Annotated in this window: 63 protein-coding genes and 1 tRNA gene (2 of these 64 only partly in view); 30 read left to right on the top strand and 34 right to left on the bottom strand. The window is 62.8% G+C overall.

What is annotated here, in order from left to right; genetic code table 11:
• Positions 1-1,402 carry the 5' portion of a translational GTPase TypA gene (gene typA / locus SZ64_RS17395; protein ID WP_054531960.1) on the bottom strand. The gene continues 428 nt to the left of window position 1, outside the view, so only the first 1,402 of its 1,830 coding nucleotides appear in the window; its start codon is at positions 1,400-1,402; its stop codon lies beyond the left edge, outside the window.
• Between the two features lie 391 nt (positions 1,403-1,793).
• Here typA and SZ64_RS17400 point away from each other — a divergent pair, with 391 nt between their 5' ends.
• From SZ64_RS17400 to SZ64_RS17410, 3 genes are all read left to right on the top strand, one after another.
• A complete protein-coding gene (locus SZ64_RS17400) occupies positions 1,794-4,472 on the top strand; it encodes a TonB-dependent receptor (protein ID WP_054531961.1) in 2,679 nt (892 codons plus the stop codon).
• A 115-nt stretch (positions 4,473-4,587) separates the two neighbouring features.
• Positions 4,588-4,986: a DUF805 domain-containing protein gene (locus SZ64_RS17405; RefSeq protein ID WP_199797093.1), complete on the top strand. Its 399-nt coding sequence runs from the start codon at positions 4,588-4,590 to the stop codon at positions 4,984-4,986.
• A gap of 110 nt (positions 4,987-5,096) precedes the next feature.
• Positions 5,097-5,585 (top strand): DUF805 domain-containing protein, encoded by a 489-nt coding sequence (locus SZ64_RS17410; RefSeq protein WP_054531962.1) that lies wholly within the window; start codon positions 5,097-5,099, stop codon positions 5,583-5,585.
• Here the strand turns inward: SZ64_RS17410 and SZ64_RS17415 are convergent.
• Together SZ64_RS17415 and SZ64_RS17420 are read right to left on the bottom strand one after the other, a co-directional pair.
• A complete protein-coding gene (locus tag SZ64_RS17415) occupies positions 5,582-8,116 on the bottom strand; it encodes an FtsX-like permease family protein (RefSeq protein ID WP_054531963.1) in 2,535 nt (844 codons plus the stop codon). The two genes, SZ64_RS17410 and SZ64_RS17415, sit on opposite strands and share 4 nt — an antisense overlap.
• Positions 8,116-8,814, bottom strand: a complete 699-nt coding sequence (locus SZ64_RS17420; protein WP_054531964.1) for an ATP-binding cassette domain-containing protein — start codon at positions 8,812-8,814, stop codon at positions 8,116-8,118. Before SZ64_RS17420 ends, SZ64_RS17415 begins: the two co-directional genes overlap by 1 nt.
• 59 nt (positions 8,815-8,873) lie before the next feature.
• On the opposite strand from SZ64_RS17420, the gene SZ64_RS17425 reads away from it, so the two are divergent.
• Both SZ64_RS17425 and SZ64_RS17430 read left to right on the top strand, forming a co-directional pair.
• On the top strand, positions 8,874-9,599 hold the full coding sequence (locus tag SZ64_RS17425; protein ID WP_054531965.1) for an arylesterase: 726 nt from the start codon (positions 8,874-8,876) through the stop codon (positions 9,597-9,599).
• A gap of 195 nt (positions 9,600-9,794) precedes the next feature.
• Positions 9,795-10,526, top strand: coding sequence for a hypothetical protein (locus SZ64_RS17430; protein ID WP_156313678.1), 732 nt, complete (start codon positions 9,795-9,797; stop codon positions 10,524-10,526).
• A gap of 88 nt (positions 10,527-10,614) precedes the next feature.
• Here SZ64_RS17430 and SZ64_RS17435 read toward each other — a convergent pair whose 3' ends face one another.
• The 3 genes from SZ64_RS17435 to SZ64_RS17445 all read right to left on the bottom strand — a co-directional run bounded on the left by SZ64_RS17435 (position 10,615) and on the right by SZ64_RS17445 (position 14,761).
• Positions 10,615-12,480 (bottom strand): ABC-F family ATP-binding cassette domain-containing protein, encoded by a 1,866-nt coding sequence (locus SZ64_RS17435; RefSeq protein ID WP_054531967.1) that lies wholly within the window; start codon positions 12,478-12,480, stop codon positions 10,615-10,617.
• A 126-nt stretch (positions 12,481-12,606) separates the two neighbouring features.
• On the bottom strand, positions 12,607-13,218 hold the full coding sequence (locus SZ64_RS17440; RefSeq protein WP_054531968.1) for a hypothetical protein: 612 nt from the start codon (positions 13,216-13,218) through the stop codon (positions 12,607-12,609).
• A 175-nt stretch (positions 13,219-13,393) separates the two neighbouring features.
• Entirely contained in the window at positions 13,394-14,761 is a 1,368-nt protein-coding gene (locus tag SZ64_RS17445; RefSeq protein WP_054531969.1) for an Hsp70 family protein, read from the bottom strand.
• A 157-nt stretch (positions 14,762-14,918) separates the two neighbouring features.
• Here SZ64_RS17445 and SZ64_RS17450 point away from each other — a divergent pair, with 157 nt between their 5' ends.
• A complete protein-coding gene (locus tag SZ64_RS17450) occupies positions 14,919-15,692 on the top strand; it encodes a DUF2189 domain-containing protein (RefSeq protein ID WP_054531970.1) in 774 nt (257 codons plus the stop codon).
• On the opposite strand, the gene recF is transcribed toward SZ64_RS17450, so the two are convergent.
• Positions 15,689-16,774 carry a DNA replication/repair protein RecF gene (recF, locus tag SZ64_RS17455; RefSeq protein WP_054531971.1) on the bottom strand — a complete coding sequence of 362 codons (1,086 nt, stop codon included), beginning with the start codon at positions 16,772-16,774 and terminating at the stop codon, positions 15,689-15,691. The genes SZ64_RS17450 and recF overlap by 4 nt on opposite strands.
• 44 nt (positions 16,775-16,818) lie before the next feature.
• On the opposite strand from recF, the gene SZ64_RS17460 reads away from it, so the two are divergent.
• The 3 genes from SZ64_RS17460 to SZ64_RS17465 are packed head-to-tail and all read left to right on the top strand — an operon-like array spanning position 16,819 to position 17,355.
• Entirely contained in the window at positions 16,819-17,004 is a 186-nt protein-coding gene (locus SZ64_RS17460) for a hypothetical protein (RefSeq protein ID WP_054531972.1), read from the top strand.
• Between the two features lie 16 nt (positions 17,005-17,020).
• Positions 17,021-17,146 (top strand): hypothetical protein, encoded by a 126-nt coding sequence (locus SZ64_RS19055; protein WP_277813745.1) that lies wholly within the window; start codon positions 17,021-17,023, stop codon positions 17,144-17,146.
• A 2-nt stretch (positions 17,147-17,148) separates the two neighbouring features.
• Positions 17,149-17,355 (top strand): PspC domain-containing protein, encoded by a 207-nt coding sequence (locus SZ64_RS17465; RefSeq protein WP_054531973.1) that lies wholly within the window; start codon positions 17,149-17,151, stop codon positions 17,353-17,355.
• A gap of 27 nt (positions 17,356-17,382) precedes the next feature.
• Here the strand turns inward: SZ64_RS17465 and SZ64_RS17470 are convergent, their stop codons facing one another.
• Positions 17,383-18,120, bottom strand: a complete 738-nt coding sequence (locus SZ64_RS17470) for a queuosine precursor transporter (RefSeq protein WP_054531974.1) — start codon at positions 18,118-18,120, stop codon at positions 17,383-17,385.
• Positions 18,121-18,210: 90 nt separating this feature from the next.
• On the opposite strand from SZ64_RS17470, the gene SZ64_RS17475 reads away from it, so the two are divergent.
• Positions 18,211-18,287 (top strand) — tRNA-Arg (locus SZ64_RS17475).
• Positions 18,288-18,371: 84 nt separating this feature from the next.
• On the opposite strand, the gene SZ64_RS17480 is transcribed toward SZ64_RS17475, so the two are convergent.
• On the bottom strand, positions 18,372-19,445 hold the full coding sequence (locus SZ64_RS17480; RefSeq protein WP_241773079.1) for a choice-of-anchor A family protein: 1,074 nt from the start codon (positions 19,443-19,445) through the stop codon (positions 18,372-18,374).
• A 519-nt stretch (positions 19,446-19,964) separates the two neighbouring features.
• On the opposite strand from SZ64_RS17480, the gene SZ64_RS17485 reads away from it, so the two are divergent.
• Entirely contained in the window at positions 19,965-20,279 is a 315-nt protein-coding gene (locus SZ64_RS17485) for a TraR/DksA C4-type zinc finger protein (protein WP_054531975.1), read from the top strand.
• A gap of 42 nt (positions 20,280-20,321) precedes the next feature.
• On the opposite strand, the gene grxD is transcribed toward SZ64_RS17485, so the two are convergent.
• The 7 genes from grxD to SZ64_RS17520 form a co-directional block, all read right to left on the bottom strand.
• The gene (grxD, locus tag SZ64_RS17490; protein ID WP_054531976.1) at positions 20,322-20,651 is read right to left on the bottom strand and encodes a Grx4 family monothiol glutaredoxin; all 330 of its coding nucleotides are present in this window, start codon (positions 20,649-20,651) and stop codon (positions 20,322-20,324) included.
• A 36-nt stretch (positions 20,652-20,687) separates the two neighbouring features.
• A complete protein-coding gene (locus tag SZ64_RS17495) occupies positions 20,688-20,921 on the bottom strand; it encodes a BolA family transcriptional regulator (RefSeq protein WP_054531977.1) in 234 nt (77 codons plus the stop codon).
• Positions 20,922-20,924: 3 nt separating this feature from the next.
• On the bottom strand, positions 20,925-21,248 hold the full coding sequence (locus tag SZ64_RS17500; protein WP_054531978.1) for a DUF1476 domain-containing protein: 324 nt from the start codon (positions 21,246-21,248) through the stop codon (positions 20,925-20,927).
• A gap of 49 nt (positions 21,249-21,297) precedes the next feature.
• Positions 21,298-21,900 carry a 3-isopropylmalate dehydratase small subunit gene (gene leuD, locus SZ64_RS17505; RefSeq protein WP_054531979.1) on the bottom strand — a complete coding sequence of 201 codons (603 nt, stop codon included), beginning with the start codon at positions 21,898-21,900 and terminating at the stop codon, positions 21,298-21,300.
• Positions 21,900-22,121 carry an isopropylmalate isomerase gene (locus tag SZ64_RS17510; protein WP_347230273.1) on the bottom strand — a complete coding sequence of 74 codons (222 nt, stop codon included), beginning with the start codon at positions 22,119-22,121 and terminating at the stop codon, positions 21,900-21,902. The genes leuD and SZ64_RS17510 overlap by 1 nt, the downstream gene beginning before the upstream one ends.
• 31 nt (positions 22,122-22,152) lie before the next feature.
• The gene (leuC, locus tag SZ64_RS17515) at positions 22,153-23,586 is read right to left on the bottom strand and encodes a 3-isopropylmalate dehydratase large subunit (protein WP_054531980.1); all 1,434 of its coding nucleotides are present in this window, start codon (positions 23,584-23,586) and stop codon (positions 22,153-22,155) included.
• Between the two features lie 76 nt (positions 23,587-23,662).
• Positions 23,663-24,028: a hypothetical protein gene (locus tag SZ64_RS17520; protein ID WP_054531981.1), complete on the bottom strand. Its 366-nt coding sequence runs from the start codon at positions 24,026-24,028 to the stop codon at positions 23,663-23,665.
• A gap of 186 nt (positions 24,029-24,214) precedes the next feature.
• Between SZ64_RS17520 and SZ64_RS17525 the strand changes: the two genes are divergently transcribed.
• A complete protein-coding gene (locus tag SZ64_RS17525) occupies positions 24,215-24,616 on the top strand; it encodes a thioesterase family protein (RefSeq protein ID WP_054531982.1) in 402 nt (133 codons plus the stop codon).
• A 16-nt stretch (positions 24,617-24,632) separates the two neighbouring features.
• Positions 24,633-25,151 (top strand): sterol desaturase family protein, encoded by a 519-nt coding sequence (locus tag SZ64_RS17530; protein ID WP_054531983.1) that lies wholly within the window; start codon positions 24,633-24,635, stop codon positions 25,149-25,151.
• Positions 25,152-25,959: 808 nt separating this feature from the next.
• On the opposite strand, the gene SZ64_RS17535 is transcribed toward SZ64_RS17530, so the two are convergent.
• The 10 genes from SZ64_RS17535 to SZ64_RS18845 form a co-directional block, all read right to left on the bottom strand.
• A complete protein-coding gene (locus tag SZ64_RS17535; protein WP_054531984.1) occupies positions 25,960-26,370 on the bottom strand; it encodes a SufE family protein in 411 nt (136 codons plus the stop codon).
• A gap of 24 nt (positions 26,371-26,394) precedes the next feature.
• Positions 26,395-26,646, bottom strand: a complete 252-nt coding sequence (locus SZ64_RS17540) for a hypothetical protein (protein WP_054531985.1) — start codon at positions 26,644-26,646, stop codon at positions 26,395-26,397.
• A complete protein-coding gene (locus SZ64_RS17545) occupies positions 26,646-26,942 on the bottom strand; it encodes a hypothetical protein (RefSeq protein WP_054531986.1) in 297 nt (98 codons plus the stop codon). The genes SZ64_RS17540 and SZ64_RS17545 overlap by 1 nt, the downstream gene beginning before the upstream one ends.
• Before the next feature lie 10 nt (positions 26,943-26,952).
• Positions 26,953-27,303, bottom strand: coding sequence for a hypothetical protein (locus SZ64_RS17550; protein ID WP_054531987.1), 351 nt, complete (start codon positions 27,301-27,303; stop codon positions 26,953-26,955).
• Between the two features lie 26 nt (positions 27,304-27,329).
• Positions 27,330-27,698: a hypothetical protein gene (locus tag SZ64_RS17555; protein WP_054531988.1), complete on the bottom strand. Its 369-nt coding sequence runs from the start codon at positions 27,696-27,698 to the stop codon at positions 27,330-27,332.
• A complete protein-coding gene (locus SZ64_RS17560) occupies positions 27,698-28,000 on the bottom strand; it encodes a hypothetical protein (RefSeq protein WP_054531989.1) in 303 nt (100 codons plus the stop codon). Before SZ64_RS17560 ends, SZ64_RS17555 begins: the two co-directional genes overlap by 1 nt.
• A 27-nt stretch (positions 28,001-28,027) precedes the next feature.
• Positions 28,028-28,405: an envelope stress response membrane protein PspC gene (gene pspC / locus SZ64_RS17565; protein ID WP_054531990.1), complete on the bottom strand. Its 378-nt coding sequence runs from the start codon at positions 28,403-28,405 to the stop codon at positions 28,028-28,030.
• Complete coding sequence (gene pspB / locus SZ64_RS17570) at positions 28,402-28,707, bottom strand: envelope stress response membrane protein PspB (protein ID WP_054531991.1); 306 nt, start codon at positions 28,705-28,707, stop codon at positions 28,402-28,404. The genes pspC and pspB overlap by 4 nt, the downstream gene beginning before the upstream one ends.
• Positions 28,708-28,710: 3 nt before the next feature.
• Positions 28,711-29,397, bottom strand: coding sequence for a phage shock protein PspA (pspA, locus tag SZ64_RS17575; protein WP_054531992.1), 687 nt, complete (start codon positions 29,395-29,397; stop codon positions 28,711-28,713).
• Positions 29,398-29,606: 209 nt separating this feature from the next.
• Positions 29,607-29,762: a hypothetical protein gene (locus SZ64_RS18845; protein WP_193391539.1), complete on the bottom strand. Its 156-nt coding sequence runs from the start codon at positions 29,760-29,762 to the stop codon at positions 29,607-29,609.
• Positions 29,763-29,914: 152 nt separating this feature from the next.
• On the opposite strand from SZ64_RS18845, the gene pspF reads away from it, so the two are divergent.
• Positions 29,915-30,934, top strand: a complete 1,020-nt coding sequence (pspF, locus tag SZ64_RS17580) for a phage shock protein operon transcriptional activator (RefSeq protein ID WP_054531993.1) — start codon at positions 29,915-29,917, stop codon at positions 30,932-30,934.
• Positions 30,935-30,937: 3 nt separating this feature from the next.
• Here pspF and rnk read toward each other — a convergent pair whose 3' ends face one another.
• The gene (gene rnk / locus SZ64_RS17585) at positions 30,938-31,342 is read right to left on the bottom strand and encodes a nucleoside diphosphate kinase regulator (RefSeq protein WP_054531994.1); all 405 of its coding nucleotides are present in this window, start codon (positions 31,340-31,342) and stop codon (positions 30,938-30,940) included.
• 271 nt (positions 31,343-31,613) lie between these two features.
• On the opposite strand from rnk, the gene SZ64_RS17590 reads away from it, so the two are divergent.
• Positions 31,614-32,483, top strand: a complete 870-nt coding sequence (locus tag SZ64_RS17590; RefSeq protein ID WP_054531995.1) for a hypothetical protein — start codon at positions 31,614-31,616, stop codon at positions 32,481-32,483.
• A 21-nt stretch (positions 32,484-32,504) separates the two neighbouring features.
• Here SZ64_RS17590 and SZ64_RS17595 read toward each other — a convergent pair whose 3' ends face one another.
• Positions 32,505-33,155, bottom strand: coding sequence for a heme-binding beta-barrel domain-containing protein (locus tag SZ64_RS17595; protein WP_054531996.1), 651 nt, complete (start codon positions 33,153-33,155; stop codon positions 32,505-32,507).
• A 228-nt stretch (positions 33,156-33,383) separates the two neighbouring features.
• Between SZ64_RS17595 and rimP the strand changes: the two genes are divergently transcribed.
• The 15 genes from rimP (at position 33,384) to pnp (SZ64_RS17670) (ending at position 48,573) form a co-directional block, all read left to right on the top strand.
• Positions 33,384-33,974: a ribosome maturation protein RimP gene (gene rimP, locus SZ64_RS17600; RefSeq protein WP_054531997.1), complete on the top strand. Its 591-nt coding sequence runs from the start codon at positions 33,384-33,386 to the stop codon at positions 33,972-33,974.
• 5 nt (positions 33,975-33,979) lie between these two features.
• Positions 33,980-35,614 carry a transcription termination factor NusA gene (gene nusA / locus SZ64_RS17605; RefSeq protein WP_054531998.1) on the top strand — a complete coding sequence of 545 codons (1,635 nt, stop codon included), beginning with the start codon at positions 33,980-33,982 and terminating at the stop codon, positions 35,612-35,614.
• Positions 35,595-36,356, top strand: a complete 762-nt coding sequence (locus tag SZ64_RS17610; protein ID WP_054531999.1) for a DUF448 domain-containing protein — start codon at positions 35,595-35,597, stop codon at positions 36,354-36,356. Before nusA ends, SZ64_RS17610 begins: the two co-directional genes overlap by 20 nt.
• Positions 36,357-36,417: 61 nt before the next feature.
• Positions 36,418-39,084 carry a translation initiation factor IF-2 gene (gene infB / locus SZ64_RS17615; protein ID WP_054532000.1) on the top strand — a complete coding sequence of 889 codons (2,667 nt, stop codon included), beginning with the start codon at positions 36,418-36,420 and terminating at the stop codon, positions 39,082-39,084.
• A 127-nt stretch (positions 39,085-39,211) separates the two neighbouring features.
• A complete protein-coding gene (locus SZ64_RS17620; protein ID WP_054532001.1) occupies positions 39,212-39,751 on the top strand; it encodes a DUF1697 domain-containing protein in 540 nt (179 codons plus the stop codon).
• A complete protein-coding gene (rbfA, locus tag SZ64_RS17625) occupies positions 39,751-40,149 on the top strand; it encodes a 30S ribosome-binding factor RbfA (protein ID WP_054532002.1) in 399 nt (132 codons plus the stop codon). The genes SZ64_RS17620 and rbfA overlap by 1 nt, the downstream gene beginning before the upstream one ends.
• A 131-nt stretch (positions 40,150-40,280) precedes the next feature.
• Complete coding sequence (locus SZ64_RS17630; RefSeq protein ID WP_054532003.1) at positions 40,281-41,867, top strand: AbgT family transporter; 1,587 nt, start codon at positions 40,281-40,283, stop codon at positions 41,865-41,867.
• Positions 41,868-41,941: 74 nt separating this feature from the next.
• Positions 41,942-42,520: a thymidine kinase gene (locus tag SZ64_RS17635; protein ID WP_054532004.1), complete on the top strand. Its 579-nt coding sequence runs from the start codon at positions 41,942-41,944 to the stop codon at positions 42,518-42,520.
• The gene (locus tag SZ64_RS17640; RefSeq protein WP_054532005.1) at positions 42,517-43,068 is read left to right on the top strand and encodes a GNAT family protein; all 552 of its coding nucleotides are present in this window, start codon (positions 42,517-42,519) and stop codon (positions 43,066-43,068) included. The genes SZ64_RS17635 and SZ64_RS17640 overlap by 4 nt, the downstream gene beginning before the upstream one ends.
• Before the next feature lie 36 nt (positions 43,069-43,104).
• Positions 43,105-43,800: a site-2 protease family protein gene (locus SZ64_RS17645; RefSeq protein ID WP_054532006.1), complete on the top strand. Its 696-nt coding sequence runs from the start codon at positions 43,105-43,107 to the stop codon at positions 43,798-43,800.
• Positions 43,801-43,885: 85 nt separating this feature from the next.
• Entirely contained in the window at positions 43,886-44,317 is a 432-nt protein-coding gene (locus SZ64_RS17650; protein WP_054532007.1) for a DUF6491 family protein, read from the top strand.
• Positions 44,318-44,392: 75 nt separating this feature from the next.
• Positions 44,393-44,899 (top strand): DUF2239 family protein, encoded by a 507-nt coding sequence (locus SZ64_RS17655; protein ID WP_054532008.1) that lies wholly within the window; start codon positions 44,393-44,395, stop codon positions 44,897-44,899.
• On the top strand, positions 44,896-45,810 hold the full coding sequence (gene truB, locus SZ64_RS17660; protein ID WP_054532009.1) for a tRNA pseudouridine(55) synthase TruB: 915 nt from the start codon (positions 44,896-44,898) through the stop codon (positions 45,808-45,810). Before SZ64_RS17655 ends, truB (SZ64_RS17660) begins: the two co-directional genes overlap by 4 nt.
• A 20-nt stretch (positions 45,811-45,830) precedes the next feature.
• Positions 45,831-46,100, top strand: a complete 270-nt coding sequence (gene rpsO, locus SZ64_RS17665; RefSeq protein ID WP_054532360.1) for a 30S ribosomal protein S15 — start codon at positions 45,831-45,833, stop codon at positions 46,098-46,100.
• Positions 46,101-46,272: 172 nt separating this feature from the next.
• Positions 46,273-48,573 carry a polyribonucleotide nucleotidyltransferase gene (pnp, locus tag SZ64_RS17670; protein ID WP_054532010.1) on the top strand — a complete coding sequence of 767 codons (2,301 nt, stop codon included), beginning with the start codon at positions 46,273-46,275 and terminating at the stop codon, positions 48,571-48,573.
• Between the two features lie 286 nt (positions 48,574-48,859).
• Here pnp (SZ64_RS17670) and pnp (SZ64_RS17675) read toward each other — a convergent pair whose 3' ends face one another.
• The 6 genes from pnp (SZ64_RS17675) to SZ64_RS17700 all read right to left on the bottom strand — a co-directional run.
• Entirely contained in the window at positions 48,860-51,160 is a 2,301-nt protein-coding gene (gene pnp / locus SZ64_RS17675) for a polyribonucleotide nucleotidyltransferase (protein ID WP_054532010.1), read from the bottom strand.
• Positions 51,161-51,332: 172 nt separating this feature from the next.
• Positions 51,333-51,602 (bottom strand): 30S ribosomal protein S15, encoded by a 270-nt coding sequence (gene rpsO / locus SZ64_RS17680; protein WP_054532360.1) that lies wholly within the window; start codon positions 51,600-51,602, stop codon positions 51,333-51,335.
• Positions 51,603-51,622: 20 nt separating this feature from the next.
• Positions 51,623-52,537, bottom strand: a complete 915-nt coding sequence (truB, locus tag SZ64_RS17685) for a tRNA pseudouridine(55) synthase TruB (RefSeq protein WP_054532009.1) — start codon at positions 52,535-52,537, stop codon at positions 51,623-51,625.
• Positions 52,534-53,040 (bottom strand): DUF2239 family protein, encoded by a 507-nt coding sequence (locus SZ64_RS17690; protein ID WP_054532008.1) that lies wholly within the window; start codon positions 53,038-53,040, stop codon positions 52,534-52,536. The genes truB (SZ64_RS17685) and SZ64_RS17690 overlap by 4 nt, the downstream gene beginning before the upstream one ends.
• Positions 53,041-53,115: 75 nt before the next feature.
• Positions 53,116-53,547 (bottom strand): DUF6491 family protein, encoded by a 432-nt coding sequence (locus SZ64_RS17695; protein WP_054532007.1) that lies wholly within the window; start codon positions 53,545-53,547, stop codon positions 53,116-53,118.
• Positions 53,548-53,632: 85 nt separating this feature from the next.
• A protein-coding gene (locus SZ64_RS17700) for a site-2 protease family protein (RefSeq protein ID WP_054532006.1) crosses the window boundary here: on the bottom strand, positions 53,633-53,814 show its 3' end. The gene runs 514 nt beyond the window's last position; 182 of the gene's 696 nt are visible here — the last part of the coding sequence; its start codon lies beyond the right edge, outside the window; it ends in the stop codon at positions 53,633-53,635.

Here is a 53,814-nt window from a genome sequence, read left to right on the forward strand (position 1 = left end):
TGCCGGTGCCGCGCGTGTCCGAAAGGAACTCGCCGTGGTAACCGATCAGGCCGCGCGACGGGGCGGAGAAAGTGATGCGGGTCTTGCCGAGCCCCGAGGGGCGCATGTCGGTAAGCTCTGCCTTGCGGCGCTGCATCTTTTCCACGACCGTGCCGGAGAATTCATCGTCCACGTCGATCACAACGGTTTCGTAAGGCTCGGTGCGGTTGCCCGCCTCGTCCTCGCCGAAGATCACGCGCGGGCGCGAAATGCCCAGTTCGAAGCCTTCGCGGCGCATGGTTTCGATCACCACGCCCAGCTGCAGTTCGCCGCGGCCCGCCACTTCGAAGCTGTCCTTGTCGGCGCTTTCGGTGACGCGGATGGCGACATTGGTTTCCGCTTCGCGCATCAGGCGGTCGCGGATCATGCGGCTGGTGACCTTGTCGCCTTCGCGGCCAGCCAGCGGGCTGTCATTGACCGAGAAGCGCATCGCCAGGGTCGGCGGATCGATCGGCTGGGCCTTGATCGGCTCCGAAACCTGCGGGTCGGCGATGGTGTTGGCAACGGTGGCCTTTTCCAGACCTGCCAGCGCGATGATGTCACCGGCGCGGGCTTCATCCACCGGCACGCGGTCGAGGCCACGGAAGGTGAGCACCTTGGTGGCACGGCCCACTTCGATCACCTTGCCGTCCATGTCGATGGCGCGGATCGGGTCGTTGACCTTCAGCGTGCCCGACTGGACGCGACCGGTCAGCACGCGGCCCATGAAGTTGTCACGGTCGAGCAGGGTTGCGAGGAACGAGAACGGCGCGTCGACGTCGAGGTTCGGCGCGGGGACGTGCTCCACGATCTTCTCGAACAGCGGGGTCAGCGTGCCGTCGCGCGCGTCCGGATCGTAGCTGGCGTAACCGTTGCGGCCCGAAGCATAGAGGACAGGGAAGTCGAGCTGCTCGTCGCTGGCGTCGAGGCTGACGAAGAGGTCGAACACTTCATCCAGCACTTCGGCATGGCGGCCGTCGGGACGGTCGATCTTGTTGACGACGACGATCGGCTTGAGGCCGAGGCCGAGCGCCTTGCCGGTGACGAACTTCGTCTGCGGCATCGCGCCTTCCGAGCTGTCGACCAGGAGAATCACACCGTCGACCATCGAGAGGATGCGTTCCACTTCGGCGCCGAAGTCGGCGTGGCCGGGCGTGTCGACAATGTTGATGCGGTGATCGTTCCACTCGATCGAGGTCGGCTTCGCAAGGATGGTGATCCCGCGTTCCTTTTCCAGATCGTTGGAATCCATCGCGCGTTCTTCCACGCGCTGATTGTCGCGGAAGGTGCCGGATTGGCGGAATAGCTGGTCAACCAGGGTGGTCTTGCCATGGTCAACGTGGGCAATGATTGCGATATTACGCAGGGCGTCTTGGCCGGGCATCGGTCAGGCTCTTCTGGGTTTGCAGGTTGTCTGAAGGCTTCGGACACAATTCGCCCGGGCGCCGCGCCCCTATACACAATGCTGCATTGCGGCAAGTATAAACGGTGGAAAAGGGCGATTGTGTCATATCGAGGCACGCCGCTGTCGGGCGCGCGTCATGCTACACCAAAGTCTGTCGATCCCGCATCGGAAGGCACCATGCCGTAGCGGCAGGCTGACGCGGTGTTACCGCCGTGCAACGCGCGGTTACGTGTGAAACCGGTCTACCTATTGGAGATTGTGTGAACCTGCCAGTAACCTTATGATCGCTAAAGGAGTCCGGGCTTTGTCGGCAATCCTCGTTAAAGAAGGCGCTGCGGCAGGGTCTGGGGATGGAGAGATGGAGCCTCACATGACAATCACCGTTTCTGGTCGTGCCACAGCCATACGCGCGACCCTTCTGCTTGGTGCTGCCGGCCTTGCTCTGGCGGTCCCCTCCGTAGCTTTCGCTCAGGCTGAGGAAGAACTCGCCCAGCCTGCGGAAGACGAACCCGGTTCCGGCAATGAAATTCTGGTCACCGCGACCAAGCGCGAACAGACGCTGCAGGACGTTCCCGTCGCCGTTACGGTAGCTACCGGCGAGGCGCTGGAACGCGCGCAGATCCGCGATCTGAAGGATCTGCAGACCCTCGTGCCGTCGCTGCGCGTGACCCAGCTGCAAAGCTCCGCCAACACCAACTTCATCATTCGCGGTTTCGGCAACGGGGCGAACAATGCCGGTATCGAACCTTCGGTGGGCGTGTTCATTGACGGCGTCTATCGCAGTCGCACCGCCTCGCAGGTAAACGACCTGCCCAACGTCTCCCGCATCGAAGTGCTGCGCGGGCCGCAATCGACCCTGTTCGGCAAGAACGCTTCTGCGGGCGTCATCTCGATCGTGACGGAAGAGCCGCAGTTCGATCTCGGCGGCTCGGTCGAGGCGGGTTACGGCAATTACAACGCCGTGGTGCTCAAGGGTTACGTCACCGGCCCGCTGTCGGAGAACGTGGCGGCCAGCATCGCGGGCGGCTGGTCCGGCCGTGACGGCTACAACAAGGATCTCGGCACCGGGGACCGGACCAATGAACGTAACCGCTGGTTCGTTCGCGGCCAGTTGCTAATCGAGCCTTCGACCGACTTCAAGGCGCGGATCATCGCCGATTACGACAGTATCGACGAGAATTGCTGCGGCGTGATCAACCTCAAGCGCGCGCCCTCGCCGGGGGCGACCGACGTGATCGACGCGCTGGGCGATCTGCCCGATGCGAACCATCCTTTCGCCAATGTCGTTTACAACAATTACAACTCCACCAACGACATCAAGAACTGGGGCGTTTCGGCCCAGCTCGATTACAATGTCGGCCCGATGACGCTGACCTCCATCACGGCGTTCCGTAACAATCAGGCTGTGACCGCGCAGGATGCGGACTTCTCCAGCGCGGATCTGATCTATCCGCTGGCGGCGGACATCAACCTCGACACTTTCACGCAGGAACTGCGCATGACGGCGGAAATCGCCGACAAGGCCAGCATCCTGCTGGGCGCCTTCTACATCAAGGAGAAGGTGGACCAGACCGGCGAGCTGAAGTGGGGCAGCCAGGCCCGCGCCTATGCCAATGCGCTGATCAGCAGCCTTTCCGGCGGCAGCCAGAACATCGCCACGCTTGAGGGGACACTGGGCACGCTGGAAGGCGATCCGTCCAAATATACCAACAAGTTCTTCGCCTATCAGACCGGCAATGACGAGACCTTCACGCTGGACAGCGAGGCGATCTCGATCTTCGGCCAGATCGATTACGAAGTCGTGCCGGGCCTGACGCTGACCGTGGGCGGCAATTATACGAAGGACGTGAAGGACTACACGGCCAACATCGTCGGTTCGGATGCCTTCTCCACCGTCGATCTGGTGGCTGACGGCAATACGGCGATCTATGCGCAGGCACTGGCCACCACCATTGGCGGCCCGATGTTCCTCAATCTCAACCGCCCGGCCACGCAGGAGGAAATCGGCCTGTTCGCACAGGGCAATCCGCTGGCGTTCGGCCTGGCTTCGGATGGCGCCCATGCCTATGCCGATGCCAACGATACCGATCCGGCAGTGAACTCGCTGCTGGCGCTCAAGCCGCTGCAGTACCTGCCGCCCTTCCTCAACGTGCCGAATTCGGTGGAAGATGGCCACGTTTCGGATGACGATTTCACTTACACCATCCGGCTTGCCTATGATGTGAGCCCGGAAGTGAACATCTATGCAAGCTATGCCACCGGCTTCAAGGCGGCATCGGTCAACCTGTCGCGCGACAGCCGGCCGCTTGCCTCGGATGCGGCGGCGCTGGGTTCGGCCGGCCTGCTCAAGGTCAACCAGACCTACGGCACCCGTTATGCCGATCCCGAAAAGTCGACCGTCTACGAGTTCGGCCTGAAGGGGAACTGGGGCGTCGGCTCGGCCAACGTCGCCGTGTTCAAGCAGGAGATCCAGGGTTTCCAGTCGAACATCTTCACCGGCACCGGCTTCGCGCTGGCCAATGCGGGCAAGCAATCCACCTTCGGCGTCGAATTCGAAGGCATGGTGGAACCGACTGACGGGCTGACCTTCAATCTGGGCGTCACCTATCTCGATCCGAAATATGACGACTTCAAGTTTTCCGCAGTAGGCGACCTTACCGGCACAAAGCCGGCCGGTATCCCCGAATGGACCGTGGTGCTTGGCGGGCAGTATGAAATCGACATGGGCAATGGCGATGCGCTGTTCCTGAACGCTTCGTATCACCATGAATCCGAAGTGCAGATCGTGGAAGGCCTGCCGGGCTATATCGCCGGCGGACAGGCTGCGGCGATTGCGGCGGCGGCCCAGTTCACTCGCACGGTGGACGATGTTTCGGCTTCGATCACCTATGCGATGGATTCCGGCCTGGAATTCTCGCTGTGGGGCCGCAACCTGCTCGACGATCGCTATCTGCAGCAGGTGTTCGACTCAGTGGCTCAGCCGCTCTCGATCTCGGGCTATACCAACCAGCCGCGTACCTGGGGCGGTTCGGTGCGTTTCAAGTGGTAAGCACAACTACCTGAACCGATTGGGAAAGGGGGCCGAGTGCCCCCTTTTTCTTGCCCGCAAGCCCAGCCTGTGGTGGTCTCCCGCGAAACGATTCGGGGGGATCGGCGTGTATTGGATGTTCTTGCCGTTCCGGCGCTATTTCGACTTTTCCGGCCGTTCGCGCCGGCTGGAATACTGGCTGTTCCTGCTGTTCAACCTGTTCGTTGCCGTGTTGGTGACAATGTTGGGGATTGAAATCGAGGAAAATTCCGCGCCGGGCAAAAGCGGGGGCATGGATTTCGGCTCGAAGCTGTTGCTGGCCTATGCGCTGGGAATATCCTGCCCCGTCCTGGCACTGCAGGTACGCCGCCTTCACGATCTGGAGAAATCAGGCTGGTATGTGTTGCTCGGGCTCATCCCATATATCGGGGGGCCGGCCCTGGCATACTTATTGGCGCAGAAGGGCACGCCGGGCGAGAATGCCTATGGCCCGGACCCACTGAGGCCAGAAACCGACATTTCCGACTTCCTGTGAAGCGGAATAACCGGCGGAGCCAGTCGCATCCGCTTCCATCACGGCAAACGTGCAACAGCCGGGCCGTTACCACACCCCCGCCGGACGGGCGGGAATTGGGGGAATTGACGATGAATTGGATGTTCTTGCCGTTTAAGCGGTATTTCGACTTTTCCGGCCGTTCGCGCCGGAAGGAATTCTGGATGTTCACATTGCTGAACGTCATTCTGGCCTGCGTGCTGGCGGGCCCGTTCTATGTGCAGATGTTCAGCGCCATTTTCACCAGTGCCCAAATGGCGGGGCAGGGTGTCGAATATGATGAAAGCGTGATGGCGGCATCGATGCTGTCCAGCCCGGTCCTGATCGCCATGGTCGGAATTTACGGCATCTATGCGCTGTTCGCGCTGATTCCGTCCATCGCCGTGACCGTTCGCCGCCTGCATGATCGCAACATGTCCGGCTGGTGGTATCTGGGCTTCATCTTGCTTTCGTTGATCCCTTTCGTGGGCTTCCTCGTCACGATCGCCTTTCTGGTGATCCTGTGCCTTGACGGCACTGCAGGCCCCAATCGCTTCGGGCCGGACCCCAAGGGCCGCACCGATGTGGGCGTTTTCGCCTAAAGCTCTCTGAGTGCCTGGGCGGGGCGTGCCCGCAGCAGCGGAAGCGACCCGCCCAGTGCAAATCCCAATACCAGCGCAAGGCCCGCGCCCAGCACGGCCAGAATGCGCGGCCAGTCCGGCAGCCAGTCGAATTCGAACAGCTGGACGATCACCAGCCAGGCAAGCCCACTGCCCAGCACCAGCGCCACACCTGCCAGTACCAGAGCCAGCAGGCCATATTCGGCAAGTTGCAGCAGCAGCAGCTGTTTGCGGCTGGCGCCCAGCACGCGCAGGATCACATTGTCGTAAAGGCGGCTGGCGCGGGCGGCGGCGATGGCGCCCAACAGGACGGCCAGCCCTGCCAGCACGGCCACGGAAGCGGCGGCAAGGATGGCTGCGCCCACCTGGCTCAATATCGCTCGCGCTTCGCCCAGCACCTGCCCCACTTCGATCACCGAGCTTGAGGGGAAGGTGCGGACCATCTGTCGCAGCAGCGGGCCGGTCGCGGCACCGTCGGGCAGGTCGATTGTGGCGGCCAGATTATGCGGCGCATCGGCAATGGCATTGGGGCTGAACACCAGCACATAATTGAAGCCCATCGAATCCCAGTCGATCCGCCGGAAGCTCGCAATGCGGGCGCTGCGTTCCACTCCCAACAGGCCGACCGTGATGTAATCGCCGATCTTCAGGCCAAGCACCTGCGCCAGTTCCTCGTCGATGGAAACCAGCGGCTCGCCTGAATAATCCTTCGGCCACCATTTGCCTGCGGTCACCGTATTGCCTTCGGGCACGCCGTCCGAATAGGTCAGGCCGCGTTCGCCGCGCAGGGGCCATGCGCCTTCGGGGATTTCGTCCAGATCGGCCACGCGGATCGTCTTGCCCTTCGGGCCATAGGCCAGGATCTTGCCGCGCAGGGTAGGCACGCTGCGGATTTCCGCCTTGGGGCTGTCCTTGCGGACCAGGTCCTCGAACTCGCCGATCCGGGCGCGCGGAATGTCGAGCACGAAATAATCGGGCGCCATCTGCGGCACGCTGCGCTGGATATTGGCATCCAGGCTGGTCTGCACGCCGGCCAGCAGCACGAAGGCAGACAGGCCGAAGCCCAGCGCCGTCACCAGCGCGCCCGTTTGCGCACCGGGCCGGTGGAGATTGGCCAGCGCATTGCGCAGCAGCGGGTTGCGCGGGCGCGGCGCGCGTTCAGCCGCGCGGCGGATGGCCCAGCCTAGCAGGGCCAGTATGGCCAGCAGCCCGGCAGCCCCGCCCATGAATATGGCGCTTAGGCCCGGTTGCGGCGTGCCGATCAGGGCCAGTGCGGCAATCGCCACCAGCCCGCCGCCCACCGGTAGCAGCAACCCACGCCATTCGCGAGCCAGCGGCATCACGCGCTCGCGCATCAGGGCCATGGCTGGGAAGCGCCGAGCCTTTTCCAGTGGTGGGGCGGCGAAGATCAGCGCCACCAGCAGGCCGAAGCCCGCGGCGCGCGCCAGTGCGGCAAGGTCGATCACCAGCCCGGTCTGCACCGGCAGCAGCGAACCCAGTGCCCAGCTGAGCAATGGAGTGATGGCAATGCCCGCGATCAGGCCAGCCAGCGCGCCCGCCAGCGCGGCTGCGCCCAGTTGCAGGGCATAGATACGCGCAATGTCTCCGCTGGTCGCGCCAAGGATTTTCAGCGTGGCGATGCCGGTCCGCCGGGCCTGAAGGTAAGAGGATACTCCGCCGCCGATCCCGATCCCTGCGATCACCAAGGCGGCCAGCCCCACCAGCACCAGAAACTGGCCCATGCGCGAAACGAAGCGGTCTGCCCCCGGGGAGGCATTGTCGGAATTGCGGAATTCGAAACCGGCGGAAGGGAACAGTTCCCCGATCTTCCTGGATACGCCTTCGGCATCGTATCTGCCCCCAAAGGCGATGCGGTACTTGCCCTGATACATCGCGCCCGGCGCGACGAGGCCGGCCTCTTCCGGCAGATCGAATGGCACGATCACCGTTGGGCCAAGGGCGAAGCCTTCGCTCAGCCGGTCCGGCTCTTCCCCGATGATGCCGCCCACTTTCAGCACCTGCGTGCCCAGCCGGAAACTGTCGCCGGGGCCAACCCCCAGCCGCTCGGCCGCGCCTTGTGCCAGCCATGCCTGCCCTTCGGGCGGCGCACCGGCCTTCGTGCCATCCTTCAGCGTGAAGCTGCCGAACATCGGCCATTCGCTGTCCACGGCCTTCAGTTCGATGGGTGCGGCCATGTCTCCCGCGCTGGCGGTGGCCTGCATTCTTAGCCCGCCGGATACGCGGCCATAGCCGTTCAGCACCATCAGTTCCCTGACGGTGGGTGCGCGCTGCCACAGGCTGACTTCCAGATCGCCGCCAAGGATTTCCTTGCCCCGGCTTTTCAGCTCGCCCTCGATTGCGCCGGTCAGGGATCCGATGGCAGCCAGCGCGCCTACGCCCAGAAACAGGCAGACCAGCAGCAGGCGCAGCCCGCGAAACCGGCGGTGAAGATCGCGCCGGGCAATGGCCCAGGCAGTGGCCCAGGGCAGGGAAGTGGATGCGGCGCGGGTCATTATGCGGCCGTGTCGCTCACGATCCGGCCGTCACCCAGAGTGACCACCCGGTCGCAGCGTTCGGCCAGCGCGGGATCATGAGTGATGATCACCAGCGTGGCGCCGGTTTCGGCGCGGCGGGCGAACAACAGTTCCACAATGTCCCGGCCGGTTGCGCCGTCCAGATTGCCGGTCGGCTCGTCCGCAAAGATCAGGGTGGGGCGCGGGGCAGTGGCGCGGGCAATGGCCACGCGCTGCTGCTCGCCGCCGGAAAGCTGGGCGGGGTAATGCGTCAGGCGGTGGCCGAGGCCCACTGCCTCAAGCTCCGCGGCGGCGCGCGGCCATGCGTCTGCCTCTCCGGCCAGTTCCATCGGCGTGGCGACGTTTTCCTGCGCACTCATGGTGGGCAACAGGTGGAAGGCCTGCAGGACGATGCCGATGCGGCCCCGGCGCGCGGCGGCCAGCGCATCCTCGTCCATCGCGGCGAAATCCTGCCCGGCAACCGAAAGGCTGCCGCCGCCTGCGCGCTCCAGCCCGGAAAGGACCGACATCAGCGAGCTTTTGCCCGAACCGGAAGGGCCGAGCAGGGCCACGGTCTCCCCCGCATTCACGGTAAGGTCGATACCCTTCAGGATCTGCACGGCCGCCTCCCCCTCGCCAAGGGTGAGGGTAAGATTGCGGGCGGCAATTGCGGGCTGGCTTTGATCGGGGCTTGTCACGGCCCAGCGATGGCATAGGGATCGCTGCCAGAGCAAGTGTACCCATGGGAGTTTGGCCGATGCGCCAATGGTGTTTGTCGATTGCCCTGGCCGTTGGCCTGTCCCTCGGCCTTTCAGCATGCGGCGGCAGCGCGCCCGATCCGGCGCCGAGCGAAACGGTCGCCGCGCCCGAAAACGTGCCGGTCATGGGGCCGGAACGCCCGATCCTCGCCTTTGGAGACAGCCTGTTTGCCGGCTATAATGTCGAGCAGGCGGAAGCCTATCCGGCCAAGCTGGAGCTGGCCCTGCGCGCGCAGGGGATCAATGCGAAGGTGGCCAATGCGGGCGTCTCCGGCGATACCAGCGCGGCGGCGGCCCAGCGCTTCCTCTTCACCCTCGACAACCAGCCCGTCCCGCCCCAGCTCGTGATCGTGGAACTGGGCGGCAACGATCTGCTGCGCGGCCTCAGTCCAAGGGAAACACGCGCAAATATCGCAAGCATCCTGAAGGAACTGAATGCCCGCAAAATCCCGGCCCTGCTGATGGGAATGCGCGCTCCGCCCAATCTCGGCGCGGATTTCCAGCGCGATTTCGATGCCATCTATCCCGCGCTCGCGAAGGAATATGGCGCCGCGCTGGTGCCGTTCTTCCTTGAGGCGGTCTATGACAAGCCGGACCTGTTGCAGGACGACAAGATCCATCCCACCGCGCGCGGGATCGAGGAACTGGTCGCTGCCACTTCGGCCGATGTGGCGAAGGCGTTGCCTGAGGCCAGAGGCGACAGTCTCGCTGCGCCACCAAAGTGAGGGATCGGCGATAAATATCATGTCCTAAAGGGCAACTGGATGACCGAAAGGACAGGTCGAATGAAAGGCCGTCCGGATTATCTTCCTCTCGTGGCTAGATCAAAAAGTCAGATGAGAGGAAAGATGATGGCTTTGCTCAAACATTCGCTTGCTGCTGGTATCGCTATATTTGCGACCGTCGCTGCTTCGCCGGCCTTGGCTCATACCAAGGCTGGTCAGTTCTCGCTCGGGGTTGATGGGGGCATGGATTTTGCCATCGATGGCACGATGCATGGCGGCGAAAATGTCGATATTGCCGATCTTGGTATCCTCAACCCCGCATTGTCCGGCATTCCGGCGGAATTGCAGATCGGCGAGCGCAGCCAGCGGGACGTTTATGACGATGCCTGGGGGATCGGCGCCGAGCTTGCTTATGGCCTGAGCGACAGCTCCGAATTGTTCGGTTCGGTCCGTTATCTCGAAGCGCAGGGCAACAAGATCAATGTCGGTCAGGCAGCGGCTGGCGCTCCGGTAAATGCCAGCTTGCCAGTGTTTGGCGATTTTTCCGATTATAAGGCGCTCTCGGTGGAACTTGGCTTCCGCCAGTACCTGATGCCGGACAGCGGAATTTCGCCGTATATTGCCGGCCGGTTGGGCGTGGCCCGCCTTTCGGAGATTTCGTCTACCTTCACGGTTCCCGACGCCGGCATCACGCTGACCGACACGCCCTTCTCGGATTCGTCATGGGTGTTTTCGGCGGGCGCCGATCTTGGCTTGTCGATCAAGGTAAACGAAGGTTTCTTCCTGCAGCCTGAGGTAGGCTTGCATTACGCCGACGGCGCATCTGGCGATGACAGCGCGCTGGGTGGGCTTGGCCTGTCTTCGATCAACGATTCCGGTTCGCGCCTGTCGGTCCCGGTTCGGTTGAGGGCCAAATTCGCGTTCTGATCTTTCCCCGGTCAGCTCTGACTCCCTCAGGCTGATTGAGAAGGGCCTCGCCGTTCCCCCCCTTTTGCGGCGAGGCCCATTTTCGTTTCTAGCCGGCGCCTTCCAGCTGCTCGCCCAGTGCGAGCCATTCAATTTCCAGTCGCTCCAGTTCGTCGGAAACCTGCGCCCGCTGCGTCAGAAGTTCGGTCATGGTCTTGCCCGCAAGCTGGGCGGAGGAATTGGCGGGTTCGTACATCGCCCGGTCGATCTCGGTGCAATGCGCCTGCAATTTGGCGATGGATTTTTCGACGCGGGTGATTTCCGATTTGATGTAGCGGGCCTGCGCCTGCGATTTGCCGGATGGCTTGGCCGGAGCCTTTGCACCCTTGGCGCCGCCATCCTTCTTCGGCTGGTTCCGGCCCAGCACGAAGTCGATATAATCCTCCATGCTGCCGGAATAATCCTTCGCCGTCCCGTCATCGACTAGCACCAGGCGGTCGGCCGTCAGCTCGACCATGTGGCGATCGTGGCTGATCAGGATCACCGCGCCGGAATAGTCGTTCAGCGCCTGCACCAGTGCCTCGCGCGCATCCACGTCAAGGTGGTTGGTTGGCTCGTCCAGGATGAGCATATGCGGTGCATCGCGGGTGATCAGCGCCAGCGCCAGCCTTGCGCGCTCGCCGCCCGAAAGCTGGCCCACCAGTGTGGTCGCGCGATTGCCGGAAAAGCCGAACCGCCCCAGCTGTGCACGCACGGCGGCGGGGGAGTGGCCCTCCATCGCGCGGGTCATATGTTCCAGCGGCGTCGCGTCGGTGGCCAGTTCTTCCACCTGATACTGTGTGAAATAGCCGACCTTCATCCGGCCGGATGCGTGCATGGCCCCTTCCATCGGCGTCAATTGGGCCGCCAGCAGGCGGGCGAGGGTTGTCTTGCCGTTGCCGTTGCGGCCTAGCAGGGCGATCCGCTCATCCGGGTCGATCCGCAGGTTCAGGCGGCGCAGCACCGGCTTTTCCTCGGTATAACCCACCGAGGCGAGATCCAGCGAGATCAGGGGCGGTCGCAATTCGCCCGGATCGGGGAAATCGAAGCTCAGCGAAGGATCGTCGATCAGTGCGGCGATAGGCTGCATCTTCGCCAGCATCTTGGCGCGGGACTGCGCCTGCTTGGCCGTGGAAGCACGCGCGCTGTTACGGGCGACGTAATCCTGCAGGCGTGCGCGTTGGGCGTCCTGCGATGCCTTGGCGGCGGCGAGCTGCGCGGCCCGCTCCGCCCGCTGGCGCTCGAAACTGTCATAGCCGCCGGGATAGAGCGTCAGCTTGCCGCCTTGCAGGTGCAGGATATGGTCCACCACATTGTTGAGCAGGTCACGCTCGTGGCTGATCACCACCAGCGTGGCCGGATAGGACTTGAGGAAGTTCTCCAGCCACAGCGTGGCTTCCAGATCGAGGTGGTTCGAAGGTTCGTCCAGCAGCAGCACGTCAGGCTGGGAAAACAGCAGCGCAGCCAGCGCGACGCGCATTTTCCAGCCGCCAGAAAAGCTGTCCAGCGGGCGGGACTGCATTTCCTCGTCAAAGCCGAGGCCGATGAGGATGCGGGCCGCGCGCGAGGGCGCGCTATAGGCGTCGATCGCCAGCAGGCGGTCATGAATGTCGCCCAGGCGGTGCGGATCGGTGCAGGTCTCGGATTCTTCCAGCAACTGCGCCCGCTCGACATCGGCGGCAAGCACGGCCTGTTCCGGCGTGATCGTGCCGCTCGGCGCTTCCTGCGCGATGTAGCCCAGCCGCGTGCGGCGGGGCATCTCGATCTCGCCCTCGTCAGGGTCGAGCGCGCCGATCATCGCTTTCATAAGCGTCGATTTGCCGGCCCCGTTGCGGCCGATCAGCCCGACCCGTCCACCGGGCGGAATCGCAGCGCTCGCGCGGTCAAGGATGGTCCGGCCGCCAAGCCGCACGGTAACGCCATTAATTGTCAGCATGGGCGCGCTCTAGCAGCACATGTCGGCCAGCCCAAGCCGCGATCTGCCGGGTTGCCGACCGAAAGCGATGCGCCGGTTCGAACCAGCAGGGGAATTCTCCTGCAGCCAGAACCGGCGCGCGCCGGACTATTGTGTGACCTTGGCAATCGGTTCCTTGGTGAAGACGTTCACCACCTGCCCGACAGGCATGACCGCAGACCGGCCAGTGATGATCATTGATCCCAGCAATGCACCGGCCGTATTGCCACGGCCTTCCTGACGATGGGAGCCGCGCAGGGCGAAGTCCCGCCCGTTCACGCGAACCCGCTCAAACGTCAGTTCGAACTTCGCGGATTTGCCGACAATGCCCTTGCCCGTGCGCCAGGTGACTGTGGCAGTGACCGGCGAGCCGCGGGGGATGATGACGACGCCGTCCTGAACGACGTCTTCAACAACCAGAAATTCGCGTGTGGTGCCTTCCTTCATCTTCTTGGAAGTGATTTCTTCGGCTGGCGTAACCAGAACCAGCGTGTTCACCGGCAGCACGATCTGCTTGCGGGTGGAGGCGACCGGCGCTGGAACGAACATTTCCGCAGGCTGGCTTGGTGCTGCTGCAGGTTCAGGCGGGGTCGGCGCGTCTTCCCTGGATGAGTCCTGCGTTGGCGCAGGAACCAGAACCCCGGGCGTGTCTGCCGCCATGGCATTGGTTGAAGCCAGTATTCCCGCCAGGCCGGCGGTTGCGATCCCGATATATTTCATAGAGCCCCCGTCTTCATGTGAAGGGCGGCAGATTAGGTGATCCGGGTTAACGGTGGATAGCGGAAATGCTTGAGATTGGCTTGCCAAGTAGTTTCCCGGAGTGCGTCATAGTCTCGCGGAATGGCGCCATAGTTTTGGCTGAATGCGGGCTGCGGCAGTGCCTGCTTCGCGGCGATCACTCGCCGTCCGGCGCCACCCAGTCAGACAGGTCCGGATCCTGTGCCATCAGGGCAAGGCCGTGTGCGATGGAGGTCAGTTCGTTGCCGGTGGCGATCCGTTCTTCGCCAAAGCGCGTTTCGAACAGGCGGCGCACGGCGGGGATGAGAAAGCGCGTTTCGAACAGGCGGCGCACGGCGGGGATGAGGGAGGAGCCGCCCGTCAGGAAAACATGGTCGATCTGTTCCGCAGCCAGCCCGGCGTTGGCAAGCGCTTGGTCCACCGTCTCGCCGATCCGGTGCAAGTCTGGTTCGATCCAGCTTTCGAAATCCGCGCGGCTCACTTCTGCGTCGATGGTCAGGCCGGGGCCTTCGAAGTGGAAATGCCCGTGGGTCTGGCTGGAAAGCGCGCGCTTGAGGTGTCCCACGGTGTCGTAAAGGGCATATCCCAGTTCGTTCTCGATCACGGCGATCATGCGCCCGATTGCGGCAGGATCGGTGGCATTGAGCTTCAATCGGGCGAGTTCGGCCATGGTCTTGCGGTTGCGCATCAGGGCGAGGCGTGACCAGTCGCCGAAATCGGTGAAATATCCGGCGGGAATCTCCACTGCCTTGTCGAAGGAACGGTAAGTGCCGCCTTTGCCCAGCCGAGGCAGAACCAGGCGATCCATGATCCGGTAATCGAACCTGTCGCCCGCTATGCCGATACCTGCCGAGCCAAGCGGCGTGCAACGCCGGGGCGAGCCGGGGGCTTCGACCCGAACGATCGAAAAGTCGCTGGTGCCGCCGCCGAAATCCGCCACCAGCAGGGTTGCCGGATCAGACAGGCCGGATGCAAAGCCATAGGCGGCCCCCAGCGGTTCGTAGACATAGTGGACCGAGCGGCCCAGCATGGCGAACATCGCATCGTACCGGGTGCGCGCAAGGGCCGTGTCCGGGCGGTTGCCGACATAGCGCACGGGGCGCCCGATCACGATGCAATCGGGCAGGTCCGCCAAAGCAATGCCCCCATGGGCCAACAGGTGGGTGAGGAAGATCTGTCCCAGCTCCTCGAAACGCAGGCGTTTTTCGAACAGACTGGCGTGTTCGAACAAGGGGTTGGCCGCCATGGATTTGAAGGACTGGATAAACCGGCTGCCCTGCGGAAAATCGAGGAATTCTGCGATGGCCCACGGCCCCGCCTCATGGCCCAGAGCGCCGCGAATGCCCTCTTCCTCCCAGAAGCACAGGGCGGATCGGAATACCGACCCGGGCCCGTTGGGCGCGGCAAACTCCACGAGGCTGGCCTGCCCGTCCTGCCCGGCGCAGGCGATGACGGAATTGGTGGTACCGAAGTCGATCCCGACTGCACTGGCCGTTGTGCGCTTGGCTGGAGCGGAGTTCGGCATGGCGGGAGGACTCACTCTGGGGGCAGGGCGGGCGCCTATGGCAGCGCATTCTGTCTGTCGCAACCGTCACGACCGGCGGATCGCGGCCGAGCTTGCCCTGCCATCGCGGGTAAGGCACCATCGCGCCAGACTTCCGTCGACAGGGGGCGTAAAGAGGATGGGCGAACAGGTTCAGATCGTGCCGGTGAAAGTCGCGGGCGATCTTCGGATGGGGGATCTTGCGGCGGCTCTGGCTGCGGGGTGGCGGGACTTCGCCGCCTGCCCGGCCTTCGGGCTGTTTTTTTCGGCGATCTATGTTGCGGCGGGGCTGTTTCTTTATTTCGCGCTGTTTTCATGGGGGCAGATCGGCTGGCTGGTTCCGGCGTCCGCGGGCTTCCCGCTGCTGGCGCCTTTCATCGCCGTGGGCCTTTATGAAGTGAGCCGCAGGCGGGAGGCGGGCCTGCCGATGAGCTGGGGTGCGGTGCTGGGTGCCCTGCGTGGTCGGGGTGACGAGCAGGTGTTGATGATGGGTGGCTTCGTCTTTGTCGGCTTCACCTTCTGGATCATCCTTGCCCATGGCATCTTCGCGATCTTCCTTGCGGAATCGGGCCTCGGTTCTGAATCGCTGGAGATATTCCGCACCGGCGCAGGCATGATGATGCTGGTGGTGGGCGGTGCGGTTGGGGCGCTGATGGCGCTTGCCTTCTATTCGATCACGGTGATGAGCCTGCCGATGCTGGTTGACCGGGAAGTGGACTTCCTCACCGCGATCATCGTCAGCCTAGCCGCTATGCGTGCCAATGGCTTCGTGCTGGTGGTATGGGCCGTGCTGATGTCGGTTGCGCTGTTCGTTTCGATGCTGCCGATGTTCTTGGGGATGTTGATCGTGTTGCCGGTGCTGGGCCATGCGACCTGGCACCTTTATCGCCGCGTCGTGCCCTTGGCTGCCTAGATCCGCTCTACACCGCCGGCTGCGACGCGCCAGCGCGCGGCCTCCACGCGGATTTCGGCAAAGGGCGTCAGTTCGGTACCGGTCAGCCAGACCTGCGCCTTGCCGGCGCGCAGCCGCTCGAACAGGGCGGCGCGGCGCACGGGGTCAAGATGGGCGGCCACTTCGTCCAGCAACAGCAGGCTTGGCCGCTCCCCGGCGGCAAGTCCGGCATGGGCAAGCGTGATGGCAATCAGCATCGCCTTTTGTTCCCCGGTGGAGCACAGCGCGGCGGGTTGGCCCTTGCCAGCCATGGTAACTTCCAGCTCGTCGCGTTGCGGGCCGGTGAGGGTGCGCTGGGCGGCGCGGTCCCGGCGGCGGCCCGCGGCAAGCGCTTCGGCCAGCGCGGCTGCATCCAGCGGGCCGCCGGGAACATAGGCCAGTACCGGGCGGGCGAACGGCTCTTCGGGCAGCAGAGCGAGCTCGGCGCCAAGCCTTGCGACCAGGGTGGCCCGCCCACGAGCGAGCGCGGCCCCGGCATCAGCAAGCTGTGCCTCCACAGCGTCCAGCCAGCGCGGATCGGGATCGTGTGGGCCGGACAGCAGCCGGTTACGCTCTCGCAGGGCGGCCTCGTGCCGTGCGGCAAGGCGCGCATGGCCGGGATTGAGCGCGAGTGCGAGCCGGTCCATATAGCGCCGCCTTGCGCCAGCGCTGTCGGCGAACAGCCGGTCCATTGCAGGGGTGAGCCAGGTCATCGCCAGCCATTCGCCAAGGCTCACCGCGCTGGCCGGGGCGCTGTTGATCTGGACAAGGCGGCGGCCCGGCTGACCAGCCTCGGTGCCGGTGCCCAACGTCACTGCCTCCGCATCGCCGGGCTGAGTCAGCCGCGCGCTGACGGTAAAGCCGCCCGGTCCGCCGCTTGCTGCCATGTCCGAAAGGGCCGCCCGCCGCAGGCCACGGCCGGGCGCGAAAAGGGAGATCGCCTCCAGCACATTCGTCTTGCCTGCGCCGTTCTCGCCCACGAGCAGGTTGAAGTGCCCGGTGCCGTCGATTGTGCTGGCCCGGTGGTTGCGAAAGGCGGCAAGTGTGATGCGGTCGAGCGCCATCGGCAGCGGCGATAGACCGGCAATGGCAGGCAGGCCAATGGAAAATGAGCCTGTCGGATTTCTCGATCCTGAAAGTTGGTGAAATTTCCCAACTCATGGTGTTTGGGTTGGGGTTGCGAGCGCGGCCAAGCCTGCCGGATCGCGCGAAAGCCTTGGAAATCCACCATTTCCTCAAATTGGCACGCCTCCTGCAATCACTGGCGCATCGGCGGGATGGGCCGCCGGATTGATTGAGGGAATTTTGAAATGCAGAACATGACTTCTACTTCCAGCCGGATCGCCGCGGGCGTATCGGCCTTCGCGCTTTCGGTCTTCCTGATCGCTGCCAGCTTCGTACCGCAGGGTGCGTTCATTCCGGGGATCGTGGCGTGAGCATGCTCGACAGCAAGAGCGGTGGATCGTCCGTGAAGGCGTTCCATCTTGATCGGGCGAATGCCAAGCTGATGGGCGTCTGCGGCGGGATCGGCAATTATGCGGGGATCGACGCCACGCTGGTGCGTATCGGCTTCGCCGCCGCAACCCTGCTGGGCTTTGGCGCGCCGGTGCTGATTTATCTCGCAATCGGGATCATTGCAGACTGACGGGGGGCATGCGTGCCCCCCACAGCATCAGGAATTCTTCGCGAAGGGCGAAAAGTCGGTGTCGCTGTCATAAACATCCACACCTTCGCGCCGCTTGAGGAAGCCCACCACCGCATAGGTCACGGGCGTAAGGGCAGCCTCCCACGCGGTCTTGATCAGCCATTGAGACAGCACGACCTGTATCAGCTGTTCGGGCGGCCAGCCGGCCAGACCGTAAAAGGCCAGCGGATAGAAGATCAGGCTGTCCAGCCCTTGTCCGACCACAGTGGAGCCAATGGTGCGCACCCACAGGAACCGGCCGCCGGTGATCAGTTTGAGCTTGGCCAGCACGAAGCTGTTGGCGAATTCGCCCGCCCAAAATGCGAACATTGAGGCGGCAACGATCCGCCAGCTGTTGCCGAACACGAATTCATAGGCTTCCTGGCCCGGCCAGCCATCGGCCGGGGGCAGGGCGACCACCACTGCCGCCATGAAGGCCATGAAAATGAGCGCGGCAAAGCCGGTCCAGATTACGCGCCTGGCATTGGCATAGCCGTAAACTTCGGTCAGCACGTCGCCAATGATGTAACTCACGGGGAAGAACAGCACTCCTGCGCCAAACGACCATTCCATGCCGCCCGGCAAAGTGACATAGCTGGGCTTGGACGCGCCGATCAGGTTCGACAGCAGCAGGATGGCGACGAAGGCGGCCATCAGATAGTCGAGATAGCGGAAATGCCTGCGCCCGCCCGCTTGGCCTTCGATGCGTCTGGTGTGTTCGCTCATGCAGCATTGCTAACCTGAAAACACCGCCGGGCATAGATACCCAAAAAGGCGTTCCCACCGGGGGGCGCCATGTTCTATGGGCACCACCACGCGCCCGTAGTTCAACTGGATAGAGCACGAGCCTTCTAAGCTTGGAGTTGCAGGTTCGAGTCCTGCCGGGCGCGCCAAAAAGGGGGCACCTCCGCCGTGGAGGTGCCCCTTTTTGTTGCGTTGAATCAGGTGGCGGCCGGTCCTGTCCTGCCGATGCAGCCTCAGGCTGCCTTCACCCGCCGCCTGCGCCAAAAGAACAGTGCGGCGAGGCCTGCCGCGAAGAGGGCCAGCATTCCCGGTTCCGGCACTTCGGTGCCGCCGGAGGAAGATCCGCCCGACGACGATCCGCCGGAACTGCTCGATGAAGGCGGTTCGTATTGATAGCCGCCATTATAAGTGCCCACATGCATCTCGCCATCCTGGGTGAGGCTGCCGAAGACGGCCGAGCCCTGAATGTAATTATAGGTGTGGGCATCCGCCTTGGGCGCCAGCACCGAGCCGCCGAAGGCAGTGGTCAGGGTGAGGTTCTCGGCGTCCGGGAAGTTCCAGATGACGTTTTCGCCCAGATTGTTCGTTCCGCCGAGAAAGTTGTCATTCAGCGTGATGTTCGTGCCGCTGACGTTCACGATGGCGGTTTGTGCGCCGTTAAGGTCGAACTGGATCTCGCCGATGGCGTCGAGATCGGCTGAGCTGATATTGAACACGGCCACGCCGTCCGCATCGGGCTGGGCAGTGAACACGCCCTTGTTCCCCTGGATCGAGAAATCGCTGTTCGGAGAAAGCGTGCTCAGATCGTAGGAGAGGTTGGTCACGCTGGTGGCGATCAGGCTCTTGTCCTGTTGCAGGTTCTGGGTGAATGCCGGGTCGGATGCTGAAAGGCCCGAAGTCACGGTGTTCTGATTGACATTCGTGTTGCTGATCGTGCCGCCGACCTGAACCGTCTGGGTCGCGCCATTGAGATTGAACCCGCTGTTGACGTTGCCGCCAACGATCGCGCCGGAGCCGTTGTTGAGGTTCTTCGTTCCGCCATTGACGTCACCAACCACGGTCAGGCCGGGCGTGCCGTTGGTCGAGGCAGGAATGGTCGAGATATTGTAATTCGAGGAATTGCCGGAAAGATCGCCGCCCACGAAAGTGCGCCCTTCCACTTCGGAGGAAGAGACGAGATCGCCCAGCACCACAAGGTTCCATTCGCTCAGGATGTCCGTGCCGGTGGGCGTGGATGCGAAGGCGGGAATGGACACGGCAAACGCCGCAGCGCCGGCGAGGAGGAACAGTCTGGATCTGGTGGACACGGGGATTCTCTGTGCAATTTCAACGGGGGGACTCGGCCCTTAACCCATTCCGTGAAGATTTATGCGTTTGATTAAACGGCGTTCCAAACAGGCACAGGTTACATCTGAAAGGATTGGGATCGCTGGCCGCGCAGTGCCATGCGCCTCGTATTTCAGTGGGCCTGAGATGGCTGGAGCAGGTCGGGGAAACCTTCGAGCAAGAGGCGGGACCGGGAGACCAGGTTTGGGGGACAGGGACGGTCCCGCCTCTATTCGAAGACTAGGAGTACCAGGAGAACAGGTACGTCCCTGATATTGCAACCACCGTGCCAGTTTTGAGCTGTTTCGCTTTCTTGCCCATCACGATGGTTTGCACCAGGTTAACGGAATTCGGGCCTGTAAGGCAGGCCGACACAATTCGGCGGAATGGCCGAAATGCGTGTCGGAATCTTGACGCTGGCTTTTGATTGGGCGCAATGTCGCAGGCCGAAATGCCGGGCAGACAGCCTTGGAGAAGGCAGCAACATCGGAGCAGGACGGATGAGCGATTACAGTGAAGTGGAAACGGCGCTCAAGGCGCGGCTTGTCGAGCTTACCGCGCGTGCCGAAGAGATCGAGGACGACCTGCGTCACCCGCTGGACGCGGATTCGGAAGAGCAGGCAATCGATCTGGCCGATGACGAGGCACTGGCGGGTGTGGATACCGTGCTGCGCAATGAGATCATGGCAACCCGCGCGGCGTTGCAGCGGATCGAAGATGGCACTTACGGCACTTGCGCCAATTGTGGCGGAGAGATCAACGAAATGCGCCTGAAGGCCCAGCCCACGGCGACTTTATGCATCAATTGCGCCTGAAATGAAGAAAACCCCGGACCACAAGGCCCGGGGAGCTTCGAATTATTCGGCCTTGGCGACCTGTGCGTCCTGCATCAGCTGCTGCAGTTCGCCAGCTTCGAACATTTCCATCATGATGTCGCTGCCGCCGACGAATTCGCCCTTCACGTAGAGCTGGGGGATGGTCGGCCAGTCGGAAAAGCTCTTGATGCCCTGGCGAATTTCCATGTCCTGCAGCACGTCCACACTGCCATAGGCCACGCCGAGATGGTCGAGGATCGCCACCGCGCGGCTGGAAAAGCCACATTGCGGGAAGAGCGGAGTGCCCTTCATGAACAGGACGACGTCGTTCGAATTCACGATGTCGGAAATGCGGGCATTGGTATCGGACATGGGTGTAATCCCGGAAAATTCGTTTGGTTCTGACCGTCAGTTGGGAACGGCGGTGGTCAGTTGCAAGGCATGGAGCGCGCCGCCCATGCGACCGCCCAATGCCTCGTAGACCAGCTTGTGCTGCTGCACGCGGCTTTTGCCCGTGAAGGCGGACGAAACCACACGTGCCGAATAATGATCGCCATCGCCAGCAAGGTCGGTGATTTCCACCGACGCATCGGGCAGGGCGGCCCTGATCAGCGCCGCAATATCGTCAGCCGCCATCGCCATAGGTCAGACTTCGCCCATCAGCTGGCGGCGGGCTTCGACGGTCTTCTCATCGAGCGCGGCGCGCACGCCTGCCTCGTCGATGTCGATGCCGGCGCCAACCAGATCGCCCAGAACCTTGCGGATCACGTCCTCATGGCCGGCTTCTTCGAAATCGGCCTGCACGACCGACTTGGCATAGGCTTCGGTCTCTTCCGGGGTCAGCCCCATCTTGGCCGCAGCCCACAGGCCCAGCAGCTTGTTGCTGCGCGCGGCCACGCGGAAAGCGGTTTCCTCGTCCATTGCATATTTGCGCTCTTCAGCGCGCTCGCGGTCCTGGAAATCGGTCATCTAGAGAATCCCTCGAAACAAAGCTGAAATCAGATAACGCGCGGCGTGCTTACGCCGCAAGGCCGGTTCCCTTGGCGAACCAGGGCATGTCTTTTGCCTGACGCGCCTCATAGGCCGAAATCGTGTCGCTGCGGGCCAGAGTCATGCCCACTTCGTCCAGCCCTTCCAGCAGGCAATGCTTGCGGAACGGGTCGATCTCGAAATTGAAACGGTCCTGGAACGGGGTCGTCACCGTCTGATGCTCGAGGTCGATCGAGATCGGATCGGTCTCGGCCACTTCCATCAGCCGGTCGATCGCTTCTTGCGGAAGGACGACGGTAAGAATGCCGTTCTTGAAGGCGTTGCCGGAAAAGATGTCGGAAAAGCTAGGGGCGATCACGGCCTTCACACCCATGTCCAGCAAGGCCCATGCGGCATGTTCGCGGCTCGATCCGCAGCCGAAATTGTCGCCCGCCACAATGATCGGTGCGCCTTTGACGTCTTCCCGGTCGAAGACATTGGCGGGGTCCTTGCGCAGCGCTTCGAAAGCGCCGCGGCCGAGGCCCTCGCGGCTGATCGTCTTCAGCCAGTGGGCGGGAATGATGATGTCGGTATCGACATTCTTCATCCCGAAAGGATAGGCGCGGCCTTCAACCTGGCGCACGGGTTCCATCAATCGGTCTCCGGAGGCTCGCCCGAGGGAATGGGCGGCAATTGTTCGGGCTTGTTCTTATGCTTGCGGCGGTTGGCGAACATCACTGCGGCGGCGACGGCGGCGGAACCGATCCCGATTGCCGCGCCCGCAATGGCAGCCTTTGTGCCCACGCCCATGCCGGAATCGGACTTGGCAGCCCGGTTCTTCGACTTCTCGCTCTTCGGTGTGTTGTCGGTCATGGCAGAAAGATGGGGTAGGCCGCGCTTGCGGTCAATCCACCAGCTCCCTCACATCGGTAAGGCGGCCGGTGACGGCGGCGGCGGCCGCCATTGCCGGGCTGACGAGGTGCGTGCGCGCGCCGGGGCCCTGACGGCCTACGAAGTTGCGGTTGCTGGTGCTGGCGCAGCGCTCGCCTGCGGGCACCTTGTCCGGGTTCATGCCGAGGCAGGCCGAACAGCCCGGTTCGCGCCATTCCAGGCCCGCTTCGATGAAGATCTTGTCCAGACCCTCTTCCTCGGCCTGATGCTTCACCAGGCCGGAGCCGGGCACGACAATAGCCCATTTGACGTTGTCGGCCTTCTTGCGGCCCTTCAGAACCTTGGCGGCGGCGCGCAGATCCTCGATCCGGCTGTTGGTGCACGAACCGATGAAGATGTTCTGGACTTCGATGTCCGTCATCTTCTGGCCCGGCTCCAGCCCCATATAGTCAAGGCTGGCCTGTGCGGCCTTCTGCTTGGAAGGATCGGCAAAGCTTTCCGGCGCCGGAACCACGCCGCCGATGGCGACGGTGTCTTCCGGGCTGGTGCCCCATGTAACGGTGGGCTGCACATCGGCTGCGTCGATCACCACGCTTTTGTCGAAGGTCGCGCCTTCATCGGTGCGCAGGCTGGCCCACCACGCCACGGCACGATCCCAGTCTTCGCCCTTGGGTGCATATTGGCGGCCCTTGAGATAGGCGAAGGTCTTCTCGTCAGGCGCGACGAGGCCGGCGCGGGCACCGCCTTCGATCGACATGTTGCACACCGTCAGGCGGCTTTCGATTGACATGTCCTCGAAAGCCTTGCCGCGATATTCGATCACATGGCCGGTGCCGCCGGCCGTGCCGATCACGCCGATGATGTGCAGGATCAGATCCTTGGCGGTCACGCCGGGCAGCAATTCGCCCTCGACGCGGATTTCCATCGTCTTCGACTGCTTGAGCAGCAGCGTCTGCGTGGCCAGCACATGCTCGACCTCGCTGGTGCCGATGCCGAAGGCCAGCGCGCCGATACCGCCATGGCAGGAGGTGTGGCTGTCGCCGCAGACGATGGTGGCGCCGGGTAGGGAGAAGGCCGTTTCCGGCCCCACCACATGCACGATGCCCTGATTGATGTCCGTCGGCCCGATATAGCGCACGCCGAATTCAGGCGCGTTCTTTTCCAGCGCGGCGAGCTGCTGGGCGCTTTCGGCATCCGCGATGGGAATGCGCTTGCCCGCTGCGTCAACGCGGGCGGTGGTCGGCAGATTGTGATCGGGGACCGCCAGTGTCAGCTCCGGGCGGCGGACCTTGCGGCCGCTGAGGCGAAGCGCCTCGAATGCCTGCGGGCTGGTCACCTCGTGGACGAGGTGGCGGTCGATGAACAGGATGCTAGTGCCGTCTTCACGGCGCTCAACTTCGTGAGCGTCCCAGATCTTCTCGTAAAGGGTGCGGGGTCGGCTGGCCATGGCGGGCGACCTAGGCTCGCCGGCCCCGCAAGACAAGGGAGGAAAAGTTGGCCGGGCTCAAGCCGGGCCTTGATGGTCACCGGCGATGGTCACCGGGGCGGCCCTGAGGGGCGCGGTCACGGTCGGCCACTTCGGCGGCGATCTGGCGCTTCACGCTGTCGATCCGCTGGTCGAGGATCCGCTCTTCAGTCCGGGTCAGACCGTTCTTGGCATAGCGCGCATGCAGATTCTGCAGCTGGTCGACCTTGCGTTCGAGGCGGTCGGCCTCGCGCTGCGAGATCAGGCGGCGTTCCTGCGCCCGGTCGATCTGGCGGTCGAGCTGGGCGATTTCCTGGCGGTAGCTGTCGCGGCCCTGCCAGCTTGCAGCAGAGGCGGGGACGGCGGCGCCCAGCACCAGCGAGGCTGCGATGGCAGGGGCAATCAGCTTGGCGAGACGGTTCATGGCTTTCATCCTTCGCTAGTTCAAAACTTCACGGCTTGTTCCGTGTGTTCAGAAATATGGCCAATTAGATGAATACCAGAGATACGGACGGTCGCAGCATTGCGGCGAATTGTAACAAAATGTCTTTGTTGCACTGCGGCGGTGGGAGTCATTGAAACGTCCCTAAAGGAGATGTAACTTACACCTATGTCAGCAGCTCCGTACAAGTTCCCGATCACGATCCTGCCCAGCGATATCGACTTCATGGGCCACGTGAATAACGCCCGCTATCTCAGCTGGGTGCAGGATGCCGTGCTCTCGCACTGGAAGAAGCTGGCTCCGGCGGATACCGCTGCCTCGCGCCTTTGGGTCGCACTGAAGCACGAGATTACCTATCGCAAACCCGCTTTCCTCGATGACGAGGTGATTGCCCGCACCGTGCTGGAACAGGTGCATGGCGCCCGCGCCTTTTATCACACGATCATCGAGCGGGGGGAGGAAGTGCTGGCCGAAGTGCAGTCCTGCTGGTGCTGCATCGATGCTGAAACGCTGCGGCCTGCGCGGATCGGTGAAGAAATTCGCCGGTTCTTTTTCCAGCCGAAGGATTGAACTATAAGGTAGCGCGATGGATGCGCTTCTTCCCCTGCTTATCGTGATCGCTACCGCCGCTGCCATGGAAGGCGTGGCCTGGGGCAGCCATAAATATATCATGCATGGCTGGGGCTGGGGCTGGCACCGTGACCACCACGAGCCGCACGAAAACCTGCTGGAGAAGAACGATCTCTACGCCATCGTCGGCGCCGCGCTGAGCATTTCGATGTTCGCCGTGGGCAGCCCCTGGGTGATGGGCGCAGATGCGTGGTGGCCTGGCACCTGGATCGGGCTGGGCGTGCTGGTCTACGGGATCATCTACACGCTGGTACATGATGGCCTCGTTCATCAGCGCTATTTTCGCTATGTTCCGCGCAGCGGCTATCTCAAGCGACTGGTGCAGGCCCACAACCTCCACCACGCGACCGTGGGCAAGGAAGGTGGGGTCAGCTTCGGCTTCCTGGTGGCGCGCGATCCGGCACAGCTGAAGGCCGAACTGAAGCGCCAGCGCGAGGCGGGCGTCGCCGTGGTGCGCGACAGCGCGGGGGCTTAAGCGGCGTAGGCAAAGTCCAGCTTAAGCTTCAACGGCCGCTTTTCAGTTGGCCGTTTCCGGGGCTTAGGCGCCAATAGCTGTCATTCTGGACACGGCAACATTGCAAACGTTTGCACGATCGTCATGCTGAACTTGTTTCAGCATCCATCCGTCCGCACGAACCGCCGTGCGATCCGGAGAAATGGATCCTGAAACAAGTTCAGGATGACGGGTTAAGATGGTCAGCCATTCATCCCAACCTTGCCGAAAGTCGCCTTTCCGGAAACGACAGCATTGCGGACCCTCCGCTCACCGAAGATCGATGCGAGCGCATTCAAATTCGACGAGGCTGCCTGTCTCAATCCCTCCCGGCAACGGGACTGGCTCTTCAAGGCGTAGGCCGCCGATCTCAAGAAGCCCTCGCTCCTTATCGACTACGAGTGCCACACCTCGATGCTGATACTGTGGGCCGATATGTTCAAGCTGAGGGACCGTTTGATAAGTGAGCATAAACACGGTCGAATCAAAAAGTTGCAGTGGCTCGGTAATCTCCGCTCCCACTTCAAAGGAACAGGGATAACAGAAGGCTTCGCAGTTGTGCCGTCCGTCACTGACGACAACCGTTGCCGAATCTGAGCCCGGGTCGAACGGAGTGACTGTTACGACATGCATGCGCGAAGATTATCATCCGTGCTGGGCGTGTGATATTTTATTCCACCTGATGTTCAATGACCGTTCTCCACAACATTCCTGTCATTTAGGTCGCAGGCAGTACTCTCAGATATCAGACGCTCATGCAGGTCCGCATTTGCTCACACCGCCCAGGTCGTTAGCCCGCCGCAGCGATTCGGGCGGCGTGTTCTTTCACCAGTGCGATCATGTTGGGCACGCCCTGCGTGCGGTTGGAACTGAGCTGTTTTTTCAGCTCGAACGGTTCCAGCGCGGCCGTGATGTCCATCGCCGCCACTTCCGATGCGGGCTTGTCCTGCACCGCGCTCAGCACCAGCGCAACAATGCCCTTGGTGATCGCGGCGTTGCTGTCTGCCAGGAAGTGCAATGCTTCGCCCGCCTGAGTGGGATAGACCCAGACCTTGGCTGAACAGCCGCGCACCAGCGTGGCATCGGTTTTCAGTGCATCGGGCATGTCTTCCAGCTCGCGGCCGAGTTCGATCAACAGGCGATAGCGTTCGTCGCCCTCAAGGAATTCGTATTCTTCGCGGATGTCGTCAAGGCTGCGCATGGGCGCGGCTCTAGCAATCCTGTCCTAGAGGTCCACCCCCGATGCGATGGCTTCCAGCTTGCGGATGCGTTCCTTCAGGTCCGCCAGTTCGATGCGGGCGGCGCCTTCGCCAGCCCGGCCTTCGATCTCGACATGGGGGCGGCGGGCATCCAGTTCCCTGCCTTTCAGCGCAAGCCAGCCCTGCCAGCCGCGCAGCGCGGTGGTGGAAAGGATCGCCAGGCCGAGCAAGGCGATGCAGGCGATCAGCAAATCGTCGCTCAGGATCTGGCTCAGCATCAGGCATCTCCTTTCGGCGCAGCCTCAAGGCTGCGCAGGCTTTCGATCTCTGCGGCAATGGCTCGGGCATCGCGGCCCGATCCGGTGTGGCTGTCGGTGGCAATCCGTTCGAGCACCTTTACCCGCTCGCGCAGTTCCGCAACTTCACGTTCCAGCGCTTCGTTTTGCTGGCCGAGCCTGAACTGATTGCCTGACGAATCCTGCCCGATGCCGGCCTGGGCGCGGTAGCGCGAGGACATCGTCCCGGCGATTGCGCAGATCAGCACTATCAGGACAAGGACTGTACCGAATCCCATCTTATCCTCCTCAATGGTCCTGCGGGTCGCGCAGGGGCCTGCTCTGCCCAAGGGCCTTGCTGTCGTTGTCGCGCAGGGCTTCGATCTCGCTGGCGAGATTGTAGCTGCGGTCGGTCACGATGCGTTCGAGCACTGCCAGCCGGTCTTCCGACGCTTCGAGCCGGTCGATCAGGCGGGCGTTTTCGGCGCGCAGCACTTCCACTTCCTCGCTCTCGTCCCGGCGGCCGCGGTTCCGGCCATGGTGGCCGAAGGGGCCGCGCTGGCCCGCATCGCCATGCCGGGCGCGGATCCAGCTTTTCACTACTCCGGCCAGCATCGCCATGGCGATGATCGCAAGCACGAATTCGGCACCGTATTGCATGTATCGAACTCCCCTTTTCGCGGCGTTCAGTTCACGGATTTTTCGCGGGTGGCGTCCGGCAACGGCGCCGGTTCAGGCTCGCGCAGGCTTTCGATCTGCCGGGCCAGGTCGAAGCCCTTGTCGGTCACGATCCGCTCCACCACGGCCATGCGATCCTTCACGGAGGCCAGCTCGGCGCGCAGCGAGGCGTTTTCCTGGGTTAGCAGGCGCACGCGCTGCATCGCTTCGGAATTGAGTTCCGGCTTCAGCGACTGGCCCCACATGCCTTCCAGCGGATAGCCGTGCTGGATGCGCAGCTTGGTGGTGTGCATCCAGCCCCAAATGCCCGCCAGGCTGACCACGAAGGCGCCGCCGACGATCCAGCCGAGATAGGGCAGGAAATCTTGCGCGCTCATCAGATGCGCTCCTTTTCGCGGTTGCTTGCCGGCAGTTCCACCTTGTGCGTGTCGCGCAGGGCCTCGATCTGGCTGGCAATGTCATAGCCATTGTCGGTCACGATCCGCTCCAGCACGCGCACGCGCTCCTCCAGATCCCTGATCTGGCCGGCATATTGCGCGGCGCGTTCCGCCGAGGCGCCTGCCATGGAATTGGCCTGCATTTCCGCGATCTTCTGCTGGTGCTTCGTCCAGATCGCGATGATTGGAATGGACATGCCCAGAATCGGAATCATCAGGGCCAGAGTGCCTGCGTCCAACATAATTCCCCCCTCTTGGTCCTTCGCGTCTCAGCGCAGGTTTTCGATTTCCGCGGAAAGGCGCGGATTGCTGGAGACGTAATAGCTTTCCACCTCGGCCAGACGCCGGTCGATGTCGCGGAAACGGGCGCGGATTTCGCGCGCGGTGCGCTTGGGCGACTGGCGCACACGCTGCCAGTATTTCTGCTCGTCCCGGTCCACATAAAGGTCTGCCGGCTTCTTCTGGACGAACATGGCCAATGCGAAATAGGCCAGCGGGATGAAGCCCACGCCCATCACCGTCAGTGCGACAGTAGCCAGCCTGATCCACAGGACGTTGACGCCGGTATAGTCTGCAATACCTGCGCAGACGCCGAAGACTTTGCCATTCTGCGTGTCGCGGTAAAGCATTGTGCGGGGGCTATTCACTTGCGGTCTCCCTTTTCAGCCAGCATGCGATCGAGTTCGCGCAGGCGCTGGTTGTCCACTTCCAGATCGTGGTGAATGCGTGCGGGTTTGAAGTCCGAATGGTCGGATGCGACGAGCCGCTCGACCGTGTCCATGCGCTCATCCAGGCGACGGGCGAGCTGGTAGAGTTCCTCCAGCAGGACTTCATCGTCGGTGGTGATCGTCGCCGCGGTCTTCCACTTGGTGATGTAGTGAAGGATGATCCAGGGAAGGCCGACGAACAGGCCCAGGATGGCAACCATCGGAATAAGTGCGTCATCCATAGCTTAGCCCCCCTTGCTTTCGTCGCCCATGCCGAGCGCACGCTTCATTTCTTCCAGTTCCTCGTCGATCTTGTCCGATCCGGCGAGGGCGTTGATCTCGTCGGCCAGGCTCGGCTGGCCGCCTTCGGCAATCCGCAGCGCATCGGCGCGGCCTTCGGCATAATCCACCCGGCGCTCCAACTGGTCGAAGCGGGCCATTGCCTCGTCCACCCGTTCGGTGGCGAGCAGGGTGCGCAGCTTCACGCGGTTTTCCGCGCTTTCCAGCCGCGCTGCGATCTGGCTCTGGCGGCTGCGGGCTTCGCGCAGGCGGTTCTGCAGTTTCTGGATGTCATCCTCATAGGCGCGCAGGGCATCGTCCAGCACGGTGATTTCCGCCCTGAGCTGTTCGGCCATGTCGCCTGCCTTGCGCTTTTCGACCAGCGCTGCACGCGCCAGGTCTTCGCGGGCCTTGGACAGGGCAAGCTGGGCCTTTTCGCCCCAATCCGCCTGAAGCCGTTCCAGCTTCATCGTGTGACGGTGCATTTCCTTCTGGTCCGCAATTGTGCGCGCCGCACTGGCGCGAACTTCCACCAGCGTTTCCTCCATTTCCAGAATGATCATGCGGATCATCTTGGCCGGGTCTTCGGCCTGATCCAGCAGATCGCTGAAATTGGCGGCGATGATGTCGCGGGTACGAGAGAAAATGCCCATCCAGGGAACTCCACCAAAAGTTGCATTACGGGAAGTCGGGTCAGCTTTGTGCCGCAGCCGCTCTACCTCGGAAGCGAGGCGAACGCGACGCGGCTCTTCCCCGCTGAGGGCGGGAGCGCGGTTGCCGGAACGGCTGGGCTGTGTCCCGTCCATCCGGATTGCCCGGCGCTCTGCCCCGATCGGGCCGAGCGGAGTGTCGTCCGCCTTGCTCACGCCAGCTCCACGACCTGCGTGGCCAGCGCCAGCGGCACGGGTGCCGCCTGCAGCTGCTGGCTGAGCGCAAGTATGTTGAAGGCCAGCATGGCGGCCAGACTGATGATCGCGGCCTTGCCCAGCTTGCTGCTGAAAAATTGGCGGTCAAACATGGATCGGTTCCCTCCAGAAATCATGCCACGGAATTAGCAAGGGGCGTGCCAAATCGCGCGGAGGGCGGAAATCGGGCAAATTTGCGTTTGGGGTAGGAATTGGTGTTGGGAAATATTGCCACCTGTTGGGAAAATGCGCTATTTGCTGGCGCATGGATCGGGGCAACCAGTTCATCGGGCAATCCGGGGCCTTTCTCGATGCGGTGGAGCGCGCCAGCCGCGCCGCGCCCATGCGCCGCCCGGTGCTCGTCATCGGCGAGCGCGGGACGGGTAAGGAACTGATCGCCGAACGCCTCCATCGCCTGTCCAACCGCTGGGAAGAACCGCTGGTTACGATGAACTGCGCGGCGCTGCCTGAAACCCTGATCGAGGCCGAACTGTTCGGCCATGAGGCAGGAGCTTTCACTGGCGCTACCAGGGCGCGCGAGGGAAGGTTCGAGGAAGCCGACCGGGGCACGCTGTTTCTCGACGAACTGGCGACATTGTCCATGGGCGCGCAGGAGCGCCTGCTGCGCGCGGTGGAATATGGCGAGGTGACCCGCATCGGTTCCTCCCGCCCGATCCGGGTGGATGTGCGCATCGTGGCGGCCACGAACGAGGATCTGCCGCGCATGGCGAAGGAAGGCCGCTTCCGGTCCGACCTGCTCGACCGGCTGAGTTTCGAGGTCATCACCCTTCCGCCGCTGCGTGTGCGGGAAGGGGATATTGCTGTTCTGGCCGAGTATTTCGGCCGCCGTATGGCTGCTGAACTGGGGTGGGAAGCCTGGCCGGGCTATGCCCCGCATGTCCAGCGACAGCTCGACGATTATGTCTGGCCCGGCAATGTCCGCGAATTGCGCAATGTGGTGGAACGGGCCGTTTATCGCTGGGACGATTGGGACGAACCGATCGGCCACGTGCAGTTCGATCCGTTCGACAGCCCTTGGAAACCGGTGGGCGAACGGGTGCACAAGGGCACCGAGATTGTGCACAAGGCGCCCGAGGCTATGCTCAAGGCGCCCGAGCACGATCAGGTAACCGATCTGCGCGCGGCGGTGGACGCGCATGAGAAGGCGATCCTCGAACACGCACTGGGCCGCTACCGCTGGAACCAGCGGCAGACGGCCAAGGCGCTCGGGCTAACCTACGATCAGCTTCGCCACTGCATCCGCAAGCACGGGCTTGTTCAATAGGGATCAGGCTGGCTGGGCTACCTTGCGGATGGTCAGCACGCGCTCGCTGCCATTGCGGGCGGGCCAGATGATCGACTGCCCTTCGGCCAGCCCGATCAGACCGGCGCCCACCGGGGTGAGGACGGAGAGCTTGCCCGCAGCAATATCCGCCTGGCCGGGATAGACGAGCTGGATCGTATGGCCGCCTTCATGGGTGCCGTCCGCGAATTCCACGGTTGAGTTCATTGTCACCACGCCTGCCGGAACCTTCCCGGCTGGGTGAAGGCTGGCGCGGTCGATCTCGCGCAGCAGCAGCTCGCTGGCTTCCGGGAAACGCTCGCTATTGCCGATGGCGAGATTGGCGAGGCTTTCGGCCTCATTGTCGATCATGTGAATGGGCGGCCTGCGCGAGGCCTTGGTATTTGTCATGGTGCTGGCACCTCCGGACAGGAAACGATGCGGCCTGGTGCCGCGTTCGGTCTTGGAAGTTCGCCCCGGGCGCGGGGCGTGTGCGCACCGGACCCGGGGCTACATGCCCGCGAGGAGTTGACCACCCAGATGTCGGAAGAAGTGTCCGTGCATGGGCTAAGGCTGTCACCGGTGCGGCGGCAAGTCAATCGCTGCGGGACAAGGATGGTTCGGTTGGTGCTGGCGGCACACTGAATCTGGCAGCATAGTCCGCTGCAGGAAAGGGGGATCTATGCATTGGAAGGCGATTCTCGGCGCCGTTACTGTCTGTGCGCTTCAGGTGCCGGCAGCAGCGGAAGACATTGCACCGTCACCGGCTGAGGCGGAAGTGCCCTATGCCGCTGAGACGGCGCGGGCCGAGAAGCTTGGCCTGCAGATGTATCTTTACGATCAGGCAGCCTGGCTTGCGACAGACAGCTTCCTGCCGGACATGGGCAAGCTGCCGCAGAAGCAATTGCGCGGATATGTTGTGGTTCCGGGCCAGGGCGATCGGCTCGAGGCTGTGTTCTACGGCGAGGTAGATGGCGAACTGACAGAGTTTGCCCGATATGATGTCGATAAGGGCAAGGTCGTTTCCGGCGGCATACTGGCGAAAGCCGACAGGGTCGCGCTGTCACCTCTGGCGAAGCGCCTTGCCGATGCGCGCGCGGTGGCAATCGATGAAGTGATCGCCAAATCCTACGGCTTCTGTTCGGATCAGCAGCCCAACACGCTGACACTGCCGCCCGATGAGAACAATATCGTGTCGGTCTATGTGATGACCCCGCCCGTCACGAACGATTCCTATCCTTTGGGTGGCCATTACCGGGTCGACGTCGATGCGCAGGGCAAAGCCATCCATTCGCGGCGTTTCCTCAATTCCTGTTTTGAGGTGCAATACAGGAATGCGAAGGATGAAAACGGGAAACCGATGGAGCCGACGGCGCTAGTGGTGACGCATCTGCTCGATCCCTATCCGACCGAGATTCACGCATTCGCAAGCCGATATTTGCCGGTCGAACTGATGGTGGTCACGGTGGACAACAAGGCCATGTGGTCCGTGGTTCAGGGCGATATTGCCTATGCGGGCCAGCTTTCAGGCCTGGACGAGGCGGAGGATTGAAAGGGTAAGGGCAGGCGGGCCTCAGCCCGCGCCCTGTTCCCGTACGATCCTGAGCCAGGGGTTCATGTCCACTTCGCCCACCTTGGTCAGGCGATTGTTGTCGCGATGGTGGAAGGGTTCGGTCTGGCCGCGCACGGTCAGCACAGTGTCCTGCACATAGCTCCAGCTGCCGTCCTCGTGAAATTCCACTTCGATCGAGTAGGAATCGGTGCGGAAGGCCTGTTCGAGGAAGAAGGTGGAGGCAATGCCGTATTCGGTGGTGCCGCGCGATGCGGCCAGCTTCAATTTCGTATCGTCCGGCCCGGCGTGGCCCGATGCCAGCGCCACTTGCCCGCGCGGGATCGCCAGCGATTGCATGATGAGGCCGGTGGCAGGTTCCCATAGCCAGTAGCCCACCTGATCGTGGAACGTGATGTCCTCGTCCGGCGTGTTGACGTGCAGGTGATAGCGCAGGCCATAGAGCAGCTGCGGGCCGTTCGACTGGGGATCGATCGGCTGCATCACGATGCGTTCGTAATATTCGCTCTCGTCCGGGCCTTCCGCCTTGGGTGCGATGTCCGTGCCGCGATTGCCTTCCCAGATCCCCGCGAAGCGCCGCAACGGGCCGAGATTGGCCAGCGTATCGGGGTCCACATCTTCCTGTTCGGTGAAGATGTCCTCGGGAATTTGCATTCGTCGCTCCAGTTCGCAGAAGGGCAGCCTGTGCTTGTGCAAGCAGTCAAACCTGCCAGCGTCAAGCGCGACTCGGCGCTATGCGGGGCCTCGTCACTTTCCCTTGCATTTTGTTCGCCACACGCCTAATTGCAGCCCATCCCGACATTGTGATTCACGGTTTGGATGCTGGCGCCGCAGGGGGCCGGCCCGAAGCGCGTTTCCCACTGTCCGTCTACCGGAGTCTGCATGGCCGATATTGCGCGCCTTACTGAAGTGATCGAACCTGAGGCGAATGCCCTGGGGTTTGACCTTGTGCGCGTGAAGATGATCGGCGCCGAAGCGGGCGAGGGGGAACCTGCGCTGCAGATCATGGCGGAAGACCCGGCGACCGGGCAGCTGGTGATCGAACAATGCGCGGAACTTTCGCGCCGTATTTCCGACCGGATGGACGAATTGGAAGAGGCGGGCGAAGTGCTGGTGGAAGGGGCCTATCGCCTCGAAGTCAGCTCGCCCGGCATCGACCGCCCGCTGACCCGTCCGAAGGATTTCGCGAACTGGGCCGGCCACGAAGTGCGCGTCGCCCTGGCCGAAACGATTACCGGCGACGATGGCAAGCCGCGCAAGACCGTGAAGGGCGATCTTGCCGGGATCGAAGGCGATGTCGTCACCGTGGACGATGCCAAGGTAGGGCGGGTGCAATTCCCGCTGGAACTCATTCATTCGGCAAAGCTTGTGCTTACCGACAGGCTGATTGCCGCAACCCGTCCGCTCGACACTTCCGGCGCTGAGGAAGTGGATGAAGGCGCAGAAGAATTTCTCGAAGAAGAGGAAGGCTGATACCAATGGCCAGTGCGATTTCCGCCAACAAGGCAGAGCTGCTCGCGATTGCGAACTCCGTTGCCAGCGAGAAGATGATCGACAAGGCGATCGTCATCGAGGCGATGGAAGAAGCGATCCAGAAGGCTGCCCGTGCCCGTTACGGCGCCGAGAACGATATTCGTGCGAAGCTCGATCCCAAGACCGGCGACCTGCGCCTGTGGCGCGTCGTGGAAGTGGTCGAGGAAGTGGAAGACTATTTCAAGCAGGTCGATCTCAAGCAGGCCCAGAAGCTGGACAAGAATGCCGGCCTGGGTGACTTCATCGTCGATCCGCTGCCGCCGGTCGATCTTGGCCGTATCGACGCGCAGAGCGCCAAGCAGGTGATCTTCCAGAAGGTCCGCGATGCCGAGCGTGAACGCCAGTACGAAGAATTCAAGGACCGTGCGGGCGAAGTGATCACCGGCGTGATCAAGTCGGTCGAATTCGGCCATGTGATCGTCAATCTCGGCCGCGCCGAAGGCGTGATCCGCCGCGATCAGCAGATCCCCCGCGAAGCCGCCCGCGTGGGCGAGCGCGTGCGGGCGCTGATCCTGAAGGTGGAACGCAACAGCCGCGGCCCGCAGATCTTCCTTTCCCGCGCGCATCCGGAGTTCATGAAGAAGCTCTTCGCGCAGGAAGTGCCCGAAATCTACGATAGCATCATCGAGATCAAGGCCGCTGCCCGCGATCCGGGTTCGCGCGCCAAGATCGGCGTGATTAGCCGCGACAGCTCGATTGACCCGGTCGGCGCCTGCGTCGGCATGAAGGGCAGCCGCGTTCAGGCCGTGGTGCAGGAACTGCAGGGCGAAAAGATCGACATCATCCCCTGGAGCGAGGACACCGCGACTTTCGTGGTCAATGCCCTCCAGCCCGCCACCGTCAGCCGCGTGGTGATCGACGAGGAAGAAAGCCGCATCGAAGTTGTGGTGCCGGACGACCAGCTTTCGCTGGCCATCGGCCGCCGCGGCCAGAACGTGCGCCTTGCCAGCCAGCTGACCGGCAGCCAGATCGACATCATGACCGAGGCCGAGGCTTCGGAGAAGCGCCAGAAGGAATTCTCCGAGCGTTCCAAGATGTTCGAGGAAGAGCTGGACGTGGACGAGACGCTGTCGCAGCTGCTCGTGGCCGAAGGCTTCGCCGAGCTGGAAGAAGTCGCCTATGTGGGGATGGACGAGCTGGCTTCGATCGAAGGCTTCGACGAAGAACTGGCCGAAGAACTCCAGAACCGCGCCCGCGAAGCGCTCGATCGCCAGGAAGAGGCTGCCCGTCAGGAACGCCGCGCCCTGGGCGTGGAAGATGCGCTGGCCGAAATTCCGAACCTTACCGAAGCGATGCTGGTCACGCTCGGCAAGGCCGGGATCAAGACGCTGGACGATCTGGCCGATCTGGCCACCGATGAACTCATTGCCAAGAAGCGCAACGAACCGCGTCGCCGTGGTGACGGTCCGCCGGCGCGCCGCAATGCCCGCACCGAGGACAAGGCGGGCGTGCTTGGCGAATATGGCCTGACCGAAGAGCAGGGCAACGAGATCATCATGGCTGCCCGCGCACACTGGTTCGAAGACGAAGAACCGGTTGCTGACAATGGGGAGGCCGCCGATGCGGACACCCCGCAATGAGCCGCTAGGTTCCGACAGTTCCGCACTCCGCCCGCCGCGCAACCGCGCGGCCGGGACGGAGGAGGCGACTCCCGAACGCAAGTGCGTTCTCACCGGCCAGAACGGCTCGCGTGACGAATTCCTGCGTCTGGCGATTTCTCCCGACGGGCAGGTTCTGCCCGACGCGCTGGCCCGTGCACCGGGCCGGGGGGCGTGGATCGGTGTGACCCGTGCCGAACTGGACGAGGCGATTGCCTCGGGCAGGTTGCGCGGCGCGCTGGCGCGTGCCTTCAAGGGCGCCAAGCTCTCGCTTCCCGAAGATCTGGGCGCGATGGCGCAGGATGCACTGACGCGCGCATTTCTTCAGCGCCTCGGCCTCGAAATGCGGTCGGGAAAGCTTATATTGGGTTCTGACCGCATCGCGCAGCAGGCGCGGGGCGGGGCTGTCGCCTGGCTCGGCCATGCTGCCGATGCGAGCGACGATGGCTGCAGAAAGCTCGACCAGGCCTATCGTGTCGGCATGGATGCCGAAGGTTCGGGGCTGACGGGAGAGCGCTTGCCACTGGACCGCGCGGCTCTGTCTGTGGCATTGGGCCGCGATAATGTCGTCCATCTGGCGCTGGCTGACCACGGGTCGGCCGAAAGGGTCGCAATTCCCCTAAGGCGTCTGATGCGTTTCACGGGGGCATATCCTGCGGCTGAAGGCATTTCCCCGGAAGGGGCGGCGAACGGCGCCGCGCATCATGCCGAGGTTACCGGCTAGGGCCGGTGATTAACCACGGTACGGACGACGAATAGAGAATACGAAGGATAGATTGAGGCGTATGAGCGACACCGACAACAAACCGACGCTGGGCCGCAAGCCGCTGGGGCTGAAGCGTTCGGTCGAAGCGGGCGAGGTCAAGCAGACCTTCAGCCACGGCCGCACCAACAAGGTGGTCGTGGAAGTGAAGCGCCGCAAGATCGTGAAGCCCGGCCAGGCTCCGGAGGCTGCGGCCCCGGCGCCCGCCGCCGCGCCCGAACCGGCACCGCAGCCGGCTGTCCAGGCTCCGCCGGCGCCCGCGCCGCGCCCGGCCGTCTCGACCGAAACCCGGCTTGAACAGCAGGAACGCCTGCTGCGCGAGGCTGAAGAAGCACGCCTTACCGCGCTGGAAGAAGCCAATCGCCGCGAACAGGAAGAACGCCTGCGCGCGATTGAGGAAGAAAAGCGCCGCGCCGAGGAAAACCGCAAGGCTGAAGAAGAAGCCGCCGCACAGGCATCTGCCGAACCGGAAGCTGCGCCTGCGCCTGCTCCTGAAGCCGCCGCTCCGCCCGCTGCAGAGCCGGAAGCGCCCGCCGCTGCCGCGCCCGCACCGGCTGCTGTAGTACCTGCTGCGCCCGCCGAGGAAAAGCCGGCAGCAGCGTCTGCCCCTGCGCCGCGCATGTTCACGCCTGTCGTCCGCCCCGAGCCGAAGCGCCCGGAAAAGGCCGAGGCTGCCCCCAAGGCGGCCGACAAGCCCGAGAAGAAGCGCGAGGACAAGAAGCCCGCAGGCGGCCGCGGCAACGAACGCAACGATCGCAACAACAGCAATGCCGCCAGCCTGGCGGATCGCCGCCGTGGCGGGAAACTCACCGTCAACCGCGCGCTCAACGAAGATGAAGGCGCCCGTGCCCGCTCGCTCGCCGCGCTCAAGCGTGCCCGCGAAAAGGAACGCCGCGCTCACTTCTCCGGCCAGACGCAGCAGCGCGACAAGCAGGTGCGCGACGTTGTGGTGCCCGAAGCGATCACGGTGCAGGAACTTGCCAACCGCATGGCCGAAAAGGGCGCGGATCTGGTGAAGGCCCTGTTCAAGATGGGCATGATGGTCACCGTCAACCAGACGATCGACCAGGATACGGCGGAACTGCTGGTGACCGAATTCGGCCACAATTTGCAGCGCGTTTCGGAAAGCGATGTCGACATCGACACGTCCGAGGACGTGGATGCCGATGCCACCCTGCAGCCGCGTCCGCCGGTCGTCACGATCATGGGCCATGTCGATCACGGCAAGACCAGCCTGCTCGACGCGCTGCGCGGCACCGATGTGGTGCGCGGCGAAGCGGGCGGCATCACCCAGCATATCGGCGCCTATCAGATCACCACCAAGGGCGGTGACAAGATCACCTTCCTCGATACGCCGGGCCACTCCGCCTTCACGGAAATGCGTGCGCGCGGTGCCAATGTCACCGACATCGTGGTGCTGGTGGTTGCCGCGGATGACGGCATCATGCCGCAGACGATCGAGGCCATCAATCACACCAAGGCCGCCGGCGTGCCGATGATCGTTGCGATCAACAAGTGCGACAAGCCGGAAGCCAACCCGCAGCGCATCCGCGAACGTCTGCTCGAACACGAAGTCGTGGTCGAAGAGATGAGCGGCGACGTGCAGGACGTGGAAGTCTCGGCCAAGAGCAAGCTGGGTCTGGACGATCTGATCGAGAAGATCATGCTCCAGGCCGAACTGCTCGAACTGAAGGCCAATCCGGATCGCGAAGCGGAAGCCACCGTGATCGAAGCCAAGCTGGACAAGGGCCGCGGCCCGGTTGCCACCGTGCTGATCAATCGCGGTACGCTGAAGACGGGCGACGTCTTCGTGGTCGGCACCGAAAGCGGCCGTGTCCGCGCGATGATCGACGACAAGGGCCGCCAGATCAAGGAAGCCCCGCCGTCGCTGCCGGTGGAAGTGCTCGGCCTTGCGGGTGTTCCGATGGCGGGCGACAAGCTCACCGTGGTCGAAAATGAACAGCGTGCGCGCGAAGTCGCCAACTACCGCAAGGAAAAGGCGACCGAAAAGCGTACTGCCATCGCCCCTGCCAGCCTCGACACCATGTTCTCCGCCCTGAAGGACAAGGAGAGCGTGATCGAATTCCCGCTGGTGGTGAAGGCCGACGTGCAGGGCAGCGTGGAAGCGATCAACAATGCGCTCCACAATCTGTCGAATGACGAGATCAAGGTCCGCATCCTGCATTCGGGCGTGGGCGCGATCACGGAAAGCGACGTGACGCTGGCTTCGGCCTCCGGCGCGCCGATCATCGGCTTCAACGTCCGTCCGAACGCCAAGGCGCGCGAACTGATCGACCGCAACAAGACCCGGATGATGTATTACGACGTCATCTATCACCTGACCGAGGAAATCGCGAAGGAGATGGCAGGCGAACTGGGGCCGCTGCGGATCGAAAACGTCATGGGCCGCGCCGAGGTCAAGCAGGTGTTCCCCGCGGGCAAGAAGGACAAGGCCGCCGGCCTCCTCGTGCTCGAAGGCATCATCCGCAAGGGCTTCCACGCACGCCTTACCCGCAACGATGTTATCGTTTCCAAGACGGTCATCGCCTCGCTGCGGCGCTTCAAGGACGATGTGGACGAAGTCCGCGCCGGTCTGGAATGCGGCGTGGTTCTGCAGGACACGAACGACATCAAGGCGGGCGACATGCTCGAAGTGTTCGAAATCGAGGAACGCGAACGGACCCTGTGACGCGCGGCGACCGGGAAGTGAGCTACGAGCCAGGCAAGACGCATGAGATTTGCGATCCGATGCCTGGCTCTCGCTTCCGGGTTTTGCCGAGTGTCCCGGTGATCCTGCCTGTCGTGGCTGGAAATTGATGAACCGCTACGTAGCCTTGCTTGGCAGCATCAATGTCGGTGGTAACCGGCTGAGGATGGAAGACCTGCGCAAGGCGCTGGAGTGGGAAGATTTCGAGGATGTGGAGACGGTTGTTGCCAGCGGCAATGTGCTGTTTTCACATGAGGAACGCCCATCGGAAGGGCTGGCGGAAAAGCTGGCCTATGTCGTGCGCGATGCGTTCCAGATCGATAGTTTCGCCGTGGTGATGAACCGGCAGGAGTTGGTGGCGACACTGGCGGAAAATCCCTTCGCGGAAACGGGCGAGGACAAGCAGGTCCACGTCCATTTTCTCGAACGCCAACCGGAACCGGAAGCTTTTGCCAAGCTGATCGCCGATTATGCCACGCGCGGGCCGGAACGCATTGCTGCGGGCCATCGCGCGTTGCATGTAGATTACGTCAATGGCGCAGGCGTCACGAAGCTGAGCGGGGAATTCATCGCCCGCCGCCTCGGTTGCCGCCACACCGCGCGCAACATCCGCTCGATCCGGCGGATAATCGAGATTATGGAACGCTGATGGCCCGCAACGCTGCAACCGGTGAAGAGAAGTCCGTTCGCCTGCTCAAGGTGGGTGAACGCGTGCGCCATATCCTGTCGGAGCTGCTGGCCCGGCAGGAAGTGCATGACGATACGCTGTCGGCCCATTCCGTCTCCGTCACAGAAGTGCGGATGACGCCGGACCTGCGCAACGCGACCGTCTATGTGAAGCCGCTACTGGGCGAGGACGAGGAAGTGGTGGTGAAGGCGCTGCGCCAGAACACCGCCTATTTCCAGCGCGAAGTGGCCAAGCGGCTCGGCCTCAAATTCGCGGCCAAGCTGCAGTTCCGCACCGATGAGAGCTTCGACGAGGCCGACCGGATCGAGCGCCTGCTGTCCGACCCGCGCGTGTCGCGCGATCTCGGCGAGGACGAATAGTCTGCCTCTGCCGGCAGGCTTGCCCCAATTCATACCGCATAAGTGAAATAGGGCTTGGCCATTGCGCGCCAGCCTGCAACTCTGCCGCCAACTAACCCGATCCTGGACCGTTATGGGGAAAGGTGCAGGCGATGACTGAGGCAGAGATTCCGGCGGGCCCGCCTGCCAAAGGCATTCTCGCGATGGTGGAACGTGTGGGCAATCGCCTGCCCGATCCGGTATTCCTGTTCCTGTGGCTGATCGCCGGGCTGATCGTCACTTCCCTGATCGCAAGCTGGGCAGGCTGGTCCGTGCCCCATCCCACCCAGATTGACGAGGGCACCGGCGCGGCGAGCATCGTGGCCGCCAGCAGCCTGCTGTCGGCCGATAATATCCGGCGGCTGTGGGTGGAGATGCCCGCCACCTTCACCCATTTTCACCCTCTCGGCTATGTGCTGGTGGTGATGCTGGGTGCCGGGGTGGCAGAACGCACCGGCCTGTTCGGAACCGCCATGCGCGCGGCGGTGCGCAATGCGCCTGTGTTCCTGCTCACGCCGATTGTCAGTCTTGTGGGGATGCTCGGCAATCTGGCGGCGGATGCGGCCTATGTGGTGCTGATCCCGCTGGCCGGGATCATATTCCACGCCGCCGGACGTAATCCGATCGTTGGCATTGCGGCCTGCTTTGCCGGGGTTGCGGGCGGCTTTTCCGCCAATTTGCTGCCCGGCCAGCTGGATGCCTTGCTGTTCGGCATCACCGAAGCGGCAGTGGAAACCGCATTCGGCGATTACACGGCCAACATCCTGGGCAATTGGTATTTCATCATCGCCATGACGGCTGTGTTCCTGCCGGTGATCTGGCTGGTGACGGACCGGATCATCGAACCGCGGTTGGGGCCGTGGGATTCCTCCCGCGCCGGTTCCGCCGCCGCTAATGAACAGGAAGACCGTCCCCTGCTGGCGCAAGAGCACAAGGGCCTGCGCCATGCAGCGCTTGGTGCGCTGGGCGTGGTGGCCCTGTGGCTGATCTTTCTGTTCGGGCCGGGCACTCCGCTGATCGACGAGGGCGCTGCACCGGAAGCGCGGCTGACGCCGTTCTATCAAAGCCTTGTGGCAGGGTTCTTCCTGTTGTTCCTGATTTCCGGCTGGGCTTACGGCAAGGCGGCAGGATCGATCACCGACCATCGCAGCCTTGTGAAGATGATGAGCGATGCGATGGCCGACATGGCCTATTATCTCGTCCTCGCTTTCGTGGCCGCGCATTTCGTGGCGATGTTCGGCTGGTCCAATCTTGGGCTGATCATGGCGGTAGAAGGGGCGGACATGCTGCGCGCCTCCGGCCTTCCGGCCTGGGCCTTGCTGGTGCTGATCGTGCTGTTCTCGGCACTGCTGAACCTGCTGATCGGGTCGGCCAGTGCCAAATGGGCGCTGCTGGCGCCGGTCATGGTGCCCATGCTGATGCTGCTGGGCATCACGCCGGAAATGGCCACCGCAACTTATCGCGTGGGGGATAGCGCCACCAACATCATCACGCCGCTGATGGTCTATTTCCCGCTGATCCTGATCTTCTGCCAGCGCTGGCAACAGGATTTCGGGCTGGGCAGCCTTGCGGCGACAATGTTGCCCTATTCCGTCGGGCTGCTGGTCGCGGGGCTGGTGCTGGTGGGCGGCTGGGTGCTGCTGGACCTGCCGCTGGGGCCGGGCGCGCAGGTCTTCATGCCAGTGGCGCCCGGGCGCTGAGCTGAGCGACATCATCGGGGCAAGATAGCTGCTGCCCTGCTGACGACCGGCCAACGGGGCGCTATGTCCCGGCCATGGCCAAGCTCTATTTCTACTATGCCAGCATGAATGCGGGGAAGTCTTCCACGCTGCTGCAGGCGGAATTCAATTATCGCGAGCGCGGCATGGCGACCATGCTGTGGACCGCCGCGCTCGACACACGCTCTCAGGGCAAGCCGATTGCCAGCCGCATCGGGCTGGAGGCAGCCGCCAATCTGTTCGACCGGAATACGGATCTATGGACGCAGGTGAGCATGGCCAATGTCACCCGCGATCTGGCCTGCGTGCTGATCGACGAGGCGCAGTTCCTGACGAAGGAACAGGTGTGGCAATGCGCAAGGCTGGCGGATGAGGCGGGCATTCCCGTGCTCTGCTATGGCCTGCGCACCGATTTTCAGGGGGAATTGTTCCCCGGATCGGCGGCCTTGCTGGGCATAGCCGATGCGCTGATCGAGTTGAAGGCAGTGTGCCATTGCGGGCGCAAGGCGACGATGAACCTGCGGGTGGATGAAAGCGGCGTGGCGGTGCGCGATGGCGCCCAGACCGAGATCGGCGGGAACGAACGCTATGTCGCCCTGTGCCGCAGGCATTTTTCGGAGGCGGTCGCCCCATGAATGACGGGCTATATGTGACGCTGGAAGATGCCGAGCTGCGGCTGGAGCCTCTGGAAGAGCGGCACCGTGAAGGTTTGCGCGCGGCAACTGCCGCCGATTCCGAAATCTGGGCGATCTATCCCACCAATTACGCGGGGGAGGCGTTCGATCCCCAGTTCGACAGCCTGCTGGCTGCCCCGCCGCAGCGTCGGGTCTATGCGATTGTCGTCAATGGCAAGGTTGCGGGGATGACCGCCTGGATCGAACGCGGCGCGCCGGGATGGGCAGTGGAGATCGGCAACAGCTTCATCATGCCCGAATTGCGCGGGACGGGCCTCAATGGCCGGATCAAGCGCCTGATGCTGCGCCATGCCTTTGCCAGCGGGATCAGGCGCGTGGAATTCCGCGTGGATGTGCGCAATGCCCGCTCGCAGGCGGCCGTGCTGAAGCTGGGCGCGCAGAAGGAAGGCGTGCTGCGGGCGGAACGGATCACCTGGAATGCCCATGTGCGCGACACGGCGGTATTCTCGATCCTGTCCGACGAATGGGCTGAAAGAACCGACGGGTAGCTTGGCCTTTCGCATGGCCGCACCTATCTGACGGGCATGAACGAAACGCTCATGTCCGCGCTGGTGCTGATCCCGGCGATGGTCATCGCCATTGTCTTTCACGAAGTCTCGCATGGCTGGACTGCACTGGCGCTGGGCGACACCACCGCACGGGACATGCGGCGGCTGAGCCTCAACCCGCTGCGCCATGTCGATCCGCTGGGCACGGTAATCCTGCCTGGCGTGCTGGCGCTGACGGGGGCGCCCGTCTTCGGCTGGGCCAAGCCGGTGCCGGTAAACGCAAGGCGTCTGCGCAATCCGCGCTATGGCATGATGGTGGTCGCGGCGGCCGGTCCGGTCAGCAATCTGGTGCTGGCGGGTGTGGGCGCCATTGCACTCGGCCTGATGTCCAGAGGCCTTCAGGCCCCGCCGGAGGGGCTGTACGCGCTGGCGATGATGGGCGCGCAATATTTCATCCTGATCAATATCTTCCTGGCCCTGTTCAACCTGCTGCCGATTCCGCCCTTCGATGGATCGCATATCGTGGAAGGCCTGCTGCCGCGCGATGCGGCGCGCGCCTATGCCAAGCTGCGCCCCTGGGGCCTGCCGCTGGTATTCCTGCTGCTGCTGATCCTGCCCAGCCTGATCCCGGGCTTCGACCTTGTCGGCCGTTACCTCGAGCCGGTCGTTACGCAGGTGGAGGATTTCTATTACATCATCGCCGGCTGGGCCGCAGGCATGCCGCAGAACTGAGGCAGGCGCGCGTCGTCACCGTCCTTGAAACACTGCTCGCGCCTTCCGACATAGGGGGCGAGTGGGAGATTGAAAGGAAGTTACGATGAAGCTTTCATTCGCATTGCCTGCCCTCGCGGTGCTGGCAGCCGTTTCCTCCCCGGTTCTGGCGGAAGAAGAACAGGGCGCAGCCCAATCTGCCGAAAAGGTCGCGGAAGCCTATATCCCCTTTGCCAATCACGGCGGCGTGCGCGATTGGCGGGCCGATGGGCGCGAGGTGATCTATTTCCAGGATTCCCATCGCCGCTGGTACAAGGCCGAACTGTTCAGTTCGGCACCGGATTTGCCTTATACGCTGTTCATCGGCCTCGATACCGGTGTTGGCGGCAGGCTCGACCGCTGGAGCAATGTCTATATTTCCGGCCAGCGTTATGCGCTGAAGTCCTTCGTCCGGATCGAGGGCGATCCGCCCAAGAAGGCGAAGAAGGGCAAGAAGCCCGAGGCGGAACCGGCTACCACGGATGCGACAGTCGAGTGATGATATTTACCCGGATAATATGTTGACTATTTGATCCGGGTAAATATATGCGGTGCTCTCAAGGAGCTACCGCATATGGACGTCACCGTATTCCTCAAGGGCGAAGTGATTGCCCGTGGCCCGGCCGAAGACATGGCCGAGCGCCTGAAGGGCATCGAACCGCCGGAGAAAGCGAACGACCTGCTGGCCTTCGACGATGAAACAGGCCGGCAGGTCGATCTCGATCTGCGCCCTGCGGAACAACGCCCACGCGGCCGCCCCGCTCTGGGAGTGAAGGCTAGGGAAGTGACGCTGCTGCCTCGTCATTGGGACTGGCTCGGCGCCCAGCGCGGCGGTGCCTCCGCCACCTTGCGGCGGCTGGTGGATGCGGCGCGGGCACAGGCCAAGACGCCGGAACAATGCCACGACGCGGCCTATCGCTTCCTTTCCGCCATGGCAGGCGACCTGCCGAAATTCGAGGATGCCCTGCGCGAGATCTATGCGGGCAATCCGGTGGGATACGATCACTTCACCCACGGCTGGCCCGAAGGCATCCGCGCCCATGGCCGCGCGCTGGCTTTCCCGGAAGGCACCGCGCAATGAGCGTCCATGGCTGGATCATTCTCGACAAGCCGGTGGGGCTGGGGTCCACTCAGGCCGTAGGTGCCGTGAAGCGCAATCTGCGCGAGGCGGGTTATGGCAAGGTGAAGGTGGGCCATGGCGGCACGCTTGATCCGCTGGCCGAAGGCGTGCTGCCCATCGCGCTGGGCGAGGCGACCAAGCTGTGCGGGCGGATGCTGGACAGCGACAAGGTCTATGAGTTTACTGTGCAGTTCGGGAGCGAAACGGATACGCTCGATCGCGAAGGCACGGTTATTGCCACGAGCGATTTCCAGCCGGGCTTCGGTTCTGTCGAGGCAATTGTCGAACAGAAATTCACTGGGGAAATCGAGCAGATTCCGCCAGCCTATTCCGCGATCAAGATAGATGGCGAGCGTGCGTATGACCGTGCGCGTGCTGGCGAACAGATTGAACTCAAGTCCCGCTTGGTCAATATCCGCCGTTGGGATTACATCGCAGAAGGCTTTGTGGGTGATTGGGACGCAAGCGCTCAATATGCTACGCTTCGAGTAACGGTCTCCAAGGGCACCTATATCCGCAGCCTCGCGCGTGATATAGCGCTGGCGCTCGGCACGGTCGGCCATGTCACCATGCTGCGCCGGGTGAAGGCCGGGCCGTTCACGCTCGATCAGGCGATTTCGCTGGACAAATTGAACGAAATCGGCAAGGGCGCGCCCCTTGAAGACGTAATCCTGCCGCTTGAGGCGGGGCTGGACGACATCCCGGCCCTCGATCTCTCTCCGGAAGCGGCGGTGGCGGTCCGACAGGGCCGTGTCCTCACCGGAATGCCCCAAGGTGACGGGTTGTACTGGGCGAAGGCGGGAAGCGTTCCCGTGGCGCTGGTCGAACTCGAAGCCGGGACGGCGAAAGTCGTCCGGGGTTTCAATCTTTAGCGATGTCGCGGAGCAATACTATGTCGGTTACCGCCGAAAAGAAGACTGAGATCATCCAGGGCAACGCTCGCGTCGAGGGCGACACCGGTTCCCCCGAAGTGCAGGTCGCGATCCTTACGGAACGTATCCGCAACCTGACCGAACACTTCAAGGCGCACCACAAGGACAACCACTCGCGCCGTGGCCTGCTGATGATGGTCAACAAGCGCCGCAGCCTGCTCGCCTATCTCAAGAAGAAGGATGTCGAGCGGTACAACTCGCTGATCCAGAAGCTGGGTCTGCGTAAGTAAGAATTATCGGGAAGCGGCCCCTAGTTGGGCCGCTTTTCGCTTAAGGGGCTGGTTCGCAATTCGGCGAACCGCCTGGGGCAAGTCAAAAACGCCCCGCACCGGACCGGGACGGCATACCCGGTAGCAGAGGCCCCGCGCCGCAATAGGGCCGCGCGGGACATAAGGAAAATACATGTTCGACGTGAAAACCGTATCGCTGGAGTGGGGCGGAAAGACCCTCACTCTGGAAACCGGCCGTATCGCACGCCAGGCCAATGGCGCCGTGCTGGCCACCTATGGCGAAACCGTGGTGCTGTGCGCCGTGACCGCCGCCAAGAGCGTGAAGGAAGGGCAGGACTTCTTCCCCCTTACCGTTCACTATCAGGAAAAGTTCTCCTCTGCCGGCCGTATTCCGGGTGGCTTCTTCAAGCGTGAACGTGGCGCGACGGAAAAGGAAACGCTGGTTTCCCGCCTGATCGACCGCCCGGTGCGTCCGCTGTTCCCCGAAGGTTTCTACAACGAAATCAACGTGATCTGCCAGGTCATGTCCTATGACGGCGAAAGCGAGCCCGACATCGTTGCGATGATCGCCGCTTCGGCCGCCCTGACGATTTCCGGCGTGCCCTTCATGGGTCCGATCGGCGCTGCCCGCGTCGGCTTCAAGGATGGCGAGTATCAGCTCAACCCGTCCCTGTCGGAAGCGGCTGAAGGCCGCCTCGACCTCGTCGTCGCCGGTACGCAGGACGCGGTGATGATGGTCGAATCCGAAGCCAAGGAACTGACCGAAGACGAAATGCTGGGCGCCGTGATGTTCGCCCATGCCGAATCGCAGAAGGTCATCAAGGCGATCATCGATCTGGCCGAAAAGGCCGCGAAGGACCCGTGGGAAGTCGATCTTTCGGACAACACGTCCGAAATGAAGGCGAAGCTTAAGGATCTGATCGGCGCCGATATCGCCGCAGCCTACAAGCTGACCGACAAGTCGGCACGCTCCAATGCGCTGAACGAAGCCCGCGCCAAGGCGAAGGCCGCTTTCGCAGATGAAAGCGCCCAGACCCAGATGGTCGCCAACAAGACCATGAAGAAGCTGGAAGCGGAAATCGTGCGCAGCGCCATCATCAAGGATGGCCAGCGCATCGACGGCCGCACCACCACGCAGGTCCGCCCGATCGAAAGCATGGTCGGCTTCCTGCCGCGCACCCATGGTTCGGCCCTGTTCACTCGCGGTGAAACGCAGGCGATCTGCACCACCACGCTGGGCACCAAGGACAGCGAGCAGATGATCGACGGCCTCACTGGCCTGTCGTATGAAAGCTTCATGCTGCACTACAACTTCCCGCCCTATTCGGTCGGTGAAGTGGGTCGCTTCGGCGCTCCGGGCCGCCGCGAAGTCGGCCATGGCAAGCTGGCATGGCGTGCGCTGCACCCCGTGCTGCCTTCGAAGGAAGACTTCCCCTACACGATCCGCGTCCTGTCGGACATCACCGAGTCCAACGGTTCGTCCTCCATGGCGACCGTGTGCGGTGGCTGTCTGTCGATGATGGATGCCGGTGTTCCCATCGAACGCCCGGTTTCCGGCATCGCCATGGGCCTGATCCTGGAAGGCGAAGAATTCGCCGTGCTGTCCGACATCCTGGGTGACGAAGATCACCTGGGCGACATGGACTTCAAGGTGGCCGGTACGGAAGCGGGCATCACCTCGCTCCAGATGGACATCAAGATCGCCGGCATCACCGAAGAGATCATGAAGCAGGCCCTCGCTCAGGCGAAGGAAGGCCGTGCGCATATCCTGGGTGAAATGACCAAGGCCCTGGGTTCGGCCCGTACCGAACTTTCGGCCCATGCCCCGCGCATCGAGACCATGCAGATCGACAAGTCGAAGATCCGCGAAGTCATCGGCACCGGCGGCAAGGTGATCCGCGAAATCGTGGCTGAAACCGGCGCGAAGGTGGACATTGACGATGAAGGCCTGATCAAGATCTCGTCTTCGGACCTGACCCAGATCGAAGCCGCCAAGAAGTGGATTCTCGGCATTGTCGAGGAACCGGAAGTCGGCAAGATCTACAACGGCAAGGTCGTCAACATCGTCGACTTCGGTGCTTTCGTGAACTTCATGGGTGGCAAGGACGGCCTCGTCCACGTCAGCGAAATGAAGAACGAACGCGTCGAAAAGCCGACCGATGTCGTTTCCGAAGGCCAGGAAGTTAAGGTCAAGGTTCTCGAAATCGATCCGCGCGGCAAGGTTCGCCTGTCGATGCGCGTCGTCGATCAGGAAACCGGCGAGGAACTGGAAGACACCCGCCCGCCGCGTGAACCCCGCGAACCGCGTGGCGATCGCGGTGACCGTGGCGACCGCCGTGGCCCGCGTCGTGATGGCGACCGTGGTGGCCGTGGCGGCGACCGTGGCGGCCGTGATCGTGGCCCGCGCCGCGAGCGTGACGGCGAAGGTGGCGGCAATCCCGACCACATGCCGGCCTTCCTCAAGGACGACTAAGTTCGGGCTGACCTGAACTGAAGGAAATCAGGGCCGCGGGGGTAACCTCGCGGCCCTTTTCTTGCGCGCCCCTCACCGTGGAGGTGTGCGTTGCGCGAAATCTCCAAGATCCTCCCGGTCGCGAGGCGATGGGGAGGTGGCGCGCGCCACCTCCCCATCGCCTCGCGACCGGGAGGATCTTGGAGATTTCGCGCAACGCACACCTCCACGGTGAGGGGCGCGCAAGAAAAGGGCCGCGAGGTTACCCCCGCGGCCCTGATTTCCTTCAGTTCAGGTCAGCCCGAACTTAGTCGTCCTTGAGGAAGGCCGGCATGTGGTCGGGATTGCCGCCACCTTCGCCGTCACGCTCGCGGCGCGGGCCACGATCACGGCCGCCACGGTCGCCGCCACGGCCACCACGGTCGCCATCACGACGCGGGCCACGGCGGTCGCCACGGTCACCGCGATCGCCACGCGGTTCGCGGGGTTCACGCGGCGGGCGGGTGTCTTCCAGTTCCTCGCCGGTTTCCTGATCGACGACGCGCATCGACAGGCGAACCTTGCCGCGCGGATCGATTTCGAGAACCTTGACCTTAACTTCCTGGCCTTCGGAAACGACATCGGTCGGCTTTTCGACGCGTTCGTTCTTCATTTCGCTGACGTGGACGAGGCCGTCCTTGCCACCCATGAAGTTCACGAAAGCACCGAAGTCGACGATGTTGACGACCTTGCCGTTGTAGATCTTGCCGACTTCCGGTTCCTCGACAATGCCGAGAATCCACTTCTTGGCGGCTTCGATCTGGGTCAGGTCCGAAGACGAGATCTTGATCAGGCCTTCATCGTCAATGTCCACCTTCGCGCCGGTTTCAGCCACGATTTCGCGGATCACCTTGCCGCCGGTGCCGATGACTTCGCGGATCTTCGACTTGTCGATCTGCATGGTCTCGATGCGCGGGGCATGGGCCGAAAGTTCGGTACGGGCCGAACCCAGGGCCTTGGTCATTTCACCCAGGATATGCGCACGGCCTTCCTTCGCCTGAGCGAGGGCCTGCTTCATGATCTCTTCGGTGATGCCGGCGATCTTGATGTCCATCTGGAGCGAGGTGATGCCCGCTTCCGTACCGGCCACCTTGAAGTCCATGTCGCCCAGGTGATCTTCGTCACCCAGGATGTCGGACAGCACGGCGAATTCTTCGCCTTCCAGGATCAGGCCCATGGCGATGCCGGAAACCGGGCGTTCGATGGGAACACCGGCATCCATCATCGACAGACAGCCACCGCACACGGTCGCCATGGAGGACGAACCGTTGGACTCGGTGATGTCCGACAGGACGCGGATCGTGTAGGGGAAGTCTTCCTTCGAAGGCAGCACGGGGTGCAGCGCACGCCATGCCAGCTTGCCATGGCCGACTTCGCGGCGGCCCGGAGCGCCGAAGCGACCCACTTCACCGACCGAATAGGGCGGGAAGTTGTAGTGCAGCATGAAGCTTTCATACGACAGGCCAGTGAGGCCGTCGATCATCTGCTCGCTGTCCTTGGTGCCCAGCGTGGTGGTGCAGATCGCCTGCGTTTCACCGCGAGTGAACAGGGCCGAACCATGGGTGCGCGGCAGGAAGCCGACCATGCTTTCGATCGGGCGGACCTGCGTGGTGGTGCGGCCGTCGATGCGCTGGCCATCCTTGATGATGGCGCTGCGCACGATTTCCGCTTCCAGCTTCTTCATGGTCTTGTTGGCGACCATCTGGGTCTGGGCGCTTTCATCTGCGAAAGCGGCCTTCGCCTTGGCGCGGGCTTCGTTCAGCGCATTGGAGCGTGCCGACTTGTCGGTCAGCTTGTAGGCTGCGGCGATATCGGCGCCGATCAGATCCTTAAGCTTCGCCTTCATTTCGGACGTGTTGTCCGAAAGATCGACTTCCCACGGGTCCTTCGCGGCCTTTTCGGCCAGATCGATGATCGCCTTGATGACCTTCTGCGATTCGGCATGGGCGAACATCACGGCGCCCAGCATTTCGTCTTCGGTCAGTTCCTTGGCTTCGGATTCGACCATCATCACCGCGTCCTGCGTACCGGCGACGACGAGGTCGAGGCGGCCTTCAGCCGCTTCCGACAGGGACGGGTTGAGCTGATACTCGCCATCCTTGAAGCCGACGCGGGCAGCGCCGATCGGACCCATGAAGGGCACGCCGGAAATCGTCAGGGCGGCCGAAGCGGCGATCATCGCAACGATGTCGGGCTCGCTTTCGCCGTCATAGGACATGACCTGGCAGATCACGTTGATTTCGTTGTAGAAACCTTCGGGGAACAGCGGACGCACCGGGCGGTCGATCAGGCGGGAAACCAGCGTTTCCTTTTCCGTCGCGCCACGTTCACGCTTGAAGAAGCCACCCGGAATACGGCCGGCAGAGGAGAACTTTTCCTGATAGTGAACGGTAAGGGGGAAGAAGTCCTGCCCTTCCTTCACGCTCTTGGCGGCGGTCACGGCGCACAGCACCACGGTTTCGCCATAGGTGGCCAGCACGGCGCCATTGGCCTGGCGTGCGATACGGCCGGTTTCCAGAGTGAGGGTCTTTCCGCCCCACTCCAGCGATACGGTTTTCACGTCGAACATGTATTTTCCTTATGTCCCGCGCGGCCCTATTGCGGCGCGGGGCCTCTGCTACCGGGTATGCCGTCCCGGTCCGGTGCGGGGCGTTTTTGACTTGCCCCAGGCGGTTCGCCGAATTGCGAACCAGCCCCTTAAGCGAAAAGCGGCCCAACTAGGGGCCGCTTCCCGATAATTCTTACTTACGCAGACCCAGCTTCTGGATCAGCGAGTTGTACCGCTCGACATCCTTCTTCTTGAGATAGGCGAGCAGGCTGCGGCGCTTGTTGACCATCATCAGCAGGCCACGGCGCGAGTGGTTGTCCTTGTGGTGCGCCTTGAAGTGTTCGGTCAGGTTGCGGATACGTTCCGTAAGGATCGCGACCTGCACTTCGGGGGAACCGGTGTCGCCCTCGACGCGAGCGTTGCCCTGGATGATCTCAGTCTTCTTTTCGGCGGTAACCGACATAGTATTGCTCCGCGACATCGCTAAAGATTGAAACCCCGGACGACTTTCGCCGTCCCGGCTTCGAGTTCGACCAGCGCCACGGGAACGCTTCCCGCCTTCGCCCAGTACAACCCGTCACCTTGGGGCATTCCGGTGAGGACACGGCCCTGTCGGACCGCCACCGCCGCTTCCGGAGAGAGATCGAGGGCCGGGATGTCGTCCAGCCCCGCCTCAAGCGGCAGGATTACGTCTTCAAGGGGCGCGCCCTTGCCGATTTCGTTCAATTTGTCCAGCGAAATCGCCTGATCGAGCGTGAACGGCCCGGCCTTCACCCGGCGCAGCATGGTGACATGGCCGACCGTGCCGAGCGCCAGCGCTATATCACGCGCGAGGCTGCGGATATAGGTGCCCTTGGAGACCGTTACTCGAAGCGTAGCATATTGAGCGCTTGCGTCCCAATCACCCACAAAGCCTTCTGCGATGTAATCCCAACGGCGGATATTGACCAAGCGGGACTTGAGTTCAATCTGTTCGCCAGCACGCGCACGGTCATACGCACGCTCGCCATCTATCTTGATCGCGGAATAGGCTGGCGGAATCTGCTCGATTTCCCCAGTGAATTTCTGTTCGACAATTGCCTCGACAGAACCGAAGCCCGGCTGGAAATCGCTCGTGGCAATAACCGTGCCTTCGCGATCGAGCGTATCCGTTTCGCTCCCGAACTGCACAGTAAACTCATAGACCTTGTCGCTGTCCAGCATCCGCCCGCACAGCTTGGTCGCCTCGCCCAGCGCGATGGGCAGCACGCCTTCGGCCAGCGGATCAAGCGTGCCGCCATGGCCCACCTTCACCTTGCCATAACCCGCCTCGCGCAGATTGCGCTTCACGGCACCTACGGCCTGAGTGGACCCCAGCCCCACCGGCTTGTCGAGAATGATCCAGCCATGGACGCTCATTGCGCGGTGCCTTCCGGGAAAGCCAGCGCGCGGCCATGGGCGCGGATGCCTTCGGGCCAGCCGTGGGTGAAGTGATCGTATCCCACCGGATTGCCCGCATAGATCTCGCGCAGGGCATCCTCGAATTTCGGCAGGTCGCCTGCCATGGCGGAAAGGAAGCGATAGGCCGCGTCGTGGCATTGTTCCGGCGTCTTGGCCTGTGCCCGCGCCGCATCCACCAGCCGCCGCAAGGTGGCGGAGGCACCGCCGCGCTGGGCGCCGAGCCAGTCCCAATGACGAGGCAGCAGCGTCACTTCCCTAGCCTTCACTCCCAGAGCGGGGCGGCCGCGTGGGCGTTGTTCCGCAGGGCGCAGATCGAGATCGACCTGCCGGCCTGTTTCATCGTCGAAGGCCAGCAGGTCGTTCGCTTTCTCCGGCGGTTCGATGCCCTTCAGGCGCTCGGCCATGTCTTCGGCCGGGCCACGGGCAATCACTTCGCCCTTGAGGAATACGGTGACGTCCATATGCGGTAGCTCCTTGAGAGCACCGCATATATTTACCCGGATCAAATAGTCAACATATTATCCGGGTAAATATCATCACTCGACTGTCGCATCCGTGGTAGCCGGTTCCGCCTCGGGCTTCTTGCCCTTCTTCGCCTTCTTGGGCGGATCGCCCTCGATCCGGACGAAGGACTTCAGCGCATAACGCTGGCCGGAAATATAGACATTGCTCCAGCGGTCGAGCCTGCCGCCAACACCGGTATCGAGGCCGATGAACAGCGTATAAGGCAAATCCGGTGCCGAACTGAACAGTTCGGCCTTGTACCAGCGGCGATGGGAATCCTGGAAATAGATCACCTCGCGCCCATCGGCCCGCCAATCGCGCACGCCGCCGTGATTGGCAAAGGGGATATAGGCTTCCGCGACCTTTTCGGCAGATTGGGCTGCGCCCTGTTCTTCTTCCGCCAGAACCGGGGAGGAAACGGCTGCCAGCACCGCGAGGGCAGGCAATGCGAATGAAAGCTTCATCGTAACTTCCTTTCAATCTCCCACTCGCCCCCTATGTCGGAAGGCGCGAGCAGTGTTTCAAGGACGGTGACGACGCGCGCCTGCCTCAGTTCTGCGGCATGCCTGCGGCCCAGCCGGCGATGATGTAATAGAAATCCTCCACCTGCGTAACGACCGGCTCGAGGTAACGGCCGACAAGGTCGAAGCCCGGGATCAGGCTGGGCAGGATCAGCAGCAGCAGGAATACCAGCGGCAGGCCCCAGGGGCGCAGCTTGGCATAGGCGCGCG

The sequence above is a fragment of the Erythrobacter sp. SG61-1L genome (genome assembly GCF_001305965.1).
Taxonomy (GTDB): domain Bacteria; phylum Pseudomonadota; class Alphaproteobacteria; order Sphingomonadales; family Sphingomonadaceae; genus Andeanibacterium.

Bases quoted from the DNA above. Each gene is read 5' to 3' on its own strand.
- SZ64_RS17520 (WP_054531981.1), bottom strand. From the start codon at position 24,028: ATGAACCGTCTCGCCAAGCTGATTGCCCCTGCCATCGCAGCCTCGCTG.
- pspB (WP_054531991.1), bottom strand. From the start codon at position 28,707: ATGGATGACGCACTTATTCCGATGGTTGCCATCCTGGGCCTGTTCGTC.
- SZ64_RS17425 (WP_054531965.1), top strand. From the start codon at position 8,874: ATGCGCCAATGGTGTTTGTCGATTGCCCTGGCCGTTGGCCTGTCCCTC.
- SZ64_RS17440 (WP_054531968.1), bottom strand. From the start codon at position 13,218: ATGAAATATATCGGGATCGCAACCGCCGGCCTGGCGGGAATACTGGCT.
- SZ64_RS17555 (WP_054531988.1), bottom strand. From the start codon at position 27,698: ATGAGCGCGCAAGATTTCCTGCCCTATCTCGGCTGGATCGTCGGCGGC.
- SZ64_RS17690 (WP_054532008.1), bottom strand. From the start codon at position 53,040: ATGGACGTCACCGTATTCCTCAAGGGCGAAGTGATTGCCCGTGGCCCG.
- SZ64_RS18845 (WP_193391539.1), bottom strand. From the start codon at position 29,762: ATGTTTGACCGCCAATTTTTCAGCAGCAAGCTGGGCAAGGCCGCGATC.
- SZ64_RS17400 (WP_054531961.1), top strand. From the start codon at position 1,794: ATGACAATCACCGTTTCTGGTCGTGCCACAGCCATACGCGCGACCCTT.
- rimP (WP_054531997.1), top strand. From the start codon at position 33,384: ATGGCCGATATTGCGCGCCTTACTGAAGTGATCGAACCTGAGGCGAAT.
- leuC (WP_054531980.1), bottom strand. From the start codon at position 23,586: ATGGCCAGCCGACCCCGCACCCTTTACGAGAAGATCTGGGACGCTCAC.
- SZ64_RS17620 (WP_054532001.1), top strand. From the start codon at position 39,212: ATGAACCGCTACGTAGCCTTGCTTGGCAGCATCAATGTCGGTGGTAAC.
- SZ64_RS17500 (WP_054531978.1), bottom strand. From the start codon at position 21,248: ATGACCGATTTCCAGGACCGCGAGCGCGCTGAAGAGCGCAAATATGCA.
- SZ64_RS17550 (WP_054531987.1), bottom strand. From the start codon at position 27,303: ATGCAATACGGTGCCGAATTCGTGCTTGCGATCATCGCCATGGCGATG.
- SZ64_RS17650 (WP_054532007.1), top strand. From the start codon at position 43,886: ATGAAGCTTTCATTCGCATTGCCTGCCCTCGCGGTGCTGGCAGCCGTT.
- SZ64_RS17510 (WP_347230273.1), bottom strand. From the start codon at position 22,121: ATGACCGACAACACACCGAAGAGCGAGAAGTCGAAGAACCGGGCTGCC.
- rpsO (WP_054532360.1), top strand. From the start codon at position 45,831: ATGTCGGTTACCGCCGAAAAGAAGACTGAGATCATCCAGGGCAACGCT.
- SZ64_RS17590 (WP_054531995.1), top strand. From the start codon at position 31,614: ATGCATTGGAAGGCGATTCTCGGCGCCGTTACTGTCTGTGCGCTTCAG.
- SZ64_RS17560 (WP_054531989.1), bottom strand. From the start codon at position 28,000: ATGTTGGACGCAGGCACTCTGGCCCTGATGATTCCGATTCTGGGCATG.
- SZ64_RS17460 (WP_054531972.1), top strand. From the start codon at position 16,819: ATGAGCCTGTCGGATTTCTCGATCCTGAAAGTTGGTGAAATTTCCCAA.
- SZ64_RS17545 (WP_054531986.1), bottom strand. From the start codon at position 26,942: ATGGGATTCGGTACAGTCCTTGTCCTGATAGTGCTGATCTGCGCAATC.
- SZ64_RS17405 (WP_199797093.1), top strand. From the start codon at position 4,588: ATGTTCTTGCCGTTCCGGCGCTATTTCGACTTTTCCGGCCGTTCGCGC.
- recF (WP_054531971.1), bottom strand. From the start codon at position 16,774: ATGGCGCTCGACCGCATCACACTTGCCGCCTTTCGCAACCACCGGGCC.
- SZ64_RS17530 (WP_054531983.1), top strand. From the start codon at position 24,633: ATGGATGCGCTTCTTCCCCTGCTTATCGTGATCGCTACCGCCGCTGCC.
- pnp (WP_054532010.1), top strand. From the start codon at position 46,273: ATGTTCGACGTGAAAACCGTATCGCTGGAGTGGGGCGGAAAGACCCTC.
- SZ64_RS17540 (WP_054531985.1), bottom strand. From the start codon at position 26,646: ATGCTGAGCCAGATCCTGAGCGACGATTTGCTGATCGCCTGCATCGCC.
- pspA (WP_054531992.1), bottom strand. From the start codon at position 29,397: ATGGGCATTTTCTCTCGTACCCGCGACATCATCGCCGCCAATTTCAGC.
- SZ64_RS17635 (WP_054532004.1), top strand. From the start codon at position 41,942: ATGGCCAAGCTCTATTTCTACTATGCCAGCATGAATGCGGGGAAGTCT.
- SZ64_RS17595 (WP_054531996.1), bottom strand. From the start codon at position 33,155: ATGCAAATTCCCGAGGACATCTTCACCGAACAGGAAGATGTGGACCCC.
- SZ64_RS17485 (WP_054531975.1), top strand. From the start codon at position 19,965: ATGAGCGATTACAGTGAAGTGGAAACGGCGCTCAAGGCGCGGCTTGTC.
- SZ64_RS17470 (WP_054531974.1), bottom strand. From the start codon at position 18,120: ATGAGCGAACACACCAGACGCATCGAAGGCCAAGCGGGCGGGCGCAGG.
- grxD (WP_054531976.1), bottom strand. From the start codon at position 20,651: ATGTCCGATACCAATGCCCGCATTTCCGACATCGTGAATTCGAACGAC.
- rbfA (WP_054532002.1), top strand. From the start codon at position 39,751: ATGGCCCGCAACGCTGCAACCGGTGAAGAGAAGTCCGTTCGCCTGCTC.
- SZ64_RS19055 (WP_277813745.1), top strand. From the start codon at position 17,021: ATGCAGAACATGACTTCTACTTCCAGCCGGATCGCCGCGGGCGTATCG.
- SZ64_RS17465 (WP_054531973.1), top strand. From the start codon at position 17,149: ATGCTCGACAGCAAGAGCGGTGGATCGTCCGTGAAGGCGTTCCATCTT.
- SZ64_RS17640 (WP_054532005.1), top strand. From the start codon at position 42,517: ATGAATGACGGGCTATATGTGACGCTGGAAGATGCCGAGCTGCGGCTG.
- SZ64_RS17410 (WP_054531962.1), top strand. From the start codon at position 5,097: ATGAATTGGATGTTCTTGCCGTTTAAGCGGTATTTCGACTTTTCCGGC.
- pnp (WP_054532010.1), bottom strand. From the start codon at position 51,160: ATGTTCGACGTGAAAACCGTATCGCTGGAGTGGGGCGGAAAGACCCTC.
- SZ64_RS17655 (WP_054532008.1), top strand. From the start codon at position 44,393: ATGGACGTCACCGTATTCCTCAAGGGCGAAGTGATTGCCCGTGGCCCG.
- SZ64_RS17495 (WP_054531977.1), bottom strand. From the start codon at position 20,921: ATGGCGATGGCGGCTGACGATATTGCGGCGCTGATCAGGGCCGCCCTG.
- SZ64_RS17450 (WP_054531970.1), top strand. From the start codon at position 14,919: ATGGGCGAACAGGTTCAGATCGTGCCGGTGAAAGTCGCGGGCGATCTT.
- SZ64_RS17535 (WP_054531984.1), bottom strand. From the start codon at position 26,370: ATGCGCAGCCTTGACGACATCCGCGAAGAATACGAATTCCTTGAGGGC.
- rnk (WP_054531994.1), bottom strand. From the start codon at position 31,342: ATGACAAATACCAAGGCCTCGCGCAGGCCGCCCATTCACATGATCGAC.
- SZ64_RS17415 (WP_054531963.1), bottom strand. From the start codon at position 8,116: ATGACCCGCGCCGCATCCACTTCCCTGCCCTGGGCCACTGCCTGGGCC.
- SZ64_RS17525 (WP_054531982.1), top strand. From the start codon at position 24,215: ATGTCAGCAGCTCCGTACAAGTTCCCGATCACGATCCTGCCCAGCGAT.
- leuD (WP_054531979.1), bottom strand. From the start codon at position 21,900: ATGGAACCCGTGCGCCAGGTTGAAGGCCGCGCCTATCCTTTCGGGATG.
- pspF (WP_054531993.1), top strand. From the start codon at position 29,915: ATGGATCGGGGCAACCAGTTCATCGGGCAATCCGGGGCCTTTCTCGAT.
- nusA (WP_054531998.1), top strand. From the start codon at position 33,980: ATGGCCAGTGCGATTTCCGCCAACAAGGCAGAGCTGCTCGCGATTGCG.
- truB (WP_054532009.1), top strand. From the start codon at position 44,896: ATGAGCGTCCATGGCTGGATCATTCTCGACAAGCCGGTGGGGCTGGGG.
- truB (WP_054532009.1), bottom strand. From the start codon at position 52,537: ATGAGCGTCCATGGCTGGATCATTCTCGACAAGCCGGTGGGGCTGGGG.
- SZ64_RS17695 (WP_054532007.1), bottom strand. From the start codon at position 53,547: ATGAAGCTTTCATTCGCATTGCCTGCCCTCGCGGTGCTGGCAGCCGTT.
- SZ64_RS17445 (WP_054531969.1), bottom strand. From the start codon at position 14,761: ATGCCGAACTCCGCTCCAGCCAAGCGCACAACGGCCAGTGCAGTCGGG.
- infB (WP_054532000.1), top strand. From the start codon at position 36,418: ATGAGCGACACCGACAACAAACCGACGCTGGGCCGCAAGCCGCTGGGG.
- SZ64_RS17645 (WP_054532006.1), top strand. From the start codon at position 43,105: ATGAACGAAACGCTCATGTCCGCGCTGGTGCTGATCCCGGCGATGGTC.
- rpsO (WP_054532360.1), bottom strand. From the start codon at position 51,602: ATGTCGGTTACCGCCGAAAAGAAGACTGAGATCATCCAGGGCAACGCT.
- SZ64_RS17630 (WP_054532003.1), top strand. From the start codon at position 40,281: ATGACTGAGGCAGAGATTCCGGCGGGCCCGCCTGCCAAAGGCATTCTC.
- SZ64_RS17435 (WP_054531967.1), bottom strand. From the start codon at position 12,480: ATGCTGACAATTAATGGCGTTACCGTGCGGCTTGGCGGCCGGACCATC.
- SZ64_RS17610 (WP_054531999.1), top strand. From the start codon at position 35,595: ATGCGGACACCCCGCAATGAGCCGCTAGGTTCCGACAGTTCCGCACTC.